Below are 57,671 nucleotides of genomic sequence, written 5' to 3'. Positions count from 1 at the left end.
TGGGTTAAATCGGGCGCGAACCGCACATAAGATGTCGCACTGCCCGCCTTTTCTTCGGAAATTTCCGGCCATGCATCCTTGGTGTCGATCTTCGGCTCAACAAAGGCATCCAGTTCGGGTGATAGAACAAGGAAATCGAAGACCCTGTCTATAATCCGCGCGGCAATTTTCCTGATTGGCTCTTGCTCGGGGTCCCGGAAAACATATGTTGGCGGCCCCAATTCAAAGCTATCCATCAGCTTTCCGTCGTTTCCGGCATATAACCGGATACGTGACATGTTTTTCTCACCGAATGCGGCAATAAAGGGGCCTCTTTTGTCTGGAGGAACGAGTGGTAAACTTTGTACCAGAAACTCGACTTGTGTTCTGGCGGCGGATTGGCGTTCTTCGATTAACCGGACCCGATAGCTATCCAGAAAAAACAACCCGGCACCGAGCAAGGCGAGAACAAATAGATTCACTGCCAGAATGCGGGAGGTTAAAGACAACCCCCTGCTCCAACCCAGCTGCAGATCAGCGGGCTCAACTATCGGCAAAGCGATATCCGGCCCCATATAGAGTATCAATTGCTGCAAAATCCGGATCTACTTCTCGGAATTTGCGTCGCAAGCGTTTGATATGGCTATCAATAGTGCGATCATCGACATAGACGTCGTCCTGATACGCAGCATCCATCAATTGATCGCGGGTGCGTACCACACCTGGCCGGTTGGCAAGTGCCTCCAAAATCATGAATTCGGTCACGGTCAAGGTCAGCGATTTCCCGTCCCATTTCACATGGTGCCGAGCCGGGTCCATTTCCAATCGGCCACGCACCATCGGTTCCGGTTCTTCGGCAGGTTCACCGTTTGCGGTGGGCCGGTCATATGTGGCGCGGCGCAATATGGCTTTCACACGTGCGATCAACAGTCGTTGCGAAAATGGCTTGGTGATATAATCATCGGCGCCCATCGCCAAGCCGAGCGCTTCATCCAGCTCCTCATCTTTCGAGGTCAGAAAAATGACTGGCATATCGCTTTTTTCGCGCAGTCTTCGAAGCAGTTCAAGGCCATCCATACGCGGCATCTTGATATCGAATATGCCAAGATCTGCAGGATTATCGATAATCGCTTTCAACGCGCTTTCCCCATCCGGGTAAAGCCGTGTCACATATCCTTCTGCCTGCATCGCTATCGATACGGACGTCAGGATATTTCGGTCATCATCCACAAGGGCGATTGTTGCGCTCATCTGCTGCCTATAGGGGGGTAGGGGCGCAGGTTCAATCCATTGCATTTGACGTTCTATTTTGTCTCGGGTACCGGCGCCGTAACCTTTAGTGCATACGTATGCCCTAGATTCGTTTTTTGTTTTTTGCCGATTGGGGAGTTTGTTGATGTCCGTGGCCCTGAATATTTCACTTGAACAGCAAGGTATTACTACCGCTGCCAAGCTACTAACCAATTTAGGCACTGCGCCCTTGGTCGAAGCCGCTCTCGCCAATGGCGAAGGAATGCTGGCGAAGAACGGACCTCTCGTGGTCAAGACGGGTACCCATACGGGACGCTCGGCAAAAGATAAATTCATTGTTCGCGATGCCGAGACCGAGAATTCAATCTGGTGGGGCAAGACGAATGTCGCGATGGATCCTTCGCATTTTGCCGCATTGAAAGAGGATTTTTATGCTGCGTTGGGTGGTAAGGAAAAGCTTTATGTAGCCGATCTTTTCGGTGGTTCGCAGCCTGAACACCGGGTCAACGTCCGCATCATTAACGAACTCGCCTGGCATAACCTGTTCATTCGGACACTGCTTGTGCGTCCGACCAGTGAAGAACTGGCCGGATTTGTACCCGAATATACCATCATCGATCTGCCAAGCTTCCGGGCCGATCCCGCGCGCCACGGATGCCGCAGCGAAACCGTTATCGCGGTTAACTTTACCGAGAAGCTTATCCTCATTGGTGGCACAGCTTATGCCGGTGAAATGAAGAAATCTGTTTTCGGAATTCTGAACTATTTGCTGCCGACCAAGGGCGTGATGCCGATGCATTGTTCCGCAAACATTGGCGCAGATGGCGACACTGCGGTATTCTTCGGCCTTTCCGGGACTGGCAAAACGACCCTATCTGCCGACGCAAGTCGCACCTTGATTGGTGACGATGAGCACGGCTGGTCCGATACCGCTGTGTTCAATTTCGAAGGTGGCTGTTATGCCAAGATGATCCGCTTGTCTGAAGAAGCCGAGCCTGAAATCTTCGCAACAACGAAGCGCTTTGGCACAGTGCTTGAAAATGTGGTGATGGACGCGGAAACGCGGGAACTCGACTTTGACGACGCAAGCCTGGCCGAGAATAGCCGTGGTTCGTACCCGATCGAGTTCATTCCAAACGCATCGGAAAAGAATATGGGTCCGGTGCCCAAGAACATCATCATGCTGACCGCAGATGCCTATGGCGTATTGCCTCCGATTGCGAAGCTGACGCCGGAGCAGGCGATGTACCACTTCCTGTCGGGCTACACCGCACGCGTTGCCGGTACCGAAATTGGCGTGACCGAGCCTGAAGCGACATTCTCCACCTGCTTTGGTGCGCCATTCATGCCACGTCACCCAAGCGTTTATGGCAATCTCCTAAAGGAACGCATTGCCAAGGGTGCGGTGCAATGCTGGCTCGTCAATACCGGCTGGACCGGCGGCAAGGCGACGATGCCAGGCATCAGCCGGATGCCGATCAAGGCAACCCGCGCCCTGCTGAACGCCGCCCTTGATGGGAGCCTGAACAACGCCGAATTCCGCAAAGACCCGAACTTTGGCTTCGAATTCCCGGTCGCGGTTCCGGGCGTCGACAGTGCGATCCTTGATCCACGTGAATCGTGGGTTGATAAGGCCAACTATGATGCTACGGCCCGCAATCTGGTGCAGCAATTCATTGATAATTTCGCGCAATTTGCCGATCATGTCGATGAAGGCGTACGGCAGTCTGCACCCAAAGCAGCATAATCGCCCGGACATTTCCGGGCTTAATTAAAGGCCCGGAAATGTCCGAATTTGAAGTCCGTTTGTTCAAAGATGACGCCACAGTCGTTGCAATCGGCGAGGGCTTGCTTGCCCGCACGCTTCCCCGCGAAGAGTGGACGCATGAAGCACATTTGGCCGCGTGTATCTGGATAGTGCGAGATCGCCCCGATATTGCTCCGGAGCGCGACATGGCTGCCATCATATCGGGTTACAACGAAGCGGTAGGTGGCGTAAACGACGATAGCCAAGGCTATCACGAGACAATAACGCAGGTTTATATTGCAGGCGTAAAAGCGCATTTATCGGAAATTTCTGATGAAATACCATTGCGAGAGGCGGTGAACAATTTGCTGCTGTCGCGACGTGGCCGCCGTGACCTCGCTTTGAATTTCTATTCGAAAGACCTGCTGTTTTCAGTACCGGCGCGGCGGGGTTTTGTTGAACCCGACCGCGCCAGTCTGTCCGAAATCTAGTCCAGTAATTCGGCTGGGACCTTGCCACCATTGGCAGCCAGTTCGCGCATCACGGCCTTATGCAGCCACATGTTCATTGCGGCGCTTCCTTCCAGTTCGCCGGTATAGCCAAGCTCCATGGCCAGATCCTTGCGCTCCTGAAGCGAGGCATCCATGCCCACCATCTTCATCAGGTCGACGATTGACGTTCGCCAGTTGAGATTGCGTCCATCATTAGCGTCGATCTCTTCGAGATGAGCGATGACATCAATTTCTGTAATGGCGACCGGCTCTGGCGCTGTAACGGCGGCGGGTTCAAGCGGGATGGCCGATGGAGCGGGGGTTGCTGCGACAGCTTTCTTGCCAAAAATGGCGTCTTTGATGCTGCTAAAAATGCCCATTATTTATCTCCTGCGATTCTTGGCCGGGGGGTGGCCAATTGTGGACTATATGCGAGGCCTCAAAATTAGGGGAGGCGTATTGTTTCCGCGAATGTAAATTCAGCGATAACTGCAGTCATGCACGCCGCACGAGACTTGCCAATTTTCTCAAACGCGGGCACCTTTTGTCGAACCCGAGGAGATGCATCATGGATATTGCGAGCATATTGAAACAGACTGGTGCCATTGGCTCGATTGCCCAACAGCTGGGCGTTAATGAACAGGTTGCCCAGTCCGGTGCCGAAGCCCTGTTACCCTCAATATTGGGTGGTTTTAAAAAGACGACACAGGCGCAACCGGGTGGCCTGGAAGGTCTCGGCGGTTTGCTCGGTCAATTGGGTGGCGGCGGGCTTTTCGACGCGGTGGTCAGCCCCGAGCCGACGCCTGTAGAGAAGGGCAACGACGTCCTCGGCCAGATTTTCGGATCGAAGGATGTCAGCCGTAGCGTTGCGGGACATGCATCGGACCAGACCGGACTTGATCCTTCGCTTTTGAAAAAGATGCTACCGATTTTGGCCATGCTCGTTGCAGGCTATATGGCCAAGCAAAGCGGCGGCGGCGAGGGTGGCGGTCTAGGCGGCATCATCGGCGGGATGCTTGGCGGCGGAAGTCAGGCTTCAGGCAGCGGTGGCCTGGGCGGCATGCTCGGAAACGTCTTGGGCGGCGCACTTGGCGGCGGTCAGCAGGCAGCTCCAGCTGGTGGCGGTCTGGGCGGTCTCGCGTCGATGCTCGACATGGATGGCGACGGCAACCCGTTGGATGACATCATCGGCATGGCGGGAAAGTTCGTGCGTTGAAATCAAATCCTACATTGCAATCCGGAATTTCCATTCGCGTCTGCACAGTAAAATCGGGCTGAAGTTTTCCTTCAAACCCCCTCTACCAGCAACACTGCGCCATCGGCTCCCGTCACCCGCACCCGTGCCCCGACACCCGCATCGGCTCCGCTCGCGGACCATACGCCGTCCCCGACTTTAACCCGGCCATGGCCGTCGACGATTGCTTCGACCACCTCTACTATTTCGCCCGTCAGCCTTGCGCCCCGGTCATTCAATTTAGGGTCGTCGGTTTCGATCGGATTATCGGCGAGGAATTTCTTGCCGGCGAATACGGTCAACACCGACAGGATCGCGAACATTGCGACCTGATAAGCGATGGTGATTGGTAAAAAATAATCGAGCACACCAACAATGATGGCAGCAAGGCCAAGCCACATCAGGAAGAATCCGGGCGCTACCATTTCAGCAGCGCCAAGGATCAAGCCTAGTGAGAGCCAGAACCAGTGGGTGGATATGCTATCGAGCCATTCGGCCATGTTGTGTACCCCTAATTACCATGCCGGGGACTGTCCCTTTGGGGACCGTCCCCCTATCGCATGTTGCGTGACTTCGAGAAGGGACAGTCCCCATCCGGGGACAATCCCTATTGCTTCACCCTCACTTATTCCGCGCTTCCATGGCATCCTTTGCCAGCTCCCCAATCCCGCCAAGTGTGCCGATCAACGCGGTCGCCTCGACCGGGAAAAGGATCGTCTTGGCATTGGGTGACGTCGCAAACATGCCTATGGCTTCGACATATTTCTGGGCAATAAAGTAATTCAGCGCCTGTGTACCCGATGTCGCAATGGATTCCGACACCATAACGGTTGCTTTTGCCTCGGCTTCGGCTTCACGTTCGCGTGCTTCGGCATCGCGGAATGCAGCTTCCTTGCGGCCCTCGGCTTGCAGGATCGCGCCTTGTTTCTCGCCTTCAGCCCGCAGAATTTCGGCGGCGCGCATCCCTTCGGCTTCCAGAATTTGCGCGCGCTTTTCACGCTCTGCCTTCATTTGACGCGCCATTGCATTGCTGATGTCGGCAGGAGGACGGATATCCTTGACCTCTACACGCGTAATTTTCAAACCCCACGGGGTGGTTGCATGGTCAACAACAGATAGCAAACGTCCGTTAATATCGTCCCGTTTCGACAGAGTTTCGTCAAGATCCATGCTGCCCATCACGGTGCGAAGGTTGGTCGTCGTTATCTGCATGATGGCGACATAAAGGTCGCTGACTTCATAGGCGGCCTTTGCCGCGTCGAGTACCTGAAAGAACACCACAGCATCCACGCCGACCATTGCGTTGTCCTTGGTGATGATTTCTTGTCCGGGAATGTCCAGCACTTGTTCCATCACATTCACCTTTCGTCCGACGCGATCGAAGAAAGGAATGATGATTGTTAGGCCCGGTTGCGCGGCATGGGTAAAGCGGCCGAAACGTTCGATCGTGTAGACATATCCTTGTTGAACAACGGTGACCCCCATCATCACAAAGATGATGACGATCAGCACCAGCAGACCGAAAAAATATTCCATGGAATTCCCTCCGTTTGACGTATGCGGGTTTGTCGTAAATCTTAGGCTGCTTGCCAAGGAAAATCGGAACGGGCATGCGAATAATCGTGACCACCGTTCCTGTTCTGGATTGGGGATGTATCGCGATTAGGAGCGGCTTTATGGATATCGCCAATAGATTGAGGTTCGTTCGTTCAGCACTTTATGTGCCGGCGTCTAATGCACGGGCATTGGAAAAGGCGCGGGCACTGGATGCCGACATGATCATAATCGATCTGGAAGATTCGGTTGCAGAGCAGTCCAAGTCGGCGGCAAGAGAGGCTGCAATTGCTTACGTTGCCGCCGGTGTGGCGGGCAAGTTATTGGCCATAAGGGTGAATGCCGCCGATAGCCCCCACTATTTGGAAGACATGGCGGCATTGGAACAGTGCAGGACAGATCTGATTGTGTTGCCAAAAGTAGAAGATGTCGCCGGGATAAATGGATTGATGTTGCCGATACTGGCCATGATCGAAACGCCAAAAGGGCTATATGCCGCCAGCGAAATTGCAGCGCATTCCGGCGTGGCAGGACTTATCGCGGGAACCAATGACATTGCAGCGGAAACGGGAATTCGTCCCGGCCCGCATCGTCAGGGGTTGGAGCTTTCCTTGCAGATGATAGTGTTGGCAGCGTCGTTTGCAGGCAAGCCGCGTTTTGATGGCGTTTGCAACCGGTTAGACGATATGGATGGTTTCGATGTGGAATGTCGCCAGGGCGTAACCTTTGGCTTCACGGGAAAAACACTGATCAATCCGAACCAGATTGGCATCGCCAACGCTGCATTCGGGCCTGATTCAGCGGAAATTGCTGAGGCGGAACAGCTAATTGCGGCAAGCCAGGGAGGGGCGCAGCGTTTTAAGGGTCGCATGATTGAATCTATGCATGTAGAGGAGGCGAAGTTGACGATAGAGCGTTCTCGGCATGCGATGGGTGGCCGCTGAACCGTTCGATCTGGAGCGAAACTGAATGCGCCTTTTTTACGGTATATTTTTTGCAGCTATCGCAATTTTGGGTGCAGTGCCCAGCTTTGCGAAGGGCGTTACTGAAGCAGAATTGCGCGAACATATTGCCGTTCTGGCAAGTGACGAATTTGAAGGTCGCAAACCCGGCACGGAGGGTGAAGCGAAGACCGTTAAATACATTGCCGAGCAATGGGCAAAAGCCGGACTAAAGCCTGCGGCAAGGGACAGTAGCTGGTTTGATCCGGTGCCCCTTATTCAGCGTGGTCGGGGTACCGCAACTTTTGCGTTTAATTCCAATGGCCGGAAGCTGCGGATCGTTTCCGACGAAATCGTCCTGATTGGTAAAGAAGCCGAATATGCAAAGAATAATCTGCCCGTTGTCTTCGCGGGAATTGGCGTAAAATCAGATGGCCGCGTGGACGCTGATGTAAAAGGCAAGCTTGCGCTGGTTTTGTTTGAGGCTGAGAATGCGCCGACTAAATTCAAGTCACCGCGTGCACGCAGGGAGGCGTTGATTGCGGCCGGGGCTGAAGCGGTTCTGTTTGTAGGCGATAGTCAAGGCAATTGGTCCACACTGCGGCGGCAATTATTGTCCCGTCCGATTGGTCTGGAGGGCCGTGAAAAACGCGCGATGATTGAAGGTGCTATCAGTTCTGAATTCGCGGTAGCTTTGGTGACCGCGGCAGGCCTTGATTGGGACAAGTTGCGCGCCCATGCGAAGGGTGCGGATTATGCGGGTGAGCCCCTTGGCGTTGAGGCCGATTTGGCGGTTAGTACAGATATTTATCGGTTTAATAGCTCCAATGTGATCGGTAAGATTTCCGGTCGCAAAAAAGGCAGCGGCGCGTTGCTGTTTATGGGCCATTGGGATCATTTAGGCATATGTGGACCGGAAGATGCGCCGGATCGAATCTGCAACGGTGCCGTCGACAATGCCAGCGGCATTGCCGTCTTAATCGAAGCGGCGCAAAGATTGAGCAAAAACCGGCATGATCGGGATATCTATTTTTTGGCCACGACGGCTGAGGAAAGCGGCTTGCTTGGTGCTTATGCCTTCGCCGACAAACCGGTTATCCCGCTGGAACAGATTGTTGTCTCGCTCAACATCGATACGATTGCGGTTGCCGGCCGTAATGCGAAAGTTGCCATTATCGGTCGTGGGACAACGCCGCTTGATCCAATAATTGAAGCCATCGCAAGAAAGACTGGCAGAGTGGTCGAAACTTCTACCGATGCAAATGATTTCATCCAGCGTCAGGATGGTTGGGCATTGGCACAAAAAGGGGTTCCTGCGCTGATGGTGGGCGGTGCCTTTGCCGATATGGACCTGATGCAAAAATTTCTGGGGAGCGATTATCACGGGCCTAATGATGAGCTGACTGATAAAACCGAGCTCGGCGGCGCTGCTGATGATGCCGATCTTCATATCGCGCTGGGTCGGTATTTTGCCAACGCACAAAAATATAAATCTGCGAAGGCTGGCGAATAAACGGCTTACTGTTTACATGGGCCGCCACGAATCGAGCGAAAAACAGATTTTAGAAGCGGTGGCAGCATGAAAGAAATTCCCCTCGGACTGACCTTTGACGACGTGCTGTTGCGGCCTGGGCCTTCTGACCTGCTTCCCAGTCAGGCTGACACCCGCACGCGCCTTACCAATTCGATTTCGTTGAATATCCCCATTTTATCCTCGGCGATGGACACTGTAACTGAAGCGCGCATGGCCATTGTCATGGCGCAGCTCGGCGGCATCGGGGTTCTGCATCGCAATCTCAGCATCGAAGAGCAGTGCGCGGCTGTCCGGCAAGTGAAGCGCTTCGAAAGCGGTATGGTTGTGAACCCGATTACGATCGCTCCCGAAGCGACGCTTGCCGAGGCACAGGCGTTGATGATGTCGCATGCAATATCCGGCATTCCCGTAGTAGAGGCGAGCGGCAAGCTTGTCGGGATACTTACCAACCGGGATGTTCGTTTCGCGGAAAATCCGCTGCAACTGGTTTCAGAACTCATGACACATGAAAATCTGGCCACCGTTTCATCCGGAGTGACGCAGGAAGAAGCGCGTCGCCTTTTGCATCATCGGCGGATCGAGAAGCTGCTAGTAGTGGATGAAGGATATCGCTGTATTGGATTGATTACGGTGAAGGACATCGAAAAAGCAGTGCTTTACCCCAATGCCACAAAGGACGGTTCCGGTAGGCTGCGGGTTGCAGCGGCAACGACGGTCGGCGAAAAAGGTTTGGCCTATACGAAGGCATTGATCGATGCCGAATGTGATCTGATCGTGGTGGATACCGCCCATGGGCATAGCGCAATGGTGGCTGCTGCTGTCGCCGAGATCAAAAAAATGGCACCTGAAGTACAGATAGTGGCAGGTAACGTCGCAACGGCAGAGGCGACACGCGCCTTAATCAATGCCGGTGCTGATGGAATTAAGGTGGGCATAGGCCCCGGTTCTATCTGCACGACGCGCGTTGTTGCAGGCGTTGGCGTGCCACAACTGACCGCCATAATGGATTGTGCAACAGAGGCCGGAAAGTCGAATATTCCCGTAATTGCAGACGGCGGTTTACGGACATCAGGCGATGTTGCTAAAGCGCTGGCTGCGGGCGCGTCTTCGGCTATGGTCGGGTCTTTGCTCGCGGGTACGGAAGAAGCGCCGGGCGAAACGTTCCTGTATCAAGGCCGGACCTACAAAAGCTATCGCGGTATGGGGTCGGTCGGCGCAATGGCACGTGGCTCGGCAGACCGGTATTTTCAGCAGGATATCAAGGATCAGCTTAAACTTGTTCCCGAAGGAATTGAAGGGCAGGTGCCGTTCAAAGGTCCGGCACGCGATGTGATCCACCAACTTGTCGGCGGCGTGAAGGCCGCAATGGGATATACCGGATCAAGGACGATCCCGGATTTGCAGCAGCGTGCACAATTTGTGCGTATTACCAACGCCGGTCTGCGCGAAAGCCATGTTCACGATGTTACCATAACGCGCGAAGCGCCCAATTACCCGACGCGCTGAACCATGAGGCCGGCAGCCCGTCTGCAATCGGCAATAGAGTTGCTCGACGCAATTATCATTGCGGCGAAAGAAGGGGGCGCTTCGGCTGACCAGTTGGCGAAGCTTTTCTTCGCCGAACGACGTTATGCCGGATCCAAGGACCGCAGGGCGGTGCGCGAGTTGGCTTGGCAGGCCATCCGCCGTTTCGGTGAACGCCCTGAAAGCGCTCGATCTGCCTTTGTTGCGCTGGCTGACGAAGATGCGGCACTGGTCGAACTGTTTGATGGCAGCGACTATGGACCGCCAATGATTGGTGCCGATGAACCTCGCGCCAAAGGCGGGCCGCTCCCGATATGGATTCTCCCGCACCTGAGCAGCCTGATCGAAGAGCATGAGCGATCCGCATTGCTTGATCGTGCACCACTGGACCTTCGGGTCAATGCGCTCAAAACCTCTCGGGAGGACGTAGCCGACCAGCTACCCGATGCGGAACTTCTATCGCAAACATCCGAGGCGCTGCGCCTGCCCACAGGCTATCAGGTTGAAAGTCTTCCATTGCTCATCGATGGTTTCGTTGAAATTCAGGACCTTGGCAGTCAGCTTATCGTCGATGCCTGCGCCGCCAGATCCGGCATGACTGTTCTCGATTTATGCGCGGGGGCAGGTGGAAAGACACTAGCTTTGGCAGCAGCAATGAAGAATGAAGGCAAGCTGATCGCGAGTGATACGAACCGCAACCGGCTCGACCAGTTAAAGCCAAGGGCAAACAGGGCTGGGGCGACCATGGTAGAAACCCGGTTACTGAATCCGGGTCGGGAAATCGAAATGCTCTCCGATTTGGCAGGCAGTTGCGAAATCGTACTGATCGACGCTCCATGTTCGGGCAGCGGAACATGGCGGCGGAATCCCGAAACGCGTTGGAGGCTGGACCCTGTCCGTTTGGAACGCGTTCTTGCGGAACAGGCAAAACTTCTCCAGATCGGTGCTGAAATGGTCGCTTCGGGTGGACATCTCGTCTATGCGGTTTGCTCCATCATCGCAAATGAGGGTCGTGGGCAAGTGGCAAGATTCCTGGATGCACATCAAGGCTGGCAGGCGGTTGACCCGGACTTGGGTGTTGGCCGCAAGGAAGGTGATGGGATAATACTGACACCACATCATGATGGCAGTGATGGATTTTTCTTCGCAAGGCTATTGAAGCTGTGATAGCGTCGCATTTTAAACAAATCTGGATTTTAATTATGCGTTTTTCTCCCGCCGCAATTGCCCTTTCACTGACACTTGCAATGATTTCAAGCGCCGGAATCGGCGGTCGCGCCGATGACGACATCGATCTACGCTCGGTAGCATTGTTGCAATCGGGCAACGACGCGATGGTGGCGGGCGATGTCGAAGATGCAATCGGCTGGTATGAAACTGCGTTGGCAGTCGATCCACGTAATCGCGCTGCCTACATTGCGATGGCTGGTGCCGTGCAGAAACAGGGATTGAACGGTAAGGCGATCCGTTTCTATAAGGAAGCACTCGAAATAGAGCCAAACGACCAGATTGCGTTAGCTGGACAAGCTGACGCAATGATTGCCAAGGGTGCAATTGAACCTGCGCGCAAGAATATCGCCCGACTAAAGATGCTTTGCCGTGCTGATTGCACCAAAATTGATAGCCTTACACTTGCCGCCAATAAGGCAAGCGAGAAGCCGCAACTCCAAGCCAGCGCCCTTGAAATCAAACCTACCATTGGTGAGGCGCCCAAGTCACAACCGAACTGAAGGGCTCCCGCCAAAATAATGCGTTCAGATCAGATCGCGAAATTCGACGACGATACTTTCATATAACCGCTTTTTAAACGGTACAATAAGTTGCGGCAGACGGTCGGGGTTAACCCACTGCCAGCGCGAAAATTCGGGATGTTCGGTTTCGATGTTGATATCGTTATCGGATCCTTTGAAACGCATCAAAAACCACCATTGGCGCTGGCCACGGTACCGGCCTTTCCAGATTTTCCCGAGTAACTCGTCGGGCAAATCATAGAAATGTTCTTCACGGCTGCGCGCGATGACATCTACCAAATTGGCGGGGATTCCAGTTTCCTCAACCAGTTCGCGCAGGGCGGCCTGTTCCGGATCTTCGTCTTCGTCGATCCCCCCCTGCGGCATTTGCCAGGCGTCACCTTCAGGCGCTTTGTCGATCCGTTGTCCGACAAATATTTTTCCTTCGGTGTTCGCAAGCATGATTCCCGCGCAAAAGCGGTATGGTAAATCGGCAAGTTTTTTGTTCATCTTGTTGCCATGGCTTCCACGAGCATGGATTTCAAGGCAGCAATATTTGCCTCGATGTCCTGCTGGGTCGAAGGGATGGCCTGACGAATGTTGATATGACCATGGATCGTGCCTTCGGCGCTTATATGTTCGACGCGGACGCCTGCGTTCTTCAACTTTTCAACAAAGGCAATGCCCTGATCGCGCAAGGGATCAAGACTTGCCGTTGTGACAAGGCTGGGCGGCATCCCGCTCTGGTCGAAGTTGAGCGGTTCCGCGCGGTAATCTCCCGGTGTTGCGGCATGGCCGTCTCCAAAATATGCCATCGCCTCATCGGTCAAAAGATAACCGGTCGCAAATTCACGCATGCTTGGCCAGTCGGCGTCCAGCGTGACCACGGGATAAATGGGATGCTGTACCAAAACAGGAACGTCGGCTGGCCTGTCACGAAGGGCCATAGTGGTGACAATGGTCAGATTGCCTCCGGCACTGTCGCCGGATGTAATGAGTCCCGTAACCTCCAGCCCGAGTTCGTCGGGACTCGTTGCAATCCAGCGTGCGGCCGCCTCGCAATCTTCGGCAGGGGCAGGAAAGGGATATTCTGGCGAAAGCCGGTAGTCGACTGATATGACGGGCAGGTCGAGCAGCCTTGCGACTTCGGCGCAATAGGGCTCATATGTATAGATGCTGCCGATGACAAAGCCGCCGCCATGGAAAAACACCATGACCGGGCCAGCATCGCGATTTTCTCGCTTGTCGTAGATCCTTGCAGCGATGGTTCCTGCGGGCCCCGGGATGGACACGTCCCTGATAACCGCCAGTTCGCCGACCGGCGCATCGGCCACATCACGCATTGCGGTGGTCATCGCTCGTGCTTCGTCAGCTCCTACTTCCCAGAATTTGGGGCCTGGCACCGAATTTAGAAATTGTAGGAACATTGCCACATCGGGCCGGATATAGGGGGTTGTGTCGCTCATCTCATTCTCCATCTTCGAAACTTGATAAGGCGACTATGGCAACAGGTCTAGCATATCCACATATAGTTTTTCTAACATTGCAGTGTGGTCGGAATGGGATTAGGCGAAACCGCAATAAAGAACTAATTTAAGACGGGCTGGAACGAATGGCTACGGCATTCAAGGAAGATCACACAGGCGCACACACGCCTGTTCATAGCGACGCGGTTGTCGTGCGCTTTGCCGGCGATAGCGGCGACGGGATGCAGTTGACCGGTGGGCAGTTTACGCTGTCCGCGGCGCTATCTGGAAACGACTTTGCGACATTCCCGGATTTTCCCGCAGAGATCCGTGCGCCAATAGGTACATTGTTTGGCGTTTCGGCATTCCAGATCAATTTTGGCTCGTCAGCCATTGATACGGCTGGCGATCAGCCCGATGTGCTGGTGGCGATGAATCCAGCTGCGCTGCAAACCAACGTCGGTGCTTTGCGCGAAGGTGGCCTGATTATTGCCGACACCGGCGAGTTCAATCAGCGTAACCTCGACAAGGCGAAATATAGCAGCAACCCGTTCGAAGACGGCAGTCTTGCCAAATGGCAGGTGCTGGCGTTCGACATCAGTGCGTTGACGCTAGAGGCGGTCAAGCCTTTCGGCATGGGCAATAAAGACGCGCTGCGCTGCAAGAATATGTGGACGCTCGGCCTCGCATTATGGATGTTCGACCGCGACCGTCAGCCCATTATTGATTGGCTGAATGCAAAGTTTGCAAAGAATCAGGTTCTGGCCGACGCCAACATTGCTGCCTTGAATGCCGGGCATGCCTATGGCGAAACGGCTGAGCTGTCCGGGCCGCTGAAGCAATATCATGTCGATGCAGCGCCAGCCCCTGCCGGTCTTTACCGCACGGTTACCGGCGCCGAGTCGATTTCTTATGGTCTGGTTGCCGGAGCCCAACTGGCTGGCCTCAAGATATTTTTTGGTGGCTATCCGATCACGCCGGCCTCGGCGATTTTGCACCATCTTAGCCGTCTGAAGGAATATGGTATCACCACATTCCAGGCGGAGGACGAGATTGCGGCGATTTGTTCAGCTATCGGCGCAAGCTATGCAGGGCAACTGGGTGTGACCAGTTCGTCGGGTCCCGGCATTGCGCTGAAGGGCGAGGCGATGGGCCTTGCGATCATGACTGAGCTGCCGCTTGTTATCGTCAACAGTCAGCGCGGCGGACCATCGACCGGGCTTCCTACCAAGACTGAGCAGTCCGATCTTTATCAGGCCGTCTATGGCCGTAACGGCGACGCGCCGATGCCGGTGATTTCGGCGCGCTCGCCAGTCGACGCGTTCGATTGCGCGGTCGAGGCGGTTCGGATTGCGGTGGAATATATGACGCCGGTAATGTTGCTGACAGATGGCTATATTGCCAACGCGGCTGAACCTTGGTTGGTGCCTGATCTGGAAAGCTACAAGCCGTTCCCCGTCGAATTCCTGGAAAGCGTGCCTGAGGACGGGTTCAAACCCTATTCGCGTGACCACAAATTGAAGCGGCCCTGGGTCAAGCCCGGCACGCCGGGCCTTCTCCACCGCATTGGGGGAATCGAGAAGGAAGTCGATACCGGTCACATCAATTATGGGCCAGCCAACCATCAGGCGATGACTGACATCCGTTCGGCGAAGGTGAACGGCGTTGCTGACAGCATCCCTGATCAGATCGTGGAACAGGGCGGTTCGGGCGCAAAGCTCGCGGTTGTCGGTTGGGGATCAACCTACGGCCCGATCAAGCAGGCCGTCCGTCGCAAGCGTGCCGAAGGCGTTGACGTTGCGCATATCCATATCCGCCACATCTGGCCCATGCCGAAAAATATGGGCGAGTTGCTCAAGAGCTTCGACCATATCATCGTGCCCGAAATGAATACCGGCCAGCTAAAGACCGTCCTGCGCGACCAGTTCCTTGTTGATGCCAAGCCAGTCAACAAGGTATCCGGTCAACCCTTTACCATCGCCGAAATTGAAGCTGCGATTGAGAGTGCTTTGGGCTGACGCGCAAGCGTTGTTGCCCCATTAAGGAAACGCCATGAACGATATGACCCCCATCAAAGCGACCACGCCCAAGGATTGGGAAACCGATCAGGAAGTCCGCTGGTGCCCCGGATGCGGTGACTATGCGATATTGAAGGCAGTGCAGCGCACGATGCCTGAAATTGGCGGGACGCCTGAAAACACTGTGTTTATCAGCGGTATCGGCTGTTCGTCGCGCTTTCCTTATTATATGGAGACCTACGGCTTCCATACGATCCATGGGCGAGCGCCCGCGGTTGCGACAGGCGTGAAGCTGGCTAATCCGGACCTTGATGTCTGGATCATCACCGGCGACGGCGATGCGCTTTCGATCGGTGGCAACCACACGATGCATCTTTTGCGCCGCAATCTCGACTGCCAGATCATGCTGTTCAACAACGAGATTTATGGACTGACCAAAGGACAATATTCGCCAACCAGCCGTATCGGCACCAACAGCCCTTCGACGCCTTATGGTTCGGTGGACCGGCCTGCGACTCCTTGCGCTTTCGCGCTTGGATCAGGCGCACGCTTCGTCGCCCGCGGCTTTGATGTGTCAAAGAACCTTCCCGAAGTTCTTAAAGCTGCGCATGCCCATCGCGGCGCGGCCTTTATCGAGATTTTTCAGAACTGCATCGTATATAACAAGGATGTATTCGAAGAATTTGCCATCCCAAAAGGCGCCGAAGGTCATCAGCTCTGGTTACGTAATGGCGAACCGATGCTGTTCGGAAGCGACAAATCAGGCGGCACCAAAGGCATCGCGCTCGATACAGAAGCACTGAACCTGAAGGTCGTCGATGTCGTCGATGGCGACTGGCAGTCCGTTGGGGTCATCGTCCATGATGCAACCAATCGCTCTGTGGCGCACATGCTGGTAGAAATGCCTTTTGGCGAATTTCCGATGGCCTTGGGCGTGCTTTACGACGATCCGCGTCCGACCTTCAACGATGTGGTCCTCGCGCAAAATGTATCCGCCAGTGTAGGGAAGACGGCTGATCTCGGCAAGTTGCTGGCGAAGGGCCAGACATGGACAGTCGAGGACGGCCATCCGGAGGTTTAACGTCGGCCCAGCCATATGCCGGTATTGCAAACCAAGCTTCACTCGGCCAGCTAGGCGGTATGGATAATCTTACTCATAGCCTGGTCGGCGCGCTTATTGGACAGATGGGGCTGAAGCGTAAAACTGGCCTTGCGATACCGACTTTGATCATTGCCGCGAATATTCCTGATATTGATGCGGTGGCGACCTTACTCGGTGGGTATCAGCATCTGGCTATCAGGCGAGGGATCACGCATGGGCCAATTGCGATGTTGGTCTTGCCGATCGTTCTTTGGGGCACCATGCTTTGGTATGATCGATGGCAAAACAGACGGGGCACCCGTCCGGAAAAACGTTTGCCCGTCGATGCAAAGTGGTTGTTGGCATTGGCTTATATCGGCTGCCTTAGCCATCCGCTGTTCGACTGGTTCAACAGCTATGGTATTCGTTTGCTCGAGCCCTTTTCCAGCCAGTGGTTCTATGGCGACACAATCTTTATCATCGATATCTGGCTATGGAGCGCGTTAGTGGCTGGCGTCTGGCTGTCGCTGCGTAATGAGCGGGCAGGAAAGCCGAATTGGCGTATTCCTGCCATGACGAGCATGGCAGCCATTTTCCTATACATTGCCGCCAATGGCTTAATCACTGGGCAGGCAGAGCAGTTGACAGCAAAGGCCGTGAAGGACCAACTTGGCATAGCTCCGGAATTGGTGGTGGCCAATCCGGTACCGGTACAATTCTGGAAACGCGAAATGTTGTGGCGCGACGCAAACCATTATGGGCAGGGCACATTTACAGCGCCGGACAGCATCATACTCGACCCGAAGATTGGCGCGCACCAAATCGCCGATGCCGCCGCGATAGCTGAAATGTCCCGGGACAAGAATACGACGGCCTTTTTGTTCTGGTCGCGGATGCCTGTACTGCGCGAAGAACAGCGAGATGCGTCAAAAGTACGAATCCTGTCTGACCAGCGCTTTGGCAATCCGCTGGTTCAGGACCGTTTCAGCGTTATACTTCCGGCCGAACGCGCCGCAAAATGACCCAGCCTGTCGTGCTCTGGTTTCGCCGGGATTTGCGTTTGGCGGATCAACAGGCGCTGGCGGCGGCTGTTGTCAGCGGCGCGCCGGTTATCCCGGTCTATATTCTCGATGACGAAAGCCCCAAACACCGCAAGATGGGCGAAGCATCCCGCTGGTGGTTGCACCACAGTCTCGTGTCGCTAGATGCCGATTTGCAGGTGCTTGGATCCCGCTTGATCCTGCGGCGCGGCAAGTCCGATGCGGTTTTAAGTCGCCTTGTCGAAGAAACGGGCGCAGCGGCGATCCATTGCATCCGTCATTATGAACCATATTGGCGCAATGCCGAAAAAGCGGTGGCAAAGGCGTTGCCCGATGGGTGCGACCTTAAATGCCATGATGGCAATTATCTGCTTCCTCCTGGGAGTGTCACCACAGGCAGCGGAGGGCAGTATAAAATCTATACGGCGTTCATGCGGGCATTGTGGCAGCATATGCCCCCGGCTCAACCTTTGCCATCGCCCGCAAAACTGGCTTTGCCCGTCTATTGGCCCGCAAGCGATGCCCTTTCGGATTGGGATTTGCTCCCCGTCAAACCAGATTGGTCAGGGGGCATGCAGCAGATGTGGACGCCCGGCGAGCATGGCGCCAAAGCGCGGCTGGATGCCTTTACCGACAAGGCGAAATCTTATGACGAACGGCGGAACCTGCCTTCGGTCGATGGTTCATCCTTCTTATCCCCCCACCTGCATTTTGGCGAAATTTCCGCTGCGACCTGCTGGCACGCAACAATGTCGGCGGGCGGATCTGTGGATGTATTTCTAAAGGAACTTGTGTGGCGGGATTACGCGCAGAATGTTATCTGCCAGTTTCCCGAATATGGCAGTAAGAACGCCCGCGAAGGCTTTGACAAGATGCCTTGGCGCGATCTTGCCGATCCGGCGGTAAAGGCCGATTATACCGCCTGGACAAAAGGACAGACAGGATATCCCATCGTCGACGCCGGGATGCGCCAGCTTTGGGCAACAGGTTGGATGCACAACCGCGTGCGGATGATTGCCGCGTCCTTCCTGATCAAGCATTTGCTCATCGATTGGCGGGCAGGGGAGCAGTGGTTTTGGGATACGCTTGTCGATGCCGATTATGGATCGAACGCCGTCAACTGGCAATGGACGGCAGGAACGGGCGTCGACAGCAATATGTTCGTCCGCATCATGGCGCCGCTGTCGCAATCGGAGAAATTCGATGCGTCCGGCTATATACGGCAGTGGGTGCCCGAGCTATCCGATTTGCGCGAACCCTATATCCACGATCCCGAAGAGCATGGAGCCCGCCCGAAAGGGTATCCCCGCAAATTGATCGGGCACAAGCAGGCTCGTGAACGGGCCTTGGCGGCGTTTGCGGTAACGAAGGGCTGAGTTATATTACCCGTCGACGTTGATGCGCGTGCCCGTTTCAAACTCGCGCTGTAACATATCGACAATCGCATTCGCGACGACCGACGGTTCTTTCACGGTCGACGGGTCTTCACCGGGATAAGCCGCGGCCCGCATTTTGGTGCGGGTTTTGCCGGGGTCGACGATGGCCACGCGCACGGCGGAAATATTCTTCACTTCCTCACCATAGCTGCGGACCAATGTTTCCAGCGCGGCTTTGGATGCGCCATAAGCCCCCCAAAATGCGCGCGGTGTAGCCCCTACCGACGAGGTGAGCGCGATCAGCCGTCCGGCCTCGCTCTTACGCAAAAGCGCATCAAACGAAGCAATCAGAACCTGCTGCGCGGTGATATTCAATGTCAGTAAACGGGCCAATTCTGCCCCATCAATGGCCGGAACCGGGGCAAGCGTGCCGAGCATCGCGGCATTCAAGACCAAATGGTCCAATTTGCCCCATCGCTCTGTTACGGCGGCGGCAAGTCGTCCAATGCTGTCGCCATCAGTGAGATCAAGCGGTGCGATTGTTGCGTTTCCGCCAGCTTCAAAGATTTCATCCTCTACCGATTCCAAATCCTTGGCGGTGCGGGCGGTGATGATGACATGAGCGCCTTGTGCGGCGAGCGCTTTTGCTGTTGCTGCGCCGATTCCCCGGCTGGCACCGGTGACCAATGCGACCTTTGAGTCAAAAATTCTTGTCATGGATCACGCGAGCTTTCGTTCGCCTAGCAAGATGAGATCACCGGCTTCGGCTTCTTCATGGTCGGTCAAGCTTGTGGGGTAATCGCCGGTAAAGCAGGCATCGCAATATTGCGGCTTGTTTGTATTACGGGATTCTTCGCCCAACGCCCGATAAAGCCCGTCAATCGACAAGAATGCCAAGCTATCGGCTTGAATGAATTCACGCATTTCCTCGACGTCCATGCGGCTGGCCAACAGTTTTGACCGCTCTGGTGTGTCGACACCATAAAAACAACTGTTCATTGTGGGTGGGCTGGCGATACGCATATGTACTTCGGCAGCGCCGGCCTCTCGCATCATCTGGACAATTTTAAGTGAAGTCGTACCACGGACAATAGAATCGTCGATGAGTACGATTTTCTTGCCGGCAACCAAGTTTTTGTTGGCATTATGCTTGAGCTTTACGCCCAGATGGCGAACACCGTCCCCCGGCTGGATGAAAGTCCGCCCTACATAATGCGAACGGATAATGCCCAGTTCAAACGGAATGCCAGCCGCTTCGGCATAACCGATTGCGGCAGGTGTGCCGCTGTCCGGAACGGGGATTACATAATCCACATCGACGCCATTTTCACGCGCCAGTTCCGCACCGATGGCCTTACGAACAGAATAGACGCTTCTGCCGTCTACGATTGAATCAGGGCGGGAAAAATATACATGTTCGAAAATGCAGGGGCGTTGTGACACCGGAATGAACGGCTTGTGCGAATGGATGTCGCCGTTCCGCACGATAATCAACTCGCCTGGTTCAACCGCTCTTACTAATTCTGCACCCACGATATCGAGGGCAACCGTTTCGGAAGCGAATATGATTGTGTCGCCAAGCTTGCCCATGACCAACGGGCGAATGCCGAGAGGATCGCGGCACGCGATCATGCCTTCTGTTGTGAGGCAGATCAGCGAATAAGCTCCCTCGACCCGCTTCAACGCGTCAATAAGGCGGTCCAATAACATCCGGTAACCCGAAGTAGCCACGAGATGGATGATGACTTCGGTATCTGATGTCGATTGAAAAATCGAGCCACGGCGCACCAGGTCTTTGCGGATGGCCATTGCGTTGGAAATATTGCCATTATGCGCGATGGCGAAGCCGCCCGTCGCCAAATCGGCATACAGCGGTTGCACGTTCCTAAGCGATGTTTCGCCTGTCGTTGAATAGCGGACATGACCAACTGCAGTGCGCCCAACCAAGCCGCCGATAATCTCTTCACGGTCAAAATTGCCTGCGACATGACCCATTGCTCGGTGGGTGTGGAAATCATGGCCGTCAAAGCTGCTTATACCAGCCGCTTCCTGTCCCCGGTGCTGAAGGGCATGAAGGCCAAGCGCCACCATAGCCGAGGCGCCCTCAGTGTCATAGACGCCAAAAATCCCGCACTCTTCACGCAGTTTGTCGTCATCAAAAGGGTCGGTGGTCAGCATTTGTATCGAATCCCGCTGCGCTTCGCTGGGTGCATATAGGCACGCTTGTGCCGATTGTCTTCCCCCTTGTCGTGATAGTGTCATAAAGAAATTGTTGGCGCGGTTTTTCAGCTTGGGTTAGTCGCATGTGCATGACTGAAATACGCGAGACAGGGCTCACGCTCGATCCGAAATTTGATGCCAATGGTCTCTTGACCGCGGTTGTTACCGATTCAGCGGATGGCTGCGTATTGATGGTGGGTCACATGAATGCTGCGTCATTGGCAAAAAGTCAGGAAACGGGAACTGTCGTCTTTTTTTCGCGCAGTCGGCAGCAGCTTTGGCAAAAAGGCGAAACCAGCGGACACATTCTGAAAATTAAGGAAATGCGGATCGATTGTGACCAGGATGCAATCTGGATAATCGCACAACCCGAAGGACCAACTTGCCATACGGGCGAGCGCAGTTGTTTTTACCGGCAAATCGAAAACGGAAAGTTGAAACGACTTTGAAATTTTCGATTGTCTTTTTAGGTGTCGCTGCGTCGCTGCTGCTTGCGTGTACCGAAAACAGATCTGCTGATCCCAAGGTTTCCTCGGACGCAGGTGATGCTTTGGATTCGCAAGCCGTCTCTGCCGGAATTTTACCTGACCCCAAGGACGTGGAATTTGCAGGTCGTTACGAAACCCGCAGTGAATTAGGCGCCGATAAATTCTGCGCCGTCGCGAATGGATCAAACAGCTATAAAATCGGATTTTTGGCCGTTTTCGGGTCCGAAAGCAAATGCGAAGGCACCGGGACTGCATCGATTGACGGCGAAAATGTCCGTGTGGTTCTTGCAGGCAAAGGAAATTGCGCTTTTAATGCCAGATATGACGGCATTGAGCTGCGTTTCCCCGGCGTAGTTGAACGCGAATGTTCTACATATTGTTCTGCCAAAGCGAGTATGTCCGGCACACATTATTTCATGGTTCAACCCGGAAATGACGCGGCCCGCGGAACGTTAGGACGCAAGATAGAACGGTTATGTGATTAGCCGGGTCCCTGTTTAGGGTCGATGACCCTAAACAGGGACCACAAGACATGCCTGACCCGCAGCCTTCAACTTTGTGCACATCGTATCCGCGGCGGATTTGCTCGCAAAAGGGCCAACCTGGAGTTTTGTGATTTTTCCGCTGGCTTTATAGACAGGCTGAAGTGCTGCGATCTCTGGACGATCACGCTTTAACGTAGCCCAAAGCTTCTTTGCGTTCGCGTCTTCTCCAAACGCGCCAAGCTGAATTCGCCACGGACTGACAGTATTTGTTGGAGCCGAAGGAGCAGGCTTTACAGCAGTCGATTCTTTGCTGGACGACGGGGGTAAGTCAGCCTGCTTGGTCGTTTTTGCCGGGGGTGTCGTATTGATCGGGAAGCCGTCTGCCGACGCCGTTGCAACACGGCTGCTGCGTTGTTCAAGATTCCCTGCCAGCACCGTCGCCGCTTGCCGTTGTTCAAGCGGAATATATTTGTCCATTTGTGCGAGACTTTCCGATGCAGGAGTCATACCCGACGACGACGCTAATGACATCAAGGCATATGCGCGCACCCAGTCTTTAGCGATATTGGTGCCATTAAAAAGTTCGGTAGCCAGCAAATATCGCGCGCGTGGATCGCCCCGGTCAGATGATGATTGCAAGATCGGAAGGGCTTCAGCGACTTTTCCCTGATAATGAAGCAGATGGCCGTAGCTATCTAGGGCCTTCTGATGTCCTTGGGCGGCCGCTTTTTTATACCATTCCAGGGCGAAGTTCAGGTCGGTGGGAACACCGCGTCCTGTTTTATATGCTTGCCCCATATTAAATTGCGCGTCGGGATCACCATTAAGCGCGGGGTCGCGCCATTGTTTGACCGCCTGATCATATTCGCCGCGGCTCCACGCATCGACACCATCTTTGACATCGGCTGCGGCCGGTTGGGAAATCAGCGCAAGCGCCAAGGCGGCGAATGTAATCTTTGAAAGGTGCGACCCTATCTTCATTTGTATCCTCCAAGACTTGATTTATTTGTCCAATATCGCACAAATGTGAAAATGGTAAATCAATCCGATTAATTTGTTAACCATGACGATATGTCAATCCACAAGCGATGACGCCGACTTATAGATTAAGTGTTATGCGATGCCAGCCAATATTCAACGGGCAAATTCCCCGGCAGCGTTAACGGATTTTTAGCCCTGTTCTGTCACATCCCCATTTGAAACATTTACAAAGGGGAATGATGTGAGGGTTCTCGCATTAGCATCACAGAAGGGCGGGTCGGGCAAAACCACGCTTTCTGGCCACTTGGCGGTTCAGGCACAACTTGCCGGTGCCGGACCAGTCGTATTGATCGACATCGATCCGCAAGGTTCTCTCGCCGATTGGTGGAATGAACGCGAAGCTGAGCTTCCCGCTTTTGCACAAACCACGGTCGCACGTCTTGCTGCTGATCTTGCGGTGCTTCGGCAACAGGGTTTTAAGCTGGCGGTCATTGATACCCCGCCTGCCATTACCATGGCGATTCAGAGTGTTATTTCGGTTTCAGAATTGATCGTCGTACCAACCCGGCCAAGTCCGCATGATTTGCGCGCTGTGGGTGCAACGGTTGATTTGTGTGAACGCGCTGGCAAGCCATTGATCTTCGTGGTCAACGCGGCGACGCCCAAGGCCAAGATCACTTCGGAAGCCGCCGTTGCCCTTTCGCAGCACGGAACGGTGGCGCCTATCACGTTGCACCACCGCACGGATTTCGCCTCGTCGATGATTGACGGTCGCACGGTTATGGAAATCGACCCTAACGGCAGATCGTCGCAAGAGGTCATCCAGCTATGGGCCTATATTTCCGATCGATTGGAAAAGAATTTTCGTCGCACCGTCTTTAGTGCTCCAGCCGCAGCAAGCAATCAACAGATTGCCACCGCAAGACCGATGGGTGGCTTTGGCCGCCGGGTCGTAGGTTAAGCGAAAAGAGGGGCAAAGAAAATGGGCGAACCTAAACCAATTGCATCACTTTCCGGAATTCTGCTGGCCCGCAAGGGTCTGGCACGTCCTGCCATGCGTCGGCCATCGATGCTCGGTAGCAACGGAAATGCGGCACTGTCACAAGATGATCTCGGCTGGAACGACATGGGCTATGATGTCGACCCTGACCCCAATACGCCTATGGATTACGATCACGGCTTTCACGGGCAAAACATGCTTGCCGGTGCGGTTCCCGAAGTCAAGAACCAGCAAGAGCGCATCTTTGGAGAGTTTGATCCAGGAAAGGATGTCGGTTTTGAAAGTCTTGGCGGCGAAGAACCCGAGATTGAATCTATGCTTACAATTGTCAGCATGACGCCTGAACCCCAGGTTCAACCAATTGTGCGTCGTGGCAAGACAGATGCGCCCCGATCGCGGGCGCGTTCAAAGCCGGGTATGAAAGAAAAAGCCGCGTTTACACTGCGTCTGGATGGCGAACGCCACCTGAAACTACGCTTGGCATGTGCGGTGAGACATCAATCCGCACAAAATCTGGTGACAGATGCGCTCGACGCGTATCTCGAATCCATGCCAGAAATCGGACATCTAGCCGCAAATGTTCCGACGAAAAAACATTGACCCCGAGTTGCGCTTTTTTGAGGTGATACCATGAATAGCAATTTTGTTGTGAAGCTCGCACTATCGACTGCTTTTGTAGCGGTTCCCGCGATGACAACGTCGACCGCCGGTTTCGGTAGCACTGAAAATGTATCGGCCAAAAAGGCTGGACCTGAAAAAGCTTATGGCTGGGCGAAAAAAGCGGAAAATGCTCTGGCAAAGGGCAAGGCAGATCGCGCGTTGACCTTCGCCGAGCTTGCTGTCGAAGCCGATCTGCAAAATCGCGATTATCGGGGACTGTTGGCACGCATCTATATGTCGCAGGGTCGGTTCGTTTCGGCGGAGCGAACATTGATGGATGTTATGGAATTGGGACAGGTCGATCCGCGCACTGTTATCAGCCTAGCACTGTCCCGAATTGCCCAGGGGAATGTCGATTCAGCTGTTATGCTGGTCGAAGCCAACCGTTCAATCGTGCCAGTGAGCGACTATGGCTTAACATTGGCGCTTGCAGGTCGTTCGGCAGAAGCCATCAACATTCTGACCGATGCAATCCGATTGGACGGAGCGACAGCTCGCACCCGTCAAAATCTTGCGCTGGCTTATGCACTTGATGGACGCTGGCGTGATGCGCGTGTTATGGCATCGCAAGATATGGCGCAAACGGCGGTCAACGACCGTATCGCCGAATGGGCGCAGTTTGCCCGCCCTGAAGCCTATACATTGCGCGTTGCCGGACTTCTTAAAGTGCGTGTGAACATGGCCGATACCGGGCAGCCGGTCAGATTGGCCCTGAATTCCGCCACGACGCCCGGGCTCGCCCTGGCCGACGCACCAATGGCGCCCGCTGCAGTCGCGGTAGAAGCCCCCGAAGTAGAACTCGCGGCCATCGGACCTGCGCCGGTTGCGGATAGCGTTGGGTTTGCCGCCGTAGAACAGGCCGTCAAGATGATGGAACCTGCTCCAATTACAAAAATGTCGGATGCGGAATTGATAAAGGCGGCGGACGGTCCGGCAAAGACCGTGGCCCCGGTCGTTCCTGTAAAGCTGGCTTTGGCTGACGTGCCGACGACCAAATCAAAAACAGTGACTTCGACTTATCTGGTTCAACTTGGTGCATTTTCAAACACCCAAAATGCCACTGCTGCCTGGAATAAATATCGTCGGAATTACAAGGCATTGAGTGGCAAGAATTCGACCAGCTCGACTGTCACCGTAAACGGGAAAAAGCTGGTGCGCCTTGCTGCCGCGGGTTTTGCCAATGCATCGGCGGCCAATGCGGCTTGTATGCGGATTAAATCGCAGGGCGGTTCGTGCCTTGTCCGAAATACAGCCGCCGACAAACCTGTTCGGATGGCCAGAGTTGCCGGTCAACGGATTGCCGCACGCTAAATAGACTCAGATGTTGTGAAGGCGGTGGGCACGGTGTTATGCCGTTACGAGCTTGCCGCCTTTTAACATATGCCGAACTCTGCCTTGGACGGGGATTTTATCAAAAGGCGTATTGCCTGCCAATGCAGTCATGCGGTTACTGTCCACCTGCCAAGGTGCGTAGGGATCGACCAGGATCAAATCGGCTTCAAATCCTTCTGTGATTGTACCGGCTTTCAGGCCCAAAATGCGCGCCGGATTGGTTGCCAAAAGCTCAAACAGCCGACCCGTTGTGATGATTTCATCACGCACCAGATTAAGCGTTAGGGCCAAAAGCGTCTCCGCACCGGCCATGCCGGGTTCCGCTTCGGAAAATGGCAGGCGCTTGTCTTCGGGACCGCGCGGGTCATGGCCTGATGCGATGACATCGATGGTGCCGTCGGCAATGGCTGCGATACAGGCCAGCCGGTCGCTTTCGTCACGCAATGGCGGTGAAAGGCGGGCAAAGGTTCTGAAATCGACGATCGCAATGTTGGACAGAAACAAATGTCCCGGAGTGATGCCACAGCTTATTCTCAGGCCCTTGGCTTTGCCTTCACGGATAAGATCAAGGCTGCGTGCGGTCGTTACCTGCCGGAAATGTACATGCGCGCCGCTTTCCTCCGCAAGCATAAGGTCGCGCGCAATTGCCAATGCCTCGGTTACCGGCGAAGCGCTGGAAAGCCCCAATAATGTTGCGGTTTCGCTTTCGGTCGCCACTGCGTTACCGGCCAACCCAGCATCTTCACTGTGCACAATCACGGGCAGATCCAGCGCGGCGCAATATCGCATAATTCGCAACATGATGCCGCTATCGCCAATCCATTTTCGGCCCGTGGCAACGCCCACCGCCCCCGCCTCTTTCATCAGGGCGATTTCGGCCATTTGCGAACCGGCCAATCCTTGCGTGGCCGCTGCCAGGGGATGGACCCACAGATCAGGTTTACCCTTCAACGCGGCATAACGGATGGTCGCCGGATCGTCGTGAACAGGAGACTGGTCCGGCATTAAAGCAGCGCGGGTAATTCCGCCGAAACGGAACGCCGGCTTATCTGTCTTAAAAACACCAAGGTCGATGATTCCAGGGGCAATCAAAAGATTAGTGGCATCCAGTTCAACTGCATGATCGATGGACGCGCCAAAGGAACTGATTTTTCCGTCTTTGATTTGAAGCGACATCGCTTCGGCTTTATCTGCACCGGGAAGCTGAACGTGACCGTTAATAATGTTAATCAAAGTCATGCCCAGCCCTCCACACCGCGTGATTTTCGCTTCAGGATGTCCAAGCACGCCATGCGGACGGCGACTCCCATTTCAACCTGCTCGGTAATGGCTGACCTTTCGATATGGTCTGCAACATTACTGGCAATTTCGACGCCACGGTTCATCGGCCCGGGATGCATCACCAATGCATCAGGTTTCGCCAATGCAAGCCGACGTTCATCCAGTCCAAACAGATAATAATATTCCCGCGGTGACGGGATAAAATCACCCTGCATACGTTCATTTTGCAAACGCAGCATCATCACGACATCTGCGCCCGGAAGTGCGTCATCAAAATTGCTGAATGTTTGCGCGCCAAATGCTGCGATACCATAAGGCATTAAAGCAGGAGGTGCCACGACCCGTACTTCGGCCCCTAAGCTTTTGAGGCAGAAGATATTGGATCGGGCGACCCGGCTGTGCAGGACATCGCCACATATGACAACTATCTGTCCCTCGACTGTGCCCTTGCGCCGCATGATCGTTAATGCATCAAGTAATGCCTGTGTGGGATGCTCATGGCTGCCGTCGCCGGCATTCAAAACGGGGCAATCGACTTTCCCTGAAATCAGTTGCACTGCTCCCGAACTTGCGTGGCGTATAACAATCGCGTCGGCGCGCATGGCGTTCAGCGTCATCGCTGTGTCGATCAGAGTTTCGCCTTTTTTGACGCTGGACTGCGCCGCATGCATATTGACGACATCGGCGCCCAGTCTTTTGCCGGCAATTTCAAAAGAGAGAAGTGTGCGGGTGGAATTTTCAAAAAAGGCGTTGATAATTGTCATGCCCGACAATCGACCATCATGTTTTGCAGGGCCGGAACGATTGAGTGCGACCCAATGTTCAGCCTCTTTCAAAATATAGAGAATTTCCCATTTTTGAAGGCTGGATATACCAAGCAAGTGCTTGTGTTGAAAGGCATCCGATCCAGTTGGGAAACTGTCGGCGGCAAAATTATCTGTCCATGTCATTAAAGCGATGCCCTTATAGGGAAAGCAGGCAATTAGCAAGCTTCACGCCGTCATCGCGTCAATTGCACCCTGCAAAATAAACGCCGCCGCGCCGCTGTCGATTTTTTCTGCCCTTTTGGCGCGGCTCATATCAGCCGCGATCATATCGCGCTCTACCGCCTGCGTTGACCAGCGTTCGTCGCGGAGCAGGATAGGCAGACCGATGTCGGCAATGTTACGGGCAAAGGCGCGACTCGACTGACTGCGCGGACTTTCACTGCCATCCATATTCAACGGTAGTCCGATGACGATCCCTTTGGTCCGGCGGGTGGCGATTGCAGCGGCCAATGCGATTTTGTCTTTCGAAAATTTGCTCCGCTTTATGAGGTCGGCCGGAGAAGCAAAGGTCCATTCTGCGTCACAAAAAGCGGTACCAATGGTCTTGCTGCCCACATCGAGGCCGATGAGGACCCCGCCATCGCGTAAAGCATCCCGAAAATCCGAAGCTTTTTCAAAGATCATTTGGCCAGAAATCTCTGGGAGCGCCACAATGCGTCGGCGCGGACATTGGCCCAGAAGAGCGGATAATCATACACATGATAATTATTGCCCGGCAACACATAGGGGCCCATGTCGACCGGATCACCAATCAGCAAAAAGCCCTTTTCATCGCAGCGGGCAGGGACGGTGGAGGGGATCAATTCCCCCGTACTCATATCACCCGACGGTTTCAGCGTCCCCAAATTGGCTTCGGCCAGCGCGTCGGCTTGTGCCCCGCCGTTGAGCGGATTGGTGCACAGGATTGGCGTATCTTTGCGTGATTCGCCGCTGAAGCCCGTTGTCGCGTTATAGAGCTCGAGGATTTTCCCATATTTAGCCGGCTCAGCAAAGCTTTCCCATCCCATGATGCAGCCCGTGTCGTCCGGTGATGTGCAGACAGGAAGACCCATTGCCGGGATATCTGTGGTAATTGAAACCGGCCAGCCAACGACATAGGCCGCCACGATGCGCTTGGCGAATGGTTTTCCGGCTATCCGGTCTTTCAGCAAATGCGTCAAATGTAGCGCGCCCTGACTATGTCCGGCCAATATGATCGGGCGGTCCTTTTGGACATTTTTTGCGAAATGGTCGAAGGCGAGCAGAATATCCTGATAGGCGTCGTCCAGGGCTTGGGTGCCTTCGGGCTTTGTTGTCAGAAAAGCGCCGAGGCCAGCCTGACGGTAACGCGGGGCCCAAATTTCGCCAGAAGCGGCAAAAGGTGTCGCCAATCCTCGCAGAAAGACGCGCGCGCGCGCTTGCGATTCCAGATCATCGAGCGGCGCATTCCAATGTGAGCGTGCAACGAATGATGTAGGGTGAATAAAAAAGATCGCTGCTGAGCCGGGCATTTCGGCCTTCGGCGCACCTACAGGTTCCCAAAGCGTCGGATTATTGCCTTTTTGCCCTGCACGTGAAAACCACATAGCGGGGTCATCATAGACATTGGTTGCCAGCGCCGCCTGTTTTTCGAACTTTACCGTAGGTTCAAGTTGGCCAATCGCAAAGTCGGTCAACTCGTCTTGGTAGATACGCAAGACGAACCCTCCGGCGATGACCAAAACGATCAAGCAAGCGAAAAGGTAGAGAAATTTGCGAGCCAATATTGTTAATCCCGATAATATTGCGGCTGAAACAGCCAGCGCATTTAGTCTATCTGGTAAAAATAGCACCGCAAAATTGAATGTGACCTGACAAGTGCAGCTTTTCCGTTGAAGCGAGGCAAGCGCAATGCTAGCTGCCACCGGATCGCTCGTCGATCCGGGCCACAAGGATTAGCATGTCTGTAGATAAAGATACCGTGAACAAAATCGCACGGCTTTCGCGCATCGCGATCAGCGATGCAGAGGCTGACAAGATGGTCGGCGAGCTCAATGGCATTCTGGCCTGGGTCGAGCAATTGGGCGAGGTCGACTGCACCGGCGTCGAGCCGATGACTGCTGTCATCCCCAACAAGCTGCGCCTGCGCGACGATGTCGTCACCGACGGCGACGTGCGCGACAAGGTGCTGGCAAATGCGCCAGCCAAGGAAGGCAGCTTTTTTGGCGTGCCCAAGGTGATTGAATAATGACCGATTTTTCCAGAATGGGCGTCGCCGCCATCCGTGACGGCGTGGCCAACGGCGAGTTCAAAGCTGTAGAGGTTGCCGAGGCACTCAACACCCGCGTAGCCAAAGCCAAGGCGCTGAACTCCTTCATCGTCGAAACGCCGGAAAAGGCGCTTGAGGCCGCCGCCGCCGTGGACGCCGATCGCTCAGCAGGCAAGCCTCTGGGCAAGATGGCGGGTGTGCCGATTGGCATGAAGGACCTGTTCTGCACTGAAGGCGTGCAGACCACAGCAGCCAGCCATATCCTCGAAGGCTTCGTGCCGACTTACGAATCCACCGTATCGGCAAACCTATGGAAGGCTGGAGCAGGGATGCTCGGCAAGCTCAACATGGACCAGTTCGCGATGGGTTCGTCGAACGAGACCAGCTATTTCGGTAATGTGATCTCGCCGTGGCGCCGCAACGACGGCAGTAATGCCGCGCTCGCGCCTGGCGGTTCTTCGGGCGGTTCGTCTTCGGCGATTGCAGCGCGGCTCTGTCCCGCAGCGACCGGCACCGATACGGGTGGATCGATCCGTCAGCCTGCGGCATTCGTCGGGATTAGCGGCATCAAGCCAACATACGGCCGCTGCTCTCGCTGGGGTGTGGTGGCTTTTGCGAGTTCGCTTGATCAGGCTGGGCCTATGGCCCGCGACGTGCGCGACTGCGCAATCATGCTGGAGGCGATGGCTGGGTTCGACCCCAAGGACTCGACTTCGCTCGATTTGCCCGTGCCTGAATGGGAAGCGGGTCTGAACAGTGATCTTAAGGGCAAACGGATCGGTATCCCCAAAGAGTATCGTCTCGACGGTATCGACGAAGATATCGCCGCGATGTGGGATAATGGCATCGCATGGCTGAAGGATGCGGGCGCGGAAATCGTCGATATAAGCCTGCCGCACTCCAAATATGCTTTGCCTGCTTATTATATTATCGCACCGGCTGAGGCATCGTCCAACCTTGCGCGATATGATGGCGTGCGCTTCGGTCTGCGCGACTTGCCCGATGGTGCAGGCTTGCAGGACATGTACGCCGCGACCCGCGCCGCCGGTTTCGGCGAAGAAGTCCGCCGCCGAATCATGATCGGCACCTACGTGCTGAGCGCCGGTTTCTACGACGCTTATTACACGCAGGCGCAGAAGGTGAGGGCGCTCATCGCCCGCGATTTCGAACAGGCATGGGCAAAGTGCGACCTGATCCTAGCCCCAACCGCCCCAAGCGCCGCGTTTGGCCTTGGCGAGAAGACAAGCGATCCGCTGTCGATGTATCTGAACGATGTGTTCGCAGTGCCTGCTTCGCTTGCAGGATTGCCAGCCATGTCGGTCCCCGGTGGCCTCAGCAAGGACGGCTTGCCTTTGGGCCTGCAGATTATCGGCAAAGCTCTGGATGAACAGGCCGTGCTGAATGCGGGTCTGGCGATAGAAGAACGATCAGGATTTACGGCGGAAGCCGGAGAGTGGTGGTGAGTCCTTATCGGCGATCACTGCTCCTCAGGCCGTTTGTATGGCTTGCTTTCGCGCTGCTTTTGGCTTTGCCGTTAATAATGGTTACCGATGTCGTTTTGATCGACATGGCTATTGGGCTATTTTTTGCTCTCATTGGGATCGCGTCATACTTTAATGTTTGCCCCAAGTGTCGCGTCAGCACTTATCATAACAATGACAATAGGTGGTCATATTTGAAAGCGACACCTCATAAGTGTTGTGAGCGATGCGGAAATGATCTCACAAAGCCCCATCAATTAGCTGGCGCCGTCTGGCCTCTACCGGAAATTGAAAAATGACTGAAGCAGCATACCGCATCCAAGGAAACACCGGCGAGTGGGAGGTCGTGATTGGCCTTGAGGTCCATGCGCAGGTTACCAGCGAATCCAAACTATTTTCCGGCTCATCGACCGGCTTTGGAGCCGAACCCAACAGCCATGTCTCGCTGGTCGACGCAGCCATGCCCGGAATGCTGCCCGTGCCGAACCGCGAATGCCTGCGTCAGGCCGTCCGCACCGGCATGGCGATTAATGCGCAGATCAATCGCTGGTCGCGTTTCGACCGCAAGAATTATTTCTACGCCGATTTGCCGCAGGGCTACCAGATTTCGCAGCTTTACCACCCGATTGTGGGCGAAGGCGAAATCGAGGTTACGTTGAACGAGAAAGATCCCGACAGCGCGGTCAAGAAAATCGGTATCGAACGAATCCATGTTGAGCAGGACGCAGGCAAGCTGATGCATGACCAGCATCCAACGATGTCCTTTGTCGATCTTAACCGCTCGGGCGTCGCGCTGATGGAAATCGTCTCGCGCCCCGATATGCGCAGCCCACAAGAGGCGGGGGCTTATGTCAAGAAACTGCGCTCGATCCTGCGCTATGTGGGTTCCTGCGACGGCAATATGGAGCAGGGCTCGATGCGCGCCGACGTCAACGTATCGGTACGCAAGCCGGGCGGGGAACTGGGGACGCGGACTGAAACGAAGAACGTGAACTCGATCCGTTTCATGATGCAGGCGATTGAATATGAGGCGCAGCGTCAGGTTGACCTTATTGAAAGCGGCGGAGCCGTTGTGCAGGAAACGCGCCTGTTCGACCCCAACAAGATGGAAACACGGTCGATGCGCTCGAAAGAAGACGCGCATGATTATCGCTATTTCCCGGACCCCGACTTGCTGCCGGTGGAACTGGACGATGCGTTTCTGGAAGAGTGCCGGGCGAGCCTGCCTGAACTGCCGGATGCCAAACGAGCGCGGTATGAAGCGATGGGCCTGACTGCCTATAATGCCGCCGTCCTCACCGCAGAGGCCGAGACGGCATTCTGGTTTGAAGATCTGCTGGCCGAAGGTGTCGACGCCAAGCAGGGCTCCAACTGGTTGATGTCCGAATTGTTCGGCGCGCTCAATAAGCTCGGCAAGGCACTCGACGAAAGCCCGGTTAGCCCTAAGCAAGCCGCCGAACTACTCGGCCTTGTCGCGGATGGTACAATTAGTGGCAGCATTGCCAAGCAGGTCTTTGAAATCATGCTCGAAACGGGGCAGGGCGCTGCTGACATTGTCGAAGAAAAGGGCCTCAAGCAAACCAGCGATACTGGTGCGATCGAAGCCGAGATTGCCAAAATCATGGCTGCGAACGAAGACAAGGTTGCCGAGTATCGTTCCGGCAAGGACAAGCTTTTCGGCTTCTTTGTGGGCCAGACGATGAAGGCGATGCAGGGCAAGGCCAATCCTCAGGTCATCAACGAACTTTTGAAGAAAGCATTGGGATAATTGCGGCTGGCCGGGGTGTACGAAGCTAATCACCGCTTCCCCCTTGCCCCGCCGCAGCTTTCCCGTTAGAGGCTCCCGTCGTTTGTGAAACGGCAGCTTTTCGTAAGCGGGCGTGGCGGAATTGGTAGACGCACCAGATTTAGGTTCTGGCATCGCAAGGTGTGGGGGTTCGAGTCCCTTCGCCCGCACCACGAAATAGGGTATACTCCCGGCTGCCGTTGAACCCGAAAGCCATTTAACAGTTTAAGGCAAGCCCAATGCTTGTCCAGATAGAGAAGATAACATGCAGACCGTCGAGACACAGAATGAAGGCCTGAAGCGCGCATATCGGATGACGATTACCGCGAAAGATGTCGAATCGCGCATTGATGCCGAGGTGAAGAAAATAGCGCCGCAGGTGCGGATGCCCGGTTTTCGCGCTGGCAAGGTTCCGGCCAATCTGGTCAAGAAGATGCACAAGGATTCGCTGCTTCAGGACGCCCTGAACAACACCATTCAGGAAGGTGTGCAAAAGGCGATTTCGGACAACAAACTCCGTCCTGCAACACAACCGCATGTGCATCTCGATAACGACTATGCGCCCGGTAAGGATGCCGTTGTCGATTTCCATCTCGAAGTGCTGCCCGCGATTGCGGCTCCTTCGATTGATGGTATCACGCTCGACCGTATGACGGTTGAAGTGACCGACGTCGCGGTTGACGAATCGATCCTGAAACTCGCCGCTGGCCAGAAAAGCTTTGAAGCTGCCGACAAGAAATATGCCGCCAAATTGGGCGACAGCGTCGTTATCGATTTTGAAGGCAAGGTCGATGGCGTTCCGTTCGAAGGCGGCAAGGGCGAAGGCATGGCGGTCGAACTCGGCTCGGGTCAACTGATCCCCGGTTTTGAAGACCAGCTGGTTGGCGTGAAGGCCAATGACGAAAAGCTCATCAACGTAACCTTCCCCGAAGATTACAATGCCGAAAACCTGAAAGGCAAAGCCGCAACCTTCGACATCGTTGTTGCCGAAGTCCGCAAGCCTGTCGAAGCGAAAGCCGACGATAATCTTGCCAAGATGTTCGGTCTTGAAAGTATCGACAAGCTGCGCGAACTGATGAAAGTCCAGGTCGAACAGGAGCATAATGGCCTGACCCGCACTTACATGAAGCGCCAGTTGCTGGATCAACTTGCCGCCGACCACGACTTTGAAGTTCCGCCGTCAATGGTGGAAGCCGAATTCGAACAGATTTGGGCACAGCTTGAGCAGGAAGCTGCGCGCGAGGAAGATCCCGAAGCGGCCAAGAAGGAAATGGAAGCCGAGCGCGAAGATTATCGCGACATCGCCGTCCGCCGTGTGCGTCTGGGCCTGTTGCTGTCCGAAATCGGCCAGGCCAATGGTGTCGAAGTCAGCAATCAGGAAATGAACATGCTGGTCCAGCAGGCGGCTCAGCAATATCGCCCCGAAGATCGCCAGCGTTTCGTGCAGTATCTGCAAGAAAATCCGATGGCAGCGGCTCAGCTGCGCGCACCTTTGTTTGAAGACAAAGTTGTGGACTTCCTTTTCGACAAGGCGACTGTCACCGAAAAGACGGTAACGAAAGAAGAGTTGGAAGCAGCAATCGAAGCTGAACCCGATGCAAAGCCTGCCGTGAAGAAGAAAGCGCCTTCCAAAAAGGCAGCCGCGAAGGACGAAGCACCTGCAAAGGAAGCCAAGCCTGCGGCAAAGAAGGCAACTACCAAGAAAGAGGCTGCAGAGCCCGAAGCCAAGCCAGCCGGCAAAAAGGCACCCGCCAAAAAGGCCCCAGCCAAGAAATAAGTTTCCACTGAGGGAAAAAGAAAAGGCCCCGGAATTTCCGGGGCCTTTCAGGTTAGTGCTTAAGGTTGTGACTTATTTCAGGTCGAACCGGTCGGCGTTCATCACCTTGACCCAGGCCTTTACGAAATCGCGCACGAACTTCTCCTCATGGCCGCGCTCGGCATAGACTTCGGCAGTTGCGCGCAGCTGACTGTTAGAGCCAAAAATGAGATCGGTGCGTGTCGCGCGCCACTTTTCGGTGCGGCCACCGCGGGTATAGCCGATGAACTCTTCATCGCTCGCTGTGTCGACCAGATCCCAGAAGGTATCGATGTCGAACAGGCTCACGAAGAAGTCGTTGGTCAGTTGGCCCTTGCGAGTGGTGAGCACGCCTTCTGGCTTGTCGCCGTGGTTGACACCGAGGACGCGCAAACCGCCCAAGAGCACCGTCATTTCCGGGCCTGAAAGGCCGAGCAGCGACGCTTTGTCGAGCAGCAACTCTTCAGTCTTCACCGGCTGACGCGTTTTGAGGTAGTTGCGGAAGCCATCAGCTTGCGGCTCCATCCAGTCAAAGCTTTCGACATCGGTCCAGTCCTGCGTGGCATCACCGCGGCCACCAGTGAAAGGCACGGTAACGTCGAAGCCGGCGTCCTTCGAAGCTTTTTCGATCGCCGCCGAACCTGCCAGCACAATTGCGTCGGCAAGGCTTATTGATCCACGCAGTTCGTTGAGCTTCGCGAGTACCTTGGCGAGTTCCTCAGGTTCGTTGACCGCCCAGCCCTTTTGCGGGGCAAGCGCGATGCGGGCACCATTGGCTCCGCCCCGCTTGTCCGACTTGCGATAGGTCGAGGCTGAGGCCCAAGCGGTCTTCACAAGTTGCGAAACGGTAAGGCCACTCGAAAGCACGGCCGATTTGAACACAGCGACTTCGGCATCCGAAGGCGCAGTGCCTTCTGGTACCGGGTCTTGCCAGATCAGCGTCTCTTCCGGAACTTCTGGTCCGAGATACAGGCTTTTCGGCCCCATGTCGCGGTGGCACAGCTTGAACCAGGCACGCGCGAAGGCGTCGTCGAGTGCCGCCTGATCGTCGCGGAACCGCTCGGAGATTGCGCGGAATTCGGGGTCCATCTTCAACGCCATATCCGCCGTGGTCATCATTGTAGGCACGTGCTTTGATGGATCGCGGGCGTCAGGCGCCATGTCCTCGGGATCTGGATTGATTGGCTGCCACTGCTTGGCACCCGCCGGGCTTTCGACCAGTTCGTAATCATATTTGAACAGCAAGCGGAAGTAATCACCAGTCCATTCGGTGGGATTGTTTGACCACGAACCCTCGATGCCGGATGTCGTGATGTGCCCCTTGCCGATCTCGTCGAAGTCAGTGAGCCAGCCGAAGCCCTGCTGATGAATCGCCTCACCCGCAGGCGCTTTGCCAAATGTTTCGCCGGGCTTGGCACCATGCGCCTTGCCAAAGGCGTGTCCGCCGGCCGTAAGCGCAACGGTTTCTTCCGAGTTCATTGCCATGCGCAGGAACGTCGCCTTCATGTCACGCGCCGACTGAAGCGGATCAGGGTTGCCACCGGGTCCTTCAGGATTGACGTAGATCAGGCCCATCTGGATCGCCGCAAGCGGACCTTCGAGTTCAACGGCCTCTTCGGTGAGGCGCGTCGCTGCGCCTTCGTTCACCCAGATTTCCTCTGCGCCCCAGAATGTGTCGCCTTCGGATTGGTAGACGTCCTTGCGGCCGCCGCCAAAGCCGAACACAGGTCCGCCCATGCTCTCAATCGCGACATTACCTGCCAGGATGAAAAGATCGGCCCAGCTGATGGACTGGCCGTACTTCTGCTTGACTGGCCATAGAAGGCGACGAGCCTTGTCAAGATTGCCGTTATCCGGCCAGCTATTGAGCGGCTCGAACCGCTGTTGACCGCTGTTCGCACCGCCGCGGCCATCGGTCACGCGATAGGTGCCCGCAGCGTGCCACGCCATGCGAATCATAAAGGGACCATAATGGCCATAGTCAGCGGGCCACCAAGACTTACTGTCGGTCATCAATGCGGTGAGATCGGCTTTTAGAGCCTGGTAATCGAGCTTTTTGAAGGCTTCGGCATAGTCGAAGTCCGGGCCCATCGGGTCGGGAGATACGCCGTGCTGGTGGAGCATGTCGACAGGAAGCGCGTCAGGCCACCAATCCTTGTTCTGCCGCCCGAGAAGCGAACGAATCTTTATCTCGCCGCCGCTATGCATAGGGCAACCATCGCGTGGGTCTGCATCTGCCATTATGATTTCCTCTCAATGTGGTTTGAGTCGTGTGGTGGAATATTGTTTAAAGACACATCTTTTGTCCAATCGATTAAAGCGGACTTGCTTATCGAGTTATGCGTTCAATGTCGGGGACGGCGAAAGTTGTTTGTGTGCGGAGGCGGACGTCAATGCAGGAGTTCCCGTTGTTGCAATCCTTCACCGAACTAGCACCGTCTTTAATTAACCCTTTTCCTGCTTGAAACTTTAGCGCGCGACGCCGATGTAGGCGGAAGGGCAATTGAGCCAAACCAGAGGTATATATGCACGATCCATATTTCGATCCCACAACCGCACTTGTTCCCGTCGTTATTGAGCAATCTAACCGTGGCGAGCGGAGCTGGGATATATTCTCAAGGCTACTGCGCGAACGTATCATTTTTGTGACGGGCGAAGTTGAGGACGGCATGGCCTCGATCATTACCGCTCAGTTGCTTTTCCTCGAATCAGATACTCCCAAAAAGGATATCTGGATGTACATCAACTCGCCCGGTGGCGTTGTGACGGCGGGCATGGCGATTCATGACACGATGCAATATATTCGTCCCAAAGTTGGTACGGTATGCATCGGGCAGGCTGCGTCGATGGGTAGTTTCCTTTTGGCCGCAGGGGAGCCTGGTATGCGTGTCGCGCTAACCAACAGCCGTATCATGGTGCACCAGCCTTCGGGCGGCGCGCGGGGAATGGCGTCGGATATCCAGATTCAAGCGAACGAAATATTGCGTATTCGCAAGCGGATGAATGATCTTTATGCGAAATATACCGGCAAGCCGCTCAAGGATATTGAGAAAGCCATGGACCGCGATACTTTCCTTGAGGCCGACGAAGCCAAGGCGTTCGGCCTTGTGGACGAGGTATTCGACAAGCGCCCGGCAAACGCGGAATCCGAGGCGGGCTGATACTGTTAGCTTTTCATCCACCAGATTTGCTAACAAGGCACTCCCCCTTTTGGGCTATTGCCAAAGTTGAACGCATCTTTAGGATGACGTTTTGATTACAATTCGCGTCGCTTTGGCGTGAAAGCAGGACGAATTATGACGAAGTTGAGCGGATCTGACACCAAGAGCACTCTTTATTGCTCATTCTGCGGAAAATCGCAGCACGAAGTCCGCAAGCTGATTGCCGGACCAACGGTATTCATTTGCGATGAATGCGTGGAATTGTGCAACGATATCATTCGTGAAGAAACTAAAGGGACATTGACCGGCCGCAAGGAAGGTGAAGTCCCAAGCCCGCAGGAAATCTGCGACGTGTTGGACGATTATGTCATTGGTCAGCCAAAGGCAAAGCGCGTTCTGTCGGTGGCGGTCCATAACCATTATAAGCGCCTGAACCATGGGGCAAAGGGTGCCGACGTCGAACTGGCGAAGTCCAATATATTGCTTGTTGGCCCTACCGGTTGCGGCAAGACCTTGCTCGCACAAACATTGGCAAAGACCTTCGACGTGCCGTTTACGATGGCAGATGCGACGACATTGACCGAAGCGGGATATGTGGGCGAAGATGTCGAAAATATCATTTTGAAACTACTGCAGGCATCCGATTATAATGTCGAAAAGGCGCAGCGCGGCATTGTGTACATCGACGAAATCGACAAAATCAGCCGCAAGGCAGAAAACCCCTCGATTACCCGCGATGTTAGCGGTGAAGGCGTTCAGCAGGCTTTGCTGAAGCTGATGGAAGGCACTACGGCCAGCGTTCCGCCCCAGGGTGGCCGCAAGCATCCGCAGCAGGAGTTCCTGCAGGTCGACACGACGAATATCCTCTTTATTTGTGGCGGTGCTTTTGCTGGTCTGGAAAAGATCATTTCCAACCGGCTTGAGGGCAAGTCCATCGGTTTTGGCGCGCATGTCGCCGATCCTGACGAACGCCGCTCGGGTGAGTTATTGAAGCAGATCGAGCCTGAAGATTTGCTGAAATACGGCCTGATCCCTGAATTTGTGGGACGTTTGCCCGTGACAGCGACGCTCGAAGATCTCGATATTGCCGCTTTGGTCAAAATATTGTCCGAACCCAAAAATGCGTTGGTAAAGCAATATCGCAAGCTGTTCGAAATGGAAGATGTAGGGCTTAGCTTTACCGAAGACGCGCTCGAAGCGATTGCCAAAAAGGCTATCGAACGCAAAACCGGTGCACGCGGCCTTCGTTCGATCCTGGAGGCGATTTTGCTTGATACGATGTTCGATCTACCGACCTTTGACGGTGTGGACGAGGTCGTAGTTGACAAGGATGTCGTCGAGGGCCGGAAGACGCCTGTTTTGGTCTACGCAAAGTCAGCGAAAGCAGGCAAGGAAGACGCAGCATAAGCGTTAAACTCGTCGTGACGTGAATTAACTTTCACTGTTGCAATAGCGCAACGTTTTATCGAAAATAGATGCAATTTTAGTGCGTTGCACTAATTTGTGCGCTGCAATATTTTACTTGCAATCTGACACTTTTGCCTTTGTGACTATAGCCTGATTAAACTGTCACATAATTGCAATTTTATGCTTTCATGGCGCAAACTATCAACTCCCCAATCGGCAAAATTCGTCACGCAAGATTCGAATAACCGAATGGATAATAAAATAATGGGAACCCAACACATGAAAATTCGTTATTATTTGGCTGCCAGCGCTGCTGCTTTGTCGACTGCGGCAATATTTGCCGTTCCTGCTTACGCGCAACAGATCACTTCCGGCATCGAGGGCACAGTGCTGAGCGAAGCGGGTGAGCCGGTTATCGGTGCAACCATCGAAGTAACAGATACGCGGACCGGAAATACTCGCAGCATCACCACCGGTTCGACTGGTTCATTTAACGCCACTGGCCTGACCGTAGGCGGTCCCTACACAGTTACCGTAATTGCTGATGGCTTCGAAGGTCAAACGATCGAAAATCTCGAAACCAGCCTTCAGGGCAATACAAGTTTGGCGTTCACATTAACCTCAGGCAGCGGTGAAATTGTTGTAACGGGTTCACGTGTTCGGGTCACGCAGCTTGCGGTTGGACCAGGCCAAAGCTTTACAAGTGAAGTGCTAGAAAACGCGCCTTCATTCAACCGGGATGTTCGCGATATCATCCGCATTGATCCGCGCGTAAGTTTGGATCGTGATGATACTGGATCGGGTCAAGACCGTATTTCATGCCTGGGCGGAAATGACCGCGGTAACGCATTTACCGTCGATGGTATCAGTCAAGGGGACGTCTATGGCCTGAATGATACGGGCTTTTCGTCGCGCAGCTCGACTCCGTTGCCATATGATGCCATTCGCGAAACGCAGGTTCAATTTGCACCATTCGATGTGGATTACGGCCAATTCACTGGATGCGCGATCAACGTTGTAACCAAGTCGGGAACCAACGATTACAAATTCGGTGCGTTTTACGAATATTCGGATAGCAATCTTCGCGCCGATAACGTGTTTGACAGATATTCGGGCCTCAGCCGCAATGTTGCACCAATACAAGCGGACAAGCGTTGGGGTGTGTATCTCGGCGGCCCAATCATCAAGGACAAGCTGTTCATTTTCGGGGCTTATGAAAACCAGAAGGCAGGTCAGTCGCAAGACGATGGGCCATCGGGTGCGGGTTATCCAAACAGCATTACTGGTGTCCCGGTAGCGGAATTCAATCGTATCAGTGAAATTTTGACCCGCGTTTACGGGATCGATACCGGCGAACTGGTGACCAACCGTCCGTTTACAAACAAGCGTTATTTTGCGCGTGCTGACTGGCAGATTACCGACGATCACCGGTTTGAGGCGACGTATCAGCGGCTTGAGGAAGCCACTACCCGGGCCGATGATTTTAGCAATTCCGCGACAAACCCGCGCGTAACTGGCGTCAATACTTTCTATTTGAGCGGAACCGAGTCCAACTATTATTCGGGGCGTCTTTATTCGCAGTGGAGTGATACATTTTCGACGGAGCTGCGTTATTCGCGGTCGGAGGTTCAGGACATACAGGACCCCGTTGGCGGCGGTGAAGCTCAATCGGATAGTCCGATCCCCACCATCATTGTCGGTATAACTAACGCCGATGGAACTTTTGGCCGTGTTCAGGCTGGACCCGGCTTTTCGCGTTCGGCGAATGATCTGCAAACTACGGTTGAACAATATCGGGCAGTCGGAAAACTCGATGCTGGTGATCATCAGATCAAGTTTGGCGCCGAAATCAATCGTGCGAACCTGTTTAACCTGTTCGTCCAGAATGCAAACGGGACTCTGGCTTTCCGCAATGCGGCGGATCTCGAAGCTGGCTTGCTGTCCACCGGCACAAGCACCAATCCAACTGCGCAACAGTTGGCAACCGGTGGTGCTGTTGGAGCTGCTGGAAATTTCTCTCCCACAGGTGATGTCAACGATTCGGCGGCTCAATTCAACCGCAGCATCTATTCGGTTTTTGTCCAAGACGATTGGCAGATTACTGACGCACTCAGCGTCGTCGGCGGTGTTCGCGCCGAATGGTATGATGGTGGTGCTCCGGAAGCTAATCCGCTTTTCATAAATCGTTATGGCTTCAGCAATGGCAACGGTTTCAGCAAACTACCTGTAACAGTTTTGCCACGTCTGGCCTTTACTTATGACTTGAACGATTTTGCTGTGTTCTCACGTGCGCAATTTCGTACAGGCGTAGGTATCTTTTCCGGTGGGGATCCGCTTGTCTGGTTTGGCAACGCCTTTCAGAATGACGGTAGCCTCGTTGGTGAAGGAACCACTCGATCGACTGGTTGCCCAACACCAACTACTACACCAATCGATGTGGTGACTGGTGGGACGTTTACGGGCGTTCCGACATGTATTCGCACCGCAGGATCTACTGAGGCTGCGCGTGGCCTGGGCGATACACAATCTATCGATCCAAATTTGAAGCAACCGACAGTGTTGCGCTTCAATGCAGGCTTCTCGTCGCAACTGAACTTTGCTGAATCTGGCTTCTTTAGCGGCTGGGATCTAACGCTTGATTATATTTACTCCAAGTATCGCAACCCATTCAATGTGGTAGACTTGGCAGCAACTCCAGCGACGGCGGCCGGACCCGGCGGAACGGCAATAGGGCTTAACGGTTTCACCATTGACGGACGTCCGATCTATCGCTCGATTGATCCGAGTGCGGTAGGTTGTACTGCCCGCCTTATCGATGTTTCGCCAACACCGACTTACTCAGGCGTAAATGCGCCATGTTTTGCCACCAGTCGCGATGACGAACTGATGCTGACAAATGCCGGCAGCTTCCGCAGCCATACGGCATCGTTCATCCTATCGAAGAATTTCGATGGCGGCATCTTTACCGAAGGCGGCTCGACTTTCTTCAATGTTGGCTATTCATTCTCGGACAGCCAGGATCGCCGCGCTTTGTACAATTCGACCGCCGGATCGAATTACGACCAATCTGCAGCGGCCGATCGGCAGAACCCGGCGGCTTCGCGCGGTTTCTATAACAGCCGTCACAACTTCACCTTGAACACCAGCTTCAAGGAAGAGTTTTTCGGTGATTATGCAACTCGCTTCGGGTTTACGTTTGTGGCTCGCTCAGGCCGTCCATACAGCCTGACCTTCAGCGGCGGCAGCGTCTTCGGCGATAGTGTTTCGGGGACTGAAAATGCCCTCGTTTATCTGCCTACAGGCATTACTGATCCCAATGTTTCGCCAAGTTCAAATCTGGTAGCGGTGCAGGGTCTTGCTGATTTTGGCAATTCACTCAAATGTGCGCGCAAATATTTGGGCCAAACGATTGCTCGCAATACTTGCTCAAATGACTGGTATTACGATCTCGACCTTTCTTTCTCTCAGGAAATTCCAGGTCCCGGTCGTCTCTTTGGGCGGGAAGACAAGCTGAAGCTTTTTGCAAGCTTCGACAACTTCCTGAACTTGCTGGACCCTAGCTGGAATATCCAACGCCGACGTGATTTTGCGGGTCGTCAAGATATCGCAGCAATTAGCGGGATCGATACTCAGGGGCGTTACATCATTACCGGATTTACCGCCAATAACCTGAATTCGGAAGGTGTCCGGGATTTTGACGCAGATAATTTCATCAACACTTCTTCGTCGGTATGGCGTTTAAAGGTCGGAGTAAGCTACGACTTTTGATTTCTCATAACATAAAGTAGTCAAAGGCGGGGCTTCGGCTCCGCCTTTTTTGTTATACGCGCCAACAGCTTAGTCGTTACAATTGTCATATAACTGACATTATTTGTGTCCAATGGGGGCGCGTTACGATCACTCAATTCGCACGGATCCGTCACGCTAGATGCGGAACTTGCGGCAGACCAAAAGTATTGAGGATCTAAATATATGCAACTTCGTTATTTTTTGGCCGCCAGTGCTGCGGCCCTTTCGATTGCGTCTGTCGTTGCCGTTCCTGCTTATGCCCAGCAAATCACCTCGGGTATTGACGGAACCGTATCCGATGCAAGCGGCAACGCGATTTCGAACGCGGCCGTTACCGTAACCGACACCCGGACCGGCAGTGAACGTGTTCTAACGTCTGACGGCAGCGGCGGTTTTCGCGTCGGGAACCTGGTCACCGGCGGCCCTTATGTCGTCACGGTCAAGGCCGATGGTTTTGAAGGGCAAACGGTCGAAAATGTAAGCATTAACCTGCAGGGCAATACATCATTTGCGTTTGAACTCGCATCCAGCGACAGCGGTGACGTTATTGTCGTTTCCGGTTCGCGCGCGAATGTGTCGCAGCGTGCCGTTGGACCTGGAACATCCTACAATCTGGAGACGTTGGAAGGTTTCCCCTCCATCACGCGCGATGTCCGCGACATAATCCGCCTTGATCCTCGCGTTAGCCTTGACCGCGATAACGAAGTTGACCGGATCAGCTGCCTTGGCGGCAACGATCGTGGAAATACCTTTACCGTCGATGGCGTTGTGCAAGCGGATGTGTTCGGGTTGAACGGGACACCTTTTGCTGCCCGTAACGCGCTGCCGCTTCCATTTGATGTTATCCGTGAGACTTCGGTCGAGTTCGCGCCGTTCGACGTGGAATATTCAGACTTCACCGGCTGTGCAGTGAACGTTGTCACAAAATCGGGCCAGAACAAATTCCATGGTTCTGCCTTTTTCACATTCACAAACGAGGATTTGCGTGGTGATACCGCTGGCGAGGCCGCGTCCATCGTTGCTCCGTTCAAAGAAAAGCGCTGGGGCGCTACGCTGGGCGGTCCAATCATTCAGGATCGCTTGTTCTTCTATGCGGGCTATGAAGAAACCGATGACGCCGATGCCAATGAATTTGGTCCAGCAGGGGCCGGTTTTGCCAACTCCGCCAACTTCGTAACACAGGCGCAATTTGACCGGTTCGCGCAAATTGCAAACGATGTCTACGGACAGGATACCGGCGGCTATCCAACGTCTTTGCCACAATCAAGCGTGCGATATTTCGGTCGCCTCGATGCGTTCATTACCGATGGGCAGCGTCTTGAAATGACCTATCAGCGGTTGGAAGAGAATAATGTCGAATCGGATTTCGGAACATCAAATCTTACCGGCCTGAACAGCTTCGAAGCCGAAGGTACAATTTCCGATTATTATTCGGTGCGCCTCTATTCCGATTGGACCGACCGGATTTCAACCGAGCTTCGTCTGTCACGGGCCGAAGTAGGTGACGTTCAGGGGCCCGTCGGTGGCGGCGAAGCCCAGTCGGGTAGCCCGATCGTGCGTCTCGCGGTGGCGGTTCCGACCGTTGCCGGACAAACATCGCAGGTAGGCTTGCTTTCGACCGGCCCTGGAATTTTCCGGTCCGCCAACCAGCTCGATACCAAAGTTGACCAAGCGCGCTTCGTCATGAATCTTGACGCCGATGATCACCAGATCAAAATCGGGGCGGAATATAACGACCTAGAAGTGTTCAACCTGTTTGCCGTCAATGCAACTGGCACCCTGTTTTTCAGCAGTTTGGACAATTTTGAACAAGGCATATTGAGCGATGGCAGCACGACGTTCGCCAACAATGCACAAGTTTTGAGCGGTGCATCTGTTGGAGCCGAAATCAATGCGACGCCGACCGGTGACATCAATGAAGCCGCCGCGCTCTTCAGTCGTCAGATCTACTCTTTCTTCGCACAAGATGATTGGCAGGCGACTGACCGGCTCAGCGTAACGGCGGGTGTACGCATTCAACTTTACGATGGCGATGCGCCGCGTGCGAACCCGACCTTCCTCGCGCGCTACGGTTTTACGAATGCGAACCCGTTTAGCCGCATCGACCCGGTCATCTTGCCGCGTTTTTCGGCTACGTATGACTTTGACGATGCAGGCTTTTTTAACCGATCAAAACTAACCGGCGGCGTTGGCATATTTGCAGGCGGTGACCCCGTGGTGTATTTTTCCAACGCGTTTTCGAATAACGGCTTTTCGACCGGATTTGGCGCGCTGAACAATGCGACTTGTGCAGCGGTTAATGCGCCAGCCGGACCTGTCGACGTTGTTGTCGGCGGACAGTTTGCCGGCTTCCCCGACTGTGCACGTCAAGCGGGATCGGATCAGGCCGCACGCGGACTGGCCGACTTGCAGTCGACCGATCCAAATTTCAAAAACCCGACTGTATTGCGGGCAAATCTGGGTTTTGAAACCAATTTGCGTGACGGCGAAGGCTTCTTTTCAGGTTGGAACCTGAAACTCGATTACATCTATTCGAAATTCAGGAACACACTGAACTTTGTGGATCTGTCGCAGATTCCAAACCCAGCACTTGGCCTTAGCGGGTTTACGGTCGATGGTCGTCCGATCTACCGTGCCATTGACCCGACAGCCACGGGCTGCACGGCGCAACTGCAAGGTACAGGCGGCACCCCGCCTGTGTTTACCGGGGTTTCGGCCGCGTGCTTTGCAACAAGCCGCGATGATGAAATCCAGCTTACCAACGGCCCATCGTACAGCAGCCATGTCGCGTCTTTCGCGCTGTCCAAGCGCTTTGACAGGGGCATGTTTACCGATGGCGGCAGCCTCAACATCGCGCTGGGATATGCGTTTACAGATTCGAACGATGCCCGCAACAACGGCAGTGCAACCGCAACGTCGAGTTACGATATCACCGCTGCGTTCGATCGGCAGGCGCCTGACGTATCGACGGCCTTGACCGAAAGCCGTCATAACTTCACCCTTGCGCTGAACTTGAAAGAGCAGTTTTTTGGTGAATATGACACTTCGATGGGGCTATTTTTCTCGGCGCGTTCAGGCCGCCCGTACAGCTTGACCTTCAACAACGGGGCCATCTTTAACGATTCGGCATCCGGCGTTGATAACGCACTCCTTTACATTCCGACGGGTATTACCGACCCTAACATTTCCCCAACTTCAAACGCAGCCGCGGTCACGTCGCTGTTGAACTATCTTGACACAACAAATTGCAAATTCACACCCGGTCAATCGATCAAACGGAACAGTTGCGTCAACGATACGGTGTTTGATCTAGATCTTCGGTTCAGCCAGGAACTGCCAGGGCCTGGCCGGTTATTTGGTGTGGAAGACAAATTGGAACTCTTCGCCGATTTCGATAATTTCCTGAACTTTATCGACAGCAGTGAAAATGTGTTCCGGCGCCGTGGCGGAAGTGCAGGTCTTGTGACTTTGGTCGATGGCGGTGTGGACACGCAGGGCCGTTACATCATCAGCAATTTCAATCCGGACGATGATAATAGCATCGGTTTCTCGTCATCGGTATGGCGTATCCAGCTTGGTGTTCGCTACAAATTCTGATGTCTGGTGAGGATCGAATGAGAAAAGGGCGGGGTTTCGGCTCCGCCCCTTTCATTTGTAGATGCAGCTATCCAGCCGATCGCGCTTTACCACACGGATGCGGGCGGCGATGCTGTTGCCGTAGCGGCGGGTGAATCCGCCAACGCCGTTTACGGCGCGTTTTTTGGGCAACGGGAATATGGCGGCAAGCCGCGCCGCCTCGATACGGGTCAAGTCTTTCGCGCTCTTCTTGTAATAACGTTGCGCTCCGGCTTCGGCGCCATAAGTGCCAATGCCTGTTTCCGCGACGTTCAGATATACTTCCATGATGCGGCGTTTGCCCCAAATGGTTTCGATCAGAAATGTGAAATACACCTCCGGCACCTTGCGTAGGTAACGGGTCCAGCCGCTGCCTTGCCAGAGAAAGACATTTTTCGCGGTTTGCTGGCTGATTGTTGATCCGCCCCGCATCCGTCCGCCGCTTTTGTTGCGTTGAAGGGCCTGTTCAATCGCTTCGCGGTCAAACCCGTCATGGCTGCAGAATTTGCCATCTTCGGCTGCGATGACGGCACGCACCAGATTGGGGGAGATATTGGACAGTCGCGTCCAATCACGGGTCGCCCCGTTGCTGTCGAACAGCATAGTGAGGGTAGTTGGCACCGGGACAACGGCGTATATCGCGGTCAACGCGACGCTGCCGATCACGAAATATAGCAACCATTTGAAGGTATAGCGAAAGAAACGGGCAGAAAACGAGCGCTTCGGTTTGATCATCGATCAAAGCTAGCGCAGCGCAATCCGCCCGTCACCTATTTTTGCATTTCGTGCTAATTGGCCAGGATTAAACGCTTTTCGCCCGCAATACGCATCATCGCTTTTTGCAGTTTTTCAAAAGCGCGCACCTCAATCTGGCGTACGCGTTCACGGCTGACGCTATAGGTCTGGCTTAATTCTTCGAGCGTTTTAGGCTCGTCGATCAAACGCCGCTCCGTCAAAATATGCTTTTCGCGGTCGTTCAGGCTGTCGAGCGCCTCGGAAAGCATTGCATGCCGCATATCGCCTTCCTGCGCGTCGGCAACACGTTCATCCTGCAACGGCTCATTATCGACAAGCCAATCCTGCCACTGCCCATCGCCGTCTTCACGCATGGGCACATTCAGCGACGTATCGCCGCCCATTGCCATCCGACGGTTCATGTTGTGCACTTCTTCTTCCGATACGCCCAGATCGGTCGCAATCTTAGCAACGGCTTCAGGATTCAGGTCACCATCTTCAAAGGCTTGAAGGTTGTTCTTCATCCGGCGAAGGTTGAAAAACAGTTTCTTCTGCGCGGCGGTGGTGCCGATTTTCACCAGGCTCCAGCTTCGCAGAATAAATTCCTGCATCGATGCGCGAATCCACCACATTGCATAAGTCGCAAGGCGGAAGCCGCGGTCGGGATCGAATTTCTTTACGCCCTGCATCAACCCGATATTACCTTCGGAAATCAGCTCGGAGACCGGCAGGCCGTAGCCGCGATATCCCATAGCGATTTTCGAAACGAGGCGCAGGTGCGAAGTGACCAGCTGCTCCGCAGCTTTCGAGTCACCATGTTCCTGATAGCGCTTGGCAAGCATATATTCTTGCTCTGGCTTCAGAACCGGAAACTTCCGTATTTCACTCAAATAACGGTTAAGGCTTGCATCCCCCCCAAGAGCAGGGATCGTAGCCGGAACATTCTTACGATCAGACATTTTTCTCTCTTTCAGTTTTGCCTGCGAGCGGGCCTCATCAAGCACCCGATAGCAAGCGTTCCCTATCAAAATCTTATAGCCGAAGTTGACTTAACAGAAGCTGCATATCTTCTGGTAAACTGCTTTCGAACAATAAAGTTTCTCCAGACATCGGATGAATAAACCCCAGCGACGCGGCGTGCAATGCCTGTCTGTCGAATTTGGACTGATTTTGTCCGATTTTGTATGGGTTTTGTCGATTAGAATAAACGGAATCGCCGATTAAGGGGTGCCCTAGATGCGCCATGTGCACGCGAACCTGATGCGTGCGGCCTGTCTCAAGCGTGCATTCAACTAATGATGTTTTCGCAAAGGCTTCACATAAGCGATAGTGTGTAACCGCATGTTTTCCTTTGTTTTCGGGCAGAACCGCCATTTTTTTGCGGTTTGTCGTCGACCGGCCGATCTGGGTTCGTACTGTTCCTGCTGGCGGTGCGGGTACGCCACTGACAATCGCATAATAGCGACGCTCGATGTCATGGGCGGCGAATAATTTGGCGAGACCTTCATGTGCCGCATCGCTTTTGGCCACGACCAGAAGGCCGGATGTATCCTTGTCGATTCGATGCACAATCCCGGGGCGTTCGACGCCGCCGATTCCCGATAATTGTCCTTTACAATGGTGCAGCAAAGCATTGACTAAGGTTCCGTCGTAATGACCTGCCGCTGGATGAACGACCAATCCTGAAGGTTTATCAACGACCACAAGATGTTCATCTTCAAAAACAATATCTAACGGGATTTCCTGCGCTTGGGCTTTATCTGGACGAGGGCTGGGAACAGACAGTTCAAAGTTATGACCGGTATATTTCTTCGAGGCTGCATCATTGGCTGCCTTGCCCTCTATACGAAGTGCATCTTCGGCAATTAAGCCTTGAATGCGGGCGCGCGAAAATTGGGGCAGGGCATTTGCCAGAGCGCTGTCGAGACGCCCATCGCCTAAGACACCTGAAAAAATGGTATTTTCATCACGCATGGCTTAGACATGGGTGATGCCGTTACGAATATCAAGAAAGCATGTTAGCGATTTGCTCCGGTGGGCGGAAGACGCCGGAAATAAGGAGTGCTGCGGCCTTTTGATGGGGCGCAACAATTACGTGTCCGAAGTTGAATTATGCGAAAATGTGGCAGTTCATCCCGAAACGCATTTTGAAATAGGCGCAGCGGTTCTGCTTTCCCGCCACAAGCTGGCGCGGGAAGACGGGTCGCCGATTCTGGGATATTTCCATTCACATCCCAACGGGCTCGCACAGCCTTCTTCAGCCGATTTAGAAAATGCAGCTGCGGATGACCGTTTTTGGGTGATTATTGCTGGAGCCAACGTAACTGCGTGGCAACCCAAAGCCAAGGGGCAACGCGTAGTTGAATTTGAATCCATTCCCATCCTAGTCGAGGGTTGAATCCGCTTGAAACAACGTCCATGAGCGCTTCATCGAGCTAAATCTGGGGATTATTTCAATGATGGAGTCTGAGGTAGACCTTGCAAGCCTTTTATGTTCACGGCTGTGCCACGATTTGTTGAGTCCAGTGGGTGCGATGAATAATGGTCTGGAACTATTGGCTGACGAACACGACCCTGAAATGCGGCAGCGCTGCATGGATTTGTTGGCCGAAAGCGCAAAGTCTGCGGCAGACAAGTTGAAATTTTTTCGCCTCGCATTCGGAGCCGCAGGTGGTTTTGGTTCAGAAGTTGACCCGGCTGACGCAAAGGCGGTTATTGAACCGTTGGTAACGGCCAGTGGTCGCACGACTCTCGACTGGGCTGTGCCGCCGGCGTTCATGCCCAAGCGTGCCATTAAAATCCTCCTCAATCTTGTTCTTCTCGCCAATGATGCACTTGTTCGGGGAGGCACGCTTTTCGTTGGCACGGAAAGCCGCGAAGGCGAGCATGAAATTGTGATCCGTGCCAGCGGACCCAAAATTGTTATGGACGAAGCGATCCGTGCGACACTGGCGGGAAATCTGGATGCGTCATTAGTTGATTCGCGTAACGCGGCGGCATGGATGGCCCGTAATCTGGCGATCCGCGGCGGTGGCGTAGTTCAACTCGCTGAACCGGATCCCGAACATCTTATAATTGGAGCATTAATTCGCACTTGATGCCCTATAGTATGAGCAGCCGCGTAAACGGCATTTTAACCATATGACGTCACATTTGGGGCTCCCGATATCGAGGCCTCTGGTACATGGACGATCTACTTGACGATTTCATCGCTGAAACGCGCGAAACGCTGGAGGCGCTGTCGGGGCAACTGGTTCAATGGGAGAAAAACCCGCAAGACCGCACGCTAATCGACGGCGTTTTCCGATTTGTGCACACTGTAAAAGGCAGTTGTGGCTTCCTTGATCTGCCCCGGCTCTTGCGGCTTAGCCATGCCGCAGAGGATGTATTAAGTAGCGCCCGAGAAGGGCAAATCATTGCCTCAACACAGCTGGTTACTAAGATATTAGCAGTGGTTGACCGCATCGCGGCGTTGACCGACGCTCTGGAAACCGGAAGTACGTTGTTCGACAACGATGGTGATTTAATCGAAGAAATGCTGGCGTTTCTCCCCAAAGATGATGGTGGTATAAGCCAGAACTCTGAAGCGGGCGGGGTCTTCGACTTCGAAAATGAACACAGTAGCGATAACATAAAATCGAAAGCGCGAACGGTTCGGGTTTCACTGAACCTGCTCGATAGGCTGATGAATGGCGTTTCAGACATGGTGCTGGCGAGAAACGAGGTGTCACGACAGCTTAGAAAATCCCAAGCCGAAGCGGATGTTGATCTCGCTTTTGGGCGCTTGTCCGCCTCGGTTGCGGAAATGCGCGATACGGTCGGTTTGATGCGGATGCAGAATATTGACCGGCTATTTTCTTCGTTGCCGCGCTTGCTGCGCGATATTTCGCTTGAGCTTGGTAAAGAAGTGGATTTGCGGATCGATGGCAGCGAAGTTGAAGTCGACCGCGAAATGGTAGAGGCTCTGCGCGATCCGCTTACGCATATTTTAAGAAATGCGGTCGACCATGGTATCGAAACCGTTGTGGAAAGATTAGCCGCAGGAAAGCATCCGGTGGGCCAAATTCATATTGTTGCCAGACAATCTGGCAATCAGATTTTGATCGAAATAATGGATAACGGTCGTGGCATTGATTTGGAGCAACTTGGCAGTCGTGCTGTTACTTCAAAAATAGTCACCGCGGCCGAATGGCAAACATTGACCGAGAAGGCACAGCTCAACACCATTTTTGTTCCTGGCCTGTCGACAGCAAAACAGGTTACCGCGATTTCGGGCCGTGGTGTCGGTATGGATATAGTCAAAAGCAATTTGCAAGCCATCGGTGGCACGGTGGATTTGGAAAATTCGGTCGGCCAGGGCTTGAAAATGACATTGCGACTGCCGCTGACATTGTCGATTATCGCCGGCCTTTCGATAAAGGCTGGTGACCAATTTTTTGGTGTATCGCGCAATTCGGTTGTGGAAATTTTGTCCTCGACCAACAAAAATGTGAAAATCGATGATTTGGGAGGGGTAAGCGTCGCGCATATTCGCGGCAAGCGCTATCCTTATGCCAAGTTGGAGGAATTGCTCGGTATTGAAGGAGGTGAAAATCCTGTTTCGGCCAACAGAACGTTAATTGTAATTCGGCCAGCCATTGGGCGGGTATATGTGCTCGACGTCGAAAGCGTAATCGACAATGAAGAGCTCGTAGTGAAGCCTGGGGCGCCGATCATCATGGCAACGGGCCTATACGCCGGAACAACTTTACCTGACAATGGCCGGCCGATGCTCTTGCTCGACGCCAGTGGTTTGGGGGAGGCGATTGGGGTCGAGCAGGAGCCGGACAATGTCGCAACTAGTGCAGATGAAACAGCACAGCAGGTTGCAAAGCGGCCTTCCGCCTTGCTTTATATCGCAACCGACGGCGTCAAACGCGCAATCAGATTAAACGTCGTTGACCGTATAGAGGATGTTGACGTTGCTGATATTACATATGTTGGCGGTAAAATGCGGGCGCGTGTCGACGGGAAACTATACGATATTTGCGAATTGGCCATATTGCCCGACGACGGCCAGATAAAATTACTGCGCCTCAACGATGGGCAAACTACGAAGTTTCTGGCGGTTGAAGACGTTTTGGACATCTTCACACTGGATGGAGAAATTTACCCCAGTGCACAGCCAGAAATTTTTGAAGGCGTCGTTATGACGCAGGATCAAAGCGTTGAGCTGATCAATATTTTTCAATATTTTGAATTACAAGCCGATGTCGGATTTTCACCCAAAAACAGGCCATTGTGTTTTATCGGATGCGATGGGGATGCTGAATGGGAAAGGCGGATTTTGGCTCCGCTGCTAACGGCGTCGGGTTACGTCGTCAGCTTTGACGATGCGGACCGGAACGATGCTGCTATTGTCCTTTGCCGAGACGATGGCAGCGAAGACCGGGATGATTCCAGAATATTGCATTTGCGAGAGAATTTGGTTCCCTCGACAGTCGCAACATCAAGCATATACCGTTACGACAGAACCGGGTTGCTGTCTGCTATTCAATCCAAATTGGCAGGGGCTGCGTAATGGCCGAACTTTACCTAATTGCCTACATCGACGGTTGCCGTGTTGCGATAAATAGCGGGCGCATTGAATCCATAGTTCAAATACCCGAGATCATTTTCGTACCTCGCGCTGATCCGTCAATCGCGGGTCTCTTCGCCTTGCGAAGCAGGGTGCTAACCTTGATCGATAGTCAATATTCCGTAACCGGAAACCGGCAACAATTGGCAAAAGGCTGCCTCGCTGTCGTAGTTGAAATCTCCGGTCATCATTATGGCTTCGCGGTGGACAAAGTTGAAGACGTGGTCTCGATCTCGGATGAAGTAGTCCAGAAATCGATCAATCCGTCCGCAAAATGGAGACCAATCATTTCGGACATAGCTCAGGTTGGCGAACATTTGGTAATGATCCTCGATCCTGCCAAAATGGTGCAGTGCGATCAGCTAATGGCGGCTTGAAAATTACAAAAAGAATTAGTGAAATCCACAAATTAACGTGTCGATAACAACAGCAGTTTAGGCTCCGGTCCGGACCAAAATGAAAGTGAATGTTTGATGAGAACGTGTTTGATCGTTGATGACAGCAAAGTGATCCGAAAAGTCGCCCGCCACATCCTTGAAACCATGCAATTCGATGTGGCGGAAGCTGCTGACGGTAAAGAGGCTCTGGATCATTGCAGTGGAACGACGCCTGACGTCATTTTGCTAGACTGGAACATGCCGGTGATGAGCGGAATGGACTTTCTGCGCGCTTACCGTTCAACATTAGATTCGACCAAGGCGAAGGTGATATTCTGCACAACGGAAAATGGTGTTGACCACATAAAGGCGGCGATTGATGCCGGTGCTGATGAATATGTGATGAAGCCATTTGACCGGGAAACATTGGAAGCCAAGTTGCAAATCGTCGGCTGCCTATAAAAGAGTTATTTAGTGACAACCACACAACCCATAACACGCCCGGTGCCAGAACATGAAGTTGCACCAATCCGCGTAATGCTTGTGGATGACAGTGTAGTTGCGCGATCGATATTTGCCCGCGTGCTTGAACAACATCAAAGTATCGAAATTGTTTGTGAGGCAGCGGATAGCGAAACTGCGTTGGCGCAACTCATTTACAATGATGTCGATATCATTTTGCTAGATATTGAAATGCCCAAGCGATCCGGTCTTGATGCTTTGCCCGATATATTGGTCAGGTCGAAAGGTGCGCGCGTTCTGGTGGTGTCGTCCTTTGCCGAAGAAAATGGTACTGCTGCGCTTAATGCATTGTCGCTAGGTGCGTGTGATACGCTCGCAAAGCCCGGGAAATCAGGGTTTTCGGGAAAATTTTCGGAAATTTTGATCGATAAAGTCGTTCGTTTGGGCCGTTCGCGACGCAACTTCCGTCACAGTGACGTGGGCGCGCCTGTAAAACTGGCTTTAGAATGTCAGAAGCTGGACCGTCCGGATTGTATTGCTATTGGAGCCTCCACAGGCGGAATACCGCCAATTTATGAAATTATCCGCAACTTGGCGCCTGATCTTGATTGCCCGATTTTCATTACACAACATTTGCCTCACGCGTTTATGAGCTTTTTTGCCCGTCAGTTGGCCGGATTGACAGAGCGCGCTGTGTCAGTCGCAGAATCCAGAGAGGTCGTTCAAAAGAACCATATTTACATCGCTCCTGGTGATGCCCATCTCATTTGCCGTCGGGAAAATAACAGCATTATTCTTGATCGTTTGGACCATTTTTCGGAAAGTCGATATTGCCCGTCTGTCGATGCGATGTTCAGGTCGGTTGCCGGTGTTTATGGCACAGGTTGCATGGGCATAGTTTTTAGCGGCATGGGTAATGACGGCGCTAGTGGCGCTTCTGACATCTTTGCAGCGGGCGGAACGACATTGGTGCAAGATATCGATTCATCGGTTGTGTGGGGTATGCCAGGGGCCGTTGCAAAGGCCGGATGTGCCAGTGCGATATTATCACCTGTACAAATGACGGAATTGCTTGGACGCATTGCGAAATCAGCATGACAATATTGCAGTCTAAGACATATTCAATTTTGTCAGCTTTGCTGGAAAAGCACACTGGGCAGACATTATTGGCTAACCGTCATTGGCGCATTGATATGGCCCTGAAACCATTGATGCGCGAAAATTCCATCCCCGACCTTGATACATTAATTGCGCTTATTGAAATAGATGCTGATCCAAAACTGACCAGTTTATGTGTCGAAGCGATGATCAACAATGAAACCTGCTTTTTCCGGGATCAGGCAAACTTTGCGCTACTCACCGGGCCGGTTCTGGATATGTTACGTGAACATCGGATGGGGACGAAAAAGCTACGGATATGGTCAGCTGCTTGCTCAACAGGACAAGAACCATATTCGCTGGCGATGTCCTTTAGTGAAAACGCCGAAAAATGGCGGGGTTGGAACATCCAGATTTTTGCAACCGATGTGTCGGCTTCTGCTTTGGCACAGGCCCGAGCTGGCCGTTATTCTCAATTTGAAATTCAACGCGGCCTACCGGTAATGCAGATGCTGCGTTATTTTGAACAAAATGGCGAAGACTGGTTTGCGAAAGAACCTTTACGGCGTGCTGTGACATTTGCCGAACATAATATGCTGCAACCTGCACCGCATTTCGGGAAATTCGACGCTATATTGTGCCGCAATATGCTGATGTATCTTGGTGAGCAGAAACGCACAGAGGTTTTGGATGCGATAGGAACGCGGATTGCAGATGACGGGCTTTTGATGTTGGGTGCGGCGGAAACGGTCATTGGGCAAACCCAAAACTTTAAGGCCAGTCAGGAGTTTCGGGGATTTTATGAGCCGATGAGCCGGGCCACTTCACAACAAGAGTCTGTCCATCGGATTTTCGGCTAATATTGCAATAACATCGCGCTCTGCTTATGGTCGTGCGATGACCATGATCTGGACTCCTTCGCCCAACTTTGGGGAGCGCACGCTACCCATCAATATGCTGATTTTGCATTACACCGGAATGCAGTCGGGCGCAGCGGCAATCGACTGGCTGGCAAACCCGGCTTCAAAAGTTTCGGCCCATTATGTCGTCGATGAGGACGGACAGGTTGTTTATATGGTCCGCGAAGAGCAACGGGCTCAACATGCAGGCCTTTCTTATTGGCGCGGCATTACCGATTGTAATAGCGCTAGCATTGGTATCGAAATCGTAAATCCGGGGCATGAATTCGGCTATCGCCCGTTCCCCGAAGCGCAGATGGATTCGGTTACGCGGCTTGTCGCCGAACTTGTCAAAACTTATAATATCAAGCCTCGTAACGTCGTGGGGCACAGCGACGTTGCTCCGGCCCGTAAAGAAGATCCGGGCGAGCTTTTCGATTGGGGGCGTTTGGCCAAGCTTGGCTTTGCCGTGCCGCGTCCGATCGAAAAATTGGTCGATCCTGGCTGGACAGATGCCGCATTCCTGCTTGCGCTGGAACGATATGGCTATGGTGTCGCTGATGGACGTGCCGCCGTGGTCGCTTTTCAGCGTCGTTTTCGGCAAGAAAATATCGACGGCGTGATCGACGGCGAATGCCGTGCGATATTATGGAGCCTGCTCTTGGCCTATGAAGGTGGGGGTGCTACATAGGTTGGGCCAGAGGGTTGGGCGACCGCCGCTTCACGGGTAACTGTGTCGGGGAGGAAAGTCCGGGCTCCAGCGAGGAACGGTGCCGGATAACGTCCGGCTGAGGAAACTCAAGGGAAAGTGCCACAGAAATCATACCCCCGTATTTCGATACGGTAAGGTCGAAATGGTGCGGTAAGAGCGCACCGCGTTGCTGGTAACAGGAACGGCACGGCAAACCCCACCGGGAGCAAAACCGAATAGGGGCGGCACATGGCATCCTCCTGCCAGTCGCCCGGGTTGGTTGCATGAGCG

General features: G+C 53.9%; 51 protein-coding genes, 1 tRNA gene and 1 other RNA gene (1 of these 53 running past the window's edge). 35 read left to right on the top strand and 18 right to left on the bottom strand.

Translation table 11 applies throughout. The annotated features are described in order from the left end of the window. Window positions 1-554, bottom strand: partial view of an ATP-binding protein gene (locus ACEW72_RS07620; protein ID WP_373475783.1) — the 5' end (the start) only. It extends 1,027 nt beyond the left edge of the window; 554 of the gene's 1,581 nt are visible here — the first part of the coding sequence; the start codon lies at window positions 552-554; its stop codon lies off the left edge, out of view. Continuing rightward, on the bottom strand, window positions 523-1,230 hold the full coding sequence (locus ACEW72_RS07615) for a response regulator (RefSeq protein WP_373475782.1): 708 nt from the start codon (window positions 1,228-1,230) through the stop codon (window positions 523-525). The genes ACEW72_RS07620 and ACEW72_RS07615 overlap by 32 nt, the downstream gene beginning before the upstream one ends. Before the next feature lie 145 nt (window positions 1,231-1,375). On the opposite strand from ACEW72_RS07615, the gene ACEW72_RS07610 reads away from it, so the two are divergent. Further along, on the top strand, window positions 1,376-2,977 hold the full coding sequence (locus ACEW72_RS07610; RefSeq protein ID WP_373475781.1) for a phosphoenolpyruvate carboxykinase: 1,602 nt from the start codon (window positions 1,376-1,378) through the stop codon (window positions 2,975-2,977). Window positions 2,978-3,015: 38 nt separating this feature from the next. Further along, entirely contained in the window at window positions 3,016-3,468 is a 453-nt protein-coding gene (locus ACEW72_RS07605; RefSeq protein ID WP_373475780.1) for a hypothetical protein, read from the top strand. Here ACEW72_RS07605 and ACEW72_RS07600 read toward each other — a convergent pair. Further along, complete coding sequence (locus ACEW72_RS07600) at window positions 3,465-3,848, bottom strand: DUF3597 domain-containing protein (RefSeq protein WP_373475779.1); 384 nt, start codon at window positions 3,846-3,848, stop codon at window positions 3,465-3,467. The genes ACEW72_RS07605 and ACEW72_RS07600 overlap by 4 nt on opposite strands. Before the next feature lie 188 nt (window positions 3,849-4,036). On the opposite strand from ACEW72_RS07600, the gene ACEW72_RS07595 reads away from it, so the two are divergent. Continuing rightward, window positions 4,037-4,684 (top strand): DUF937 domain-containing protein, encoded by a 648-nt coding sequence (locus ACEW72_RS07595; RefSeq protein ID WP_373475778.1) that lies wholly within the window; start codon window positions 4,037-4,039, stop codon window positions 4,682-4,684. Window positions 4,685-4,755: 71 nt separating this feature from the next. Here ACEW72_RS07595 and ACEW72_RS07590 read toward each other — a convergent pair whose 3' ends face one another. Continuing rightward, window positions 4,756-5,202 (bottom strand): NfeD family protein, encoded by a 447-nt coding sequence (locus ACEW72_RS07590; RefSeq protein ID WP_373475777.1) that lies wholly within the window; start codon window positions 5,200-5,202, stop codon window positions 4,756-4,758. Window positions 5,203-5,323: 121 nt separating this feature from the next. Continuing rightward, window positions 5,324-6,238, bottom strand: coding sequence for an SPFH domain-containing protein (locus ACEW72_RS07585; protein WP_373475776.1), 915 nt, complete (start codon window positions 6,236-6,238; stop codon window positions 5,324-5,326). Between the two features lie 86 nt (window positions 6,239-6,324). Here ACEW72_RS07585 and ACEW72_RS07580 point away from each other — a divergent pair, with 86 nt between their 5' ends. The 5 genes from ACEW72_RS07580 to ACEW72_RS07560 all read left to right on the top strand — a co-directional run bounded on the left by ACEW72_RS07580 (window position 6,325) and on the right by ACEW72_RS07560 (window position 11,985). Beyond that, window positions 6,325-7,200 carry a CoA ester lyase gene (locus tag ACEW72_RS07580; RefSeq protein ID WP_373475775.1) on the top strand — a complete coding sequence of 292 codons (876 nt, stop codon included), beginning with the start codon at window positions 6,325-6,327 and terminating at the stop codon, window positions 7,198-7,200. A 25-nt stretch (window positions 7,201-7,225) separates the two neighbouring features. Further along, on the top strand, window positions 7,226-8,710 hold the full coding sequence (locus ACEW72_RS07575) for a M28 family peptidase (protein ID WP_373475774.1): 1,485 nt from the start codon (window positions 7,226-7,228) through the stop codon (window positions 8,708-8,710). 66 nt (window positions 8,711-8,776) lie between these two features. After that, the gene (guaB, locus tag ACEW72_RS07570; RefSeq protein ID WP_373475773.1) at window positions 8,777-10,237 is read left to right on the top strand and encodes an IMP dehydrogenase; all 1,461 of its coding nucleotides are present in this window, start codon (window positions 8,777-8,779) and stop codon (window positions 10,235-10,237) included. A gap of 3 nt (window positions 10,238-10,240) precedes the next feature. Beyond that, the gene (locus tag ACEW72_RS07565) at window positions 10,241-11,422 is read left to right on the top strand and encodes an RsmB/NOP family class I SAM-dependent RNA methyltransferase (RefSeq protein WP_373475772.1); all 1,182 of its coding nucleotides are present in this window, start codon (window positions 10,241-10,243) and stop codon (window positions 11,420-11,422) included. Between the two features lie 35 nt (window positions 11,423-11,457). Beyond that, the gene (locus ACEW72_RS07560; protein ID WP_373475771.1) at window positions 11,458-11,985 is read left to right on the top strand and encodes a hypothetical protein; all 528 of its coding nucleotides are present in this window, start codon (window positions 11,458-11,460) and stop codon (window positions 11,983-11,985) included. Between the two features lie 24 nt (window positions 11,986-12,009). On the opposite strand, the gene ACEW72_RS07555 is transcribed toward ACEW72_RS07560, so the two are convergent. Both ACEW72_RS07555 and ACEW72_RS07550 read right to left on the bottom strand, forming a co-directional pair. Then, entirely contained in the window at window positions 12,010-12,495 is a 486-nt protein-coding gene (locus ACEW72_RS07555) for an RNA pyrophosphohydrolase (protein ID WP_373475770.1), read from the bottom strand. Further along, on the bottom strand, window positions 12,492-13,451 hold the full coding sequence (locus ACEW72_RS07550) for an alpha/beta hydrolase (RefSeq protein ID WP_373475769.1): 960 nt from the start codon (window positions 13,449-13,451) through the stop codon (window positions 12,492-12,494). The genes ACEW72_RS07555 and ACEW72_RS07550 overlap by 4 nt, the downstream gene beginning before the upstream one ends. A gap of 146 nt (window positions 13,452-13,597) precedes the next feature. Here ACEW72_RS07550 and ACEW72_RS07545 point away from each other — a divergent pair, with 146 nt between their 5' ends. The 4 genes from ACEW72_RS07545 to ACEW72_RS07530 are packed head-to-tail and all read left to right on the top strand — an operon-like array spanning window position 13,598 to window position 18,966. After that, window positions 13,598-15,469 (top strand): 2-oxoacid:acceptor oxidoreductase subunit alpha, encoded by a 1,872-nt coding sequence (locus ACEW72_RS07545; protein ID WP_373475768.1) that lies wholly within the window; start codon window positions 13,598-13,600, stop codon window positions 15,467-15,469. A gap of 34 nt (window positions 15,470-15,503) precedes the next feature. Beyond that, a complete protein-coding gene (locus ACEW72_RS07540) occupies window positions 15,504-16,550 on the top strand; it encodes a 2-oxoacid:ferredoxin oxidoreductase subunit beta (protein WP_373475767.1) in 1,047 nt (348 codons plus the stop codon). Between the two features lie 59 nt (window positions 16,551-16,609). Then, window positions 16,610-17,572: a metal-dependent hydrolase gene (locus ACEW72_RS07535; RefSeq protein ID WP_373475766.1), complete on the top strand. Its 963-nt coding sequence runs from the start codon at window positions 16,610-16,612 to the stop codon at window positions 17,570-17,572. After that, window positions 17,569-18,966, top strand: coding sequence for a deoxyribodipyrimidine photo-lyase (locus ACEW72_RS07530; protein ID WP_373475765.1), 1,398 nt, complete (start codon window positions 17,569-17,571; stop codon window positions 18,964-18,966). The genes ACEW72_RS07535 and ACEW72_RS07530 overlap by 4 nt, the downstream gene beginning before the upstream one ends. Window positions 18,967-18,972: 6 nt before the next feature. Here ACEW72_RS07530 and ACEW72_RS07525 read toward each other — a convergent pair whose 3' ends face one another. After that, the gene (locus ACEW72_RS07525) at window positions 18,973-19,683 is read right to left on the bottom strand and encodes an SDR family NAD(P)-dependent oxidoreductase (RefSeq protein WP_373475764.1); all 711 of its coding nucleotides are present in this window, start codon (window positions 19,681-19,683) and stop codon (window positions 18,973-18,975) included. Between the two features lie 3 nt (window positions 19,684-19,686). Further along, a complete protein-coding gene (gene purF, locus ACEW72_RS07520; protein ID WP_373475763.1) occupies window positions 19,687-21,144 on the bottom strand; it encodes an amidophosphoribosyltransferase in 1,458 nt (485 codons plus the stop codon). A gap of 131 nt (window positions 21,145-21,275) precedes the next feature. Here purF and hisI point away from each other — a divergent pair, with 131 nt between their 5' ends. Beyond that, window positions 21,276-21,635, top strand: a complete 360-nt coding sequence (hisI, locus tag ACEW72_RS07515; protein ID WP_373475762.1) for a phosphoribosyl-AMP cyclohydrolase — start codon at window positions 21,276-21,278, stop codon at window positions 21,633-21,635. Beyond that, window positions 21,632-22,159: a hypothetical protein gene (locus tag ACEW72_RS07510; RefSeq protein ID WP_373475761.1), complete on the top strand. Its 528-nt coding sequence runs from the start codon at window positions 21,632-21,634 to the stop codon at window positions 22,157-22,159. The genes hisI and ACEW72_RS07510 overlap by 4 nt, the downstream gene beginning before the upstream one ends. 27 nt (window positions 22,160-22,186) lie before the next feature. Here the strand turns inward: ACEW72_RS07510 and ACEW72_RS07505 are convergent, their stop codons facing one another. Beyond that, entirely contained in the window at window positions 22,187-23,140 is a 954-nt protein-coding gene (locus tag ACEW72_RS07505) for an SPOR domain-containing protein (RefSeq protein ID WP_373475760.1), read from the bottom strand. Between the two features lie 241 nt (window positions 23,141-23,381). On the opposite strand from ACEW72_RS07505, the gene ACEW72_RS07500 reads away from it, so the two are divergent. From ACEW72_RS07500 to ACEW72_RS07490, 3 genes are read left to right on the top strand one after another with little or no spacing between them, the layout of a single operon-like run. Beyond that, a complete protein-coding gene (locus ACEW72_RS07500; protein ID WP_373475759.1) occupies window positions 23,382-24,101 on the top strand; it encodes an AAA family ATPase in 720 nt (239 codons plus the stop codon). 21 nt (window positions 24,102-24,122) lie between these two features. Beyond that, window positions 24,123-24,740 (top strand): hypothetical protein, encoded by a 618-nt coding sequence (locus ACEW72_RS07495; protein WP_373475758.1) that lies wholly within the window; start codon window positions 24,123-24,125, stop codon window positions 24,738-24,740. A gap of 30 nt (window positions 24,741-24,770) precedes the next feature. After that, a complete protein-coding gene (locus ACEW72_RS07490) occupies window positions 24,771-26,111 on the top strand; it encodes an SPOR domain-containing protein (protein ID WP_373475757.1) in 1,341 nt (446 codons plus the stop codon). A gap of 36 nt (window positions 26,112-26,147) precedes the next feature. On the opposite strand, the gene ACEW72_RS07485 is transcribed toward ACEW72_RS07490, so the two are convergent. The 4 genes from ACEW72_RS07485 to ACEW72_RS07470 are packed head-to-tail and all read right to left on the bottom strand — an operon-like array spanning window position 26,148 to window position 29,916. Beyond that, entirely contained in the window at window positions 26,148-27,371 is a 1,224-nt protein-coding gene (locus ACEW72_RS07485) for a dihydroorotase family protein (RefSeq protein WP_373475756.1), read from the bottom strand. Further along, window positions 27,368-28,363 carry an aspartate carbamoyltransferase catalytic subunit gene (locus ACEW72_RS07480; protein ID WP_373475755.1) on the bottom strand — a complete coding sequence of 332 codons (996 nt, stop codon included), beginning with the start codon at window positions 28,361-28,363 and terminating at the stop codon, window positions 27,368-27,370. Before ACEW72_RS07480 ends, ACEW72_RS07485 begins: the two co-directional genes overlap by 4 nt. Before the next feature lie 42 nt (window positions 28,364-28,405). Beyond that, on the bottom strand, window positions 28,406-28,864 hold the full coding sequence (gene ruvX / locus ACEW72_RS07475; RefSeq protein ID WP_373475754.1) for a Holliday junction resolvase RuvX: 459 nt from the start codon (window positions 28,862-28,864) through the stop codon (window positions 28,406-28,408). Further along, window positions 28,861-29,916, bottom strand: a complete 1,056-nt coding sequence (locus tag ACEW72_RS07470) for a DUF3089 domain-containing protein (protein ID WP_373475753.1) — start codon at window positions 29,914-29,916, stop codon at window positions 28,861-28,863. Before ACEW72_RS07470 ends, ruvX begins: the two co-directional genes overlap by 4 nt. A gap of 242 nt (window positions 29,917-30,158) precedes the next feature. On the opposite strand from ACEW72_RS07470, the gene gatC reads away from it, so the two are divergent. The 5 genes from gatC (at window position 30,159) to tig (ending at window position 35,511) form a co-directional block, all read left to right on the top strand. Continuing rightward, window positions 30,159-30,446 (top strand): Asp-tRNA(Asn)/Glu-tRNA(Gln) amidotransferase subunit GatC, encoded by a 288-nt coding sequence (gatC, locus tag ACEW72_RS07465; protein WP_373475752.1) that lies wholly within the window; start codon window positions 30,159-30,161, stop codon window positions 30,444-30,446. After that, window positions 30,446-31,930 (top strand): Asp-tRNA(Asn)/Glu-tRNA(Gln) amidotransferase subunit GatA, encoded by a 1,485-nt coding sequence (gene gatA / locus ACEW72_RS07460; RefSeq protein WP_373475751.1) that lies wholly within the window; start codon window positions 30,446-30,448, stop codon window positions 31,928-31,930. The genes gatC and gatA overlap by 1 nt, the downstream gene beginning before the upstream one ends. A gap of 313 nt (window positions 31,931-32,243) precedes the next feature. Continuing rightward, the gene (gene gatB / locus ACEW72_RS07455; protein WP_373475750.1) at window positions 32,244-33,716 is read left to right on the top strand and encodes an Asp-tRNA(Asn)/Glu-tRNA(Gln) amidotransferase subunit GatB; all 1,473 of its coding nucleotides are present in this window, start codon (window positions 32,244-32,246) and stop codon (window positions 33,714-33,716) included. A 106-nt stretch (window positions 33,717-33,822) separates the two neighbouring features. Beyond that, window positions 33,823-33,907, top strand: a tRNA-Leu gene (locus ACEW72_RS07450). 92 nt (window positions 33,908-33,999) lie between these two features. Continuing rightward, complete coding sequence (gene tig / locus ACEW72_RS07445) at window positions 34,000-35,511, top strand: trigger factor (protein ID WP_373475749.1); 1,512 nt, start codon at window positions 34,000-34,002, stop codon at window positions 35,509-35,511. A 72-nt stretch (window positions 35,512-35,583) separates the two neighbouring features. Here tig and katG read toward each other — a convergent pair whose 3' ends face one another. Beyond that, the gene (gene katG, locus ACEW72_RS07440; protein ID WP_373475748.1) at window positions 35,584-37,770 is read right to left on the bottom strand and encodes a catalase/peroxidase HPI; all 2,187 of its coding nucleotides are present in this window, start codon (window positions 37,768-37,770) and stop codon (window positions 35,584-35,586) included. 284 nt (window positions 37,771-38,054) lie between these two features. Here katG and ACEW72_RS07435 point away from each other — a divergent pair, with 284 nt between their 5' ends. The 4 genes from ACEW72_RS07435 to ACEW72_RS07420 all read left to right on the top strand — a co-directional run bounded on the left by ACEW72_RS07435 (window position 38,055) and on the right by ACEW72_RS07420 (window position 47,483). Then, a complete protein-coding gene (locus ACEW72_RS07435; protein ID WP_373475747.1) occupies window positions 38,055-38,690 on the top strand; it encodes an ATP-dependent Clp protease proteolytic subunit in 636 nt (211 codons plus the stop codon). A 135-nt stretch (window positions 38,691-38,825) separates the two neighbouring features. Next, window positions 38,826-40,097, top strand: a complete 1,272-nt coding sequence (gene clpX / locus ACEW72_RS07430; RefSeq protein WP_373475746.1) for an ATP-dependent Clp protease ATP-binding subunit ClpX — start codon at window positions 38,826-38,828, stop codon at window positions 40,095-40,097. Between the two features lie 279 nt (window positions 40,098-40,376). After that, window positions 40,377-43,865, top strand: coding sequence for a TonB-dependent receptor domain-containing protein (locus ACEW72_RS07425; RefSeq protein ID WP_373475745.1), 3,489 nt, complete (start codon window positions 40,377-40,379; stop codon window positions 43,863-43,865). Between the two features lie 204 nt (window positions 43,866-44,069). Then, window positions 44,070-47,483, top strand: coding sequence for a TonB-dependent receptor domain-containing protein (locus tag ACEW72_RS07420; RefSeq protein ID WP_373475744.1), 3,414 nt, complete (start codon window positions 44,070-44,072; stop codon window positions 47,481-47,483). Between the two features lie 51 nt (window positions 47,484-47,534). On the opposite strand, the gene mtgA is transcribed toward ACEW72_RS07420, so the two are convergent. From mtgA to ACEW72_RS07405, 3 genes are all read right to left on the bottom strand, one after another. Next, entirely contained in the window at window positions 47,535-48,236 is a 702-nt protein-coding gene (gene mtgA / locus ACEW72_RS07415; protein ID WP_373475743.1) for a monofunctional biosynthetic peptidoglycan transglycosylase, read from the bottom strand. 53 nt (window positions 48,237-48,289) lie between these two features. Next, window positions 48,290-49,195, bottom strand: a complete 906-nt coding sequence (gene rpoH, locus ACEW72_RS07410; protein ID WP_373475742.1) for an RNA polymerase sigma factor RpoH — start codon at window positions 49,193-49,195, stop codon at window positions 48,290-48,292. A gap of 73 nt (window positions 49,196-49,268) precedes the next feature. Further along, window positions 49,269-50,210 (bottom strand): RluA family pseudouridine synthase, encoded by a 942-nt coding sequence (locus ACEW72_RS07405; protein ID WP_373475741.1) that lies wholly within the window; start codon window positions 50,208-50,210, stop codon window positions 49,269-49,271. A gap of 16 nt (window positions 50,211-50,226) precedes the next feature. On the opposite strand from ACEW72_RS07405, the gene ACEW72_RS07400 reads away from it, so the two are divergent. The 9 genes from ACEW72_RS07400 to rnpB form a co-directional block, all read left to right on the top strand. Next, entirely contained in the window at window positions 50,227-50,634 is a 408-nt protein-coding gene (locus tag ACEW72_RS07400) for a Mov34/MPN/PAD-1 family protein (RefSeq protein WP_373475740.1), read from the top strand. 58 nt (window positions 50,635-50,692) lie between these two features. Continuing rightward, window positions 50,693-51,334, top strand: coding sequence for a histidine phosphotransferase family protein (locus ACEW72_RS07395; protein ID WP_373475739.1), 642 nt, complete (start codon window positions 50,693-50,695; stop codon window positions 51,332-51,334). A gap of 86 nt (window positions 51,335-51,420) precedes the next feature. Beyond that, window positions 51,421-53,796, top strand: a complete 2,376-nt coding sequence (locus tag ACEW72_RS07390; RefSeq protein WP_373475738.1) for a chemotaxis protein CheA — start codon at window positions 51,421-51,423, stop codon at window positions 53,794-53,796. Beyond that, window positions 53,796-54,230: a chemotaxis protein CheW gene (locus ACEW72_RS07385; protein ID WP_373475737.1), complete on the top strand. Its 435-nt coding sequence runs from the start codon at window positions 53,796-53,798 to the stop codon at window positions 54,228-54,230. Before ACEW72_RS07390 ends, ACEW72_RS07385 begins: the two co-directional genes overlap by 1 nt. 96 nt (window positions 54,231-54,326) lie before the next feature. Then, a complete protein-coding gene (locus tag ACEW72_RS07380; RefSeq protein ID WP_373475736.1) occupies window positions 54,327-54,692 on the top strand; it encodes a response regulator in 366 nt (121 codons plus the stop codon). 12 nt (window positions 54,693-54,704) lie between these two features. Further along, window positions 54,705-55,790 carry a chemotaxis-specific protein-glutamate methyltransferase CheB gene (cheB, locus tag ACEW72_RS07375; RefSeq protein WP_373475735.1) on the top strand — a complete coding sequence of 362 codons (1,086 nt, stop codon included), beginning with the start codon at window positions 54,705-54,707 and terminating at the stop codon, window positions 55,788-55,790. 95 nt (window positions 55,791-55,885) lie between these two features. Continuing rightward, window positions 55,886-56,650, top strand: coding sequence for a protein-glutamate O-methyltransferase CheR (locus tag ACEW72_RS07370; protein WP_373475734.1), 765 nt, complete (start codon window positions 55,886-55,888; stop codon window positions 56,648-56,650). Window positions 56,651-56,687: 37 nt separating this feature from the next. Beyond that, window positions 56,688-57,380, top strand: a complete 693-nt coding sequence (locus ACEW72_RS07365; protein ID WP_373475733.1) for an N-acetylmuramoyl-L-alanine amidase — start codon at window positions 56,688-56,690, stop codon at window positions 57,378-57,380. A gap of 6 nt (window positions 57,381-57,386) precedes the next feature. Next, an RNA gene (gene rnpB, locus ACEW72_RS07360) (RNase P RNA component class A) lies at window positions 57,387-57,671 on the top strand; the annotation flags it as partial.

The sequence above is a fragment of the Sphingorhabdus sp. genome, from assembly GCF_041737645.1.
Taxonomy (GTDB): domain Bacteria; phylum Pseudomonadota; class Alphaproteobacteria; order Sphingomonadales; family Sphingomonadaceae; genus Sphingorhabdus_B.
The sequence above is the reverse complement of the archived record's forward strand: the minus strand, read 5'-3'. Positions and strand labels throughout refer to the sequence as shown.

Coding starts and splice junctions, on each gene's coding strand:
- ACEW72_RS07615 (WP_373475782.1), bottom strand. CDS start 1,230: ATGAGCGCAACAATCGCCCTTGTGGATGATGACCGAAATATCCTGACG.
- ACEW72_RS07610 (WP_373475781.1), top strand. CDS start 1,376: ATGTCCGTGGCCCTGAATATTTCACTTGAACAGCAAGGTATTACTACC.
- ACEW72_RS07605 (WP_373475780.1), top strand. CDS start 3,016: ATGTCCGAATTTGAAGTCCGTTTGTTCAAAGATGACGCCACAGTCGTT.
- ACEW72_RS07600 (WP_373475779.1), bottom strand. CDS start 3,848: ATGGGCATTTTTAGCAGCATCAAAGACGCCATTTTTGGCAAGAAAGCT.
- ACEW72_RS07595 (WP_373475778.1), top strand. CDS start 4,037: ATGGATATTGCGAGCATATTGAAACAGACTGGTGCCATTGGCTCGATT.
- ACEW72_RS07590 (WP_373475777.1), bottom strand. CDS start 5,202: ATGGCCGAATGGCTCGATAGCATATCCACCCACTGGTTCTGGCTCTCA.
- ACEW72_RS07585 (WP_373475776.1), bottom strand. CDS start 6,238: ATGGAATATTTTTTCGGTCTGCTGGTGCTGATCGTCATCATCTTTGTG.
- ACEW72_RS07575 (WP_373475774.1), top strand. CDS start 7,226: ATGCGCCTTTTTTACGGTATATTTTTTGCAGCTATCGCAATTTTGGGT.
- guaB (WP_373475773.1), top strand. CDS start 8,777: ATGAAAGAAATTCCCCTCGGACTGACCTTTGACGACGTGCTGTTGCGG.
- ACEW72_RS07565 (WP_373475772.1), top strand. CDS start 10,241: ATGAGGCCGGCAGCCCGTCTGCAATCGGCAATAGAGTTGCTCGACGCA.
- ACEW72_RS07560 (WP_373475771.1), top strand. CDS start 11,458: ATGCGTTTTTCTCCCGCCGCAATTGCCCTTTCACTGACACTTGCAATG.
- ACEW72_RS07555 (WP_373475770.1), bottom strand. CDS start 12,495: ATGAACAAAAAACTTGCCGATTTACCATACCGCTTTTGCGCGGGAATC.
- ACEW72_RS07550 (WP_373475769.1), bottom strand. CDS start 13,451: ATGAGCGACACAACCCCCTATATCCGGCCCGATGTGGCAATGTTCCTA.
- ACEW72_RS07545 (WP_373475768.1), top strand. CDS start 13,598: ATGGCTACGGCATTCAAGGAAGATCACACAGGCGCACACACGCCTGTT.
- ACEW72_RS07540 (WP_373475767.1), top strand. CDS start 15,504: ATGAACGATATGACCCCCATCAAAGCGACCACGCCCAAGGATTGGGAA.
- ACEW72_RS07535 (WP_373475766.1), top strand. CDS start 16,610: ATGGATAATCTTACTCATAGCCTGGTCGGCGCGCTTATTGGACAGATG.
- ACEW72_RS07530 (WP_373475765.1), top strand. CDS start 17,569: ATGACCCAGCCTGTCGTGCTCTGGTTTCGCCGGGATTTGCGTTTGGCG.
- ACEW72_RS07525 (WP_373475764.1), bottom strand. CDS start 19,683: ATGACAAGAATTTTTGACTCAAAGGTCGCATTGGTCACCGGTGCCAGC.
- purF (WP_373475763.1), bottom strand. CDS start 21,144: ATGCTGACCACCGACCCTTTTGATGACGACAAACTGCGTGAAGAGTGC.
- hisI (WP_373475762.1), top strand. CDS start 21,276: ATGACTGAAATACGCGAGACAGGGCTCACGCTCGATCCGAAATTTGAT.
- ACEW72_RS07505 (WP_373475760.1), bottom strand. CDS start 23,140: ATGAAGATAGGGTCGCACCTTTCAAAGATTACATTCGCCGCCTTGGCG.
- ACEW72_RS07495 (WP_373475758.1), top strand. CDS start 24,123: ATGGGCGAACCTAAACCAATTGCATCACTTTCCGGAATTCTGCTGGCC.
- ACEW72_RS07490 (WP_373475757.1), top strand. CDS start 24,771: ATGAATAGCAATTTTGTTGTGAAGCTCGCACTATCGACTGCTTTTGTA.
- ACEW72_RS07485 (WP_373475756.1), bottom strand. CDS start 27,371: ATGACTTTGATTAACATTATTAACGGTCACGTTCAGCTTCCCGGTGCA.
- ACEW72_RS07480 (WP_373475755.1), bottom strand. CDS start 28,363: ATGACATGGACAGATAATTTTGCCGCCGACAGTTTCCCAACTGGATCG.
- ruvX (WP_373475754.1), bottom strand. CDS start 28,864: ATGATCTTTGAAAAAGCTTCGGATTTTCGGGATGCTTTACGCGATGGC.
- gatC (WP_373475752.1), top strand. CDS start 30,159: ATGTCTGTAGATAAAGATACCGTGAACAAAATCGCACGGCTTTCGCGC.
- gatA (WP_373475751.1), top strand. CDS start 30,446: ATGACCGATTTTTCCAGAATGGGCGTCGCCGCCATCCGTGACGGCGTG.
- gatB (WP_373475750.1), top strand. CDS start 32,244: ATGACTGAAGCAGCATACCGCATCCAAGGAAACACCGGCGAGTGGGAG.
- tig (WP_373475749.1), top strand. CDS start 34,000: ATGCAGACCGTCGAGACACAGAATGAAGGCCTGAAGCGCGCATATCGG.
- katG (WP_373475748.1), bottom strand. CDS start 37,770: ATGGCAGATGCAGACCCACGCGATGGTTGCCCTATGCATAGCGGCGGC.
- ACEW72_RS07435 (WP_373475747.1), top strand. CDS start 38,055: ATGCACGATCCATATTTCGATCCCACAACCGCACTTGTTCCCGTCGTT.
- clpX (WP_373475746.1), top strand. CDS start 38,826: ATGACGAAGTTGAGCGGATCTGACACCAAGAGCACTCTTTATTGCTCA.
- ACEW72_RS07425 (WP_373475745.1), top strand. CDS start 40,377: ATGAAAATTCGTTATTATTTGGCTGCCAGCGCTGCTGCTTTGTCGACT.
- ACEW72_RS07420 (WP_373475744.1), top strand. CDS start 44,070: ATGCAACTTCGTTATTTTTTGGCCGCCAGTGCTGCGGCCCTTTCGATT.
- mtgA (WP_373475743.1), bottom strand. CDS start 48,236: ATGATCAAACCGAAGCGCTCGTTTTCTGCCCGTTTCTTTCGCTATACC.
- rpoH (WP_373475742.1), bottom strand. CDS start 49,195: ATGTCTGATCGTAAGAATGTTCCGGCTACGATCCCTGCTCTTGGGGGG.
- ACEW72_RS07405 (WP_373475741.1), bottom strand. CDS start 50,210: ATGCGTGATGAAAATACCATTTTTTCAGGTGTCTTAGGCGATGGGCGT.
- ACEW72_RS07400 (WP_373475740.1), top strand. CDS start 50,227: ATGCCGTTACGAATATCAAGAAAGCATGTTAGCGATTTGCTCCGGTGG.
- ACEW72_RS07395 (WP_373475739.1), top strand. CDS start 50,693: ATGATGGAGTCTGAGGTAGACCTTGCAAGCCTTTTATGTTCACGGCTG.
- ACEW72_RS07390 (WP_373475738.1), top strand. CDS start 51,421: ATGGACGATCTACTTGACGATTTCATCGCTGAAACGCGCGAAACGCTG.
- ACEW72_RS07385 (WP_373475737.1), top strand. CDS start 53,796: ATGGCCGAACTTTACCTAATTGCCTACATCGACGGTTGCCGTGTTGCG.
- ACEW72_RS07380 (WP_373475736.1), top strand. CDS start 54,327: ATGAGAACGTGTTTGATCGTTGATGACAGCAAAGTGATCCGAAAAGTC.
- ACEW72_RS07370 (WP_373475734.1), top strand. CDS start 55,886: ATGGCCCTGAAACCATTGATGCGCGAAAATTCCATCCCCGACCTTGAT.
- ACEW72_RS07365 (WP_373475733.1), top strand. CDS start 56,688: ATGACCATGATCTGGACTCCTTCGCCCAACTTTGGGGAGCGCACGCTA.